49 protein-coding genes (1 of these 49 running past the window's edge) are annotated in these 57671 nt (G+C 28.5%); 9 read left to right on the forward strand and 40 right to left on the reverse strand.

Going from position 1 to position 57671, the window contains the following annotated elements:
- Positions 1-103: 103 nt before the first annotated feature.
- The 4 genes from ARA56_RS02380 to ARA56_RS02395 form a co-directional block, all read right to left on the reverse strand.
- A complete protein-coding gene (locus tag ARA56_RS02380) occupies positions 104-928 on the reverse strand; it encodes an energy-coupling factor transporter transmembrane component T family protein (protein WP_055263575.1) in 825 nt (274 codons plus the stop codon).
- The gene (locus tag ARA56_RS02385) at positions 925-2631 is read right to left on the reverse strand and encodes an ABC transporter ATP-binding protein (protein WP_055263577.1); all 1707 of its coding nucleotides are present in this window, start codon (positions 2629-2631) and stop codon (positions 925-927) included. The genes ARA56_RS02380 and ARA56_RS02385 overlap by 4 nt, the downstream gene beginning before the upstream one ends.
- 155 nt (positions 2632-2786) lie before the next feature.
- The gene (locus tag ARA56_RS02390) at positions 2787-3350 is read right to left on the reverse strand and encodes an ECF-type riboflavin transporter substrate-binding protein (RefSeq protein ID WP_055263579.1); all 564 of its coding nucleotides are present in this window, start codon (positions 3348-3350) and stop codon (positions 2787-2789) included.
- 51 nt (positions 3351-3401) lie between these two features.
- Positions 3402-4259 carry an SAM hydrolase/SAM-dependent halogenase family protein gene (locus tag ARA56_RS02395; RefSeq protein WP_055263581.1) on the reverse strand — a complete coding sequence of 286 codons (858 nt, stop codon included), beginning with the start codon at positions 4257-4259 and terminating at the stop codon, positions 3402-3404.
- A gap of 249 nt (positions 4260-4508) precedes the next feature.
- Between ARA56_RS02395 and ARA56_RS02400 the strand changes: the two genes are divergently transcribed.
- Positions 4509-5129 carry a DNA-3-methyladenine glycosylase gene (locus ARA56_RS02400; RefSeq protein ID WP_055263583.1) on the forward strand — a complete coding sequence of 207 codons (621 nt, stop codon included), beginning with the start codon at positions 4509-4511 and terminating at the stop codon, positions 5127-5129.
- Between the two features lie 209 nt (positions 5130-5338).
- Here the strand turns inward: ARA56_RS02400 and ARA56_RS02405 are convergent, their stop codons facing one another.
- Entirely contained in the window at positions 5339-5794 is a 456-nt protein-coding gene (locus ARA56_RS02405) for a methylated-DNA--[protein]-cysteine S-methyltransferase (protein ID WP_055263585.1), read from the reverse strand.
- A gap of 185 nt (positions 5795-5979) precedes the next feature.
- On the opposite strand from ARA56_RS02405, the gene ARA56_RS02410 reads away from it, so the two are divergent.
- Positions 5980-6453 carry a cupin domain-containing protein gene (locus tag ARA56_RS02410; protein WP_084758935.1) on the forward strand — a complete coding sequence of 158 codons (474 nt, stop codon included), beginning with the start codon at positions 5980-5982 and terminating at the stop codon, positions 6451-6453.
- Positions 6454-6555: 102 nt separating this feature from the next.
- Here the strand turns inward: ARA56_RS02410 and ARA56_RS02415 are convergent, their stop codons facing one another.
- The 6 genes from ARA56_RS02415 to ARA56_RS02440 all read right to left on the reverse strand — a co-directional run bounded on the left by ARA56_RS02415 (position 6556) and on the right by ARA56_RS02440 (position 14553).
- Positions 6556-7443 carry a polysaccharide deacetylase family protein gene (locus ARA56_RS02415; RefSeq protein WP_055263587.1) on the reverse strand — a complete coding sequence of 296 codons (888 nt, stop codon included), beginning with the start codon at positions 7441-7443 and terminating at the stop codon, positions 6556-6558.
- 315 nt (positions 7444-7758) lie between these two features.
- Positions 7759-8931: a galactokinase gene (locus tag ARA56_RS02420; RefSeq protein WP_084758936.1), complete on the reverse strand. Its 1173-nt coding sequence runs from the start codon at positions 8929-8931 to the stop codon at positions 7759-7761.
- A 161-nt stretch (positions 8932-9092) separates the two neighbouring features.
- Positions 9093-10616: a UDP-glucose--hexose-1-phosphate uridylyltransferase gene (gene galT / locus ARA56_RS02425; RefSeq protein ID WP_055263589.1), complete on the reverse strand. Its 1524-nt coding sequence runs from the start codon at positions 10614-10616 to the stop codon at positions 9093-9095.
- Positions 10617-10649: 33 nt separating this feature from the next.
- Entirely contained in the window at positions 10650-11870 is a 1221-nt protein-coding gene (locus ARA56_RS02430; protein ID WP_055263591.1) for an ROK family transcriptional regulator, read from the reverse strand.
- Between the two features lie 346 nt (positions 11871-12216).
- Positions 12217-12723, reverse strand: coding sequence for a DedA family protein (locus ARA56_RS02435; protein WP_055263593.1), 507 nt, complete (start codon positions 12721-12723; stop codon positions 12217-12219).
- A gap of 102 nt (positions 12724-12825) precedes the next feature.
- Positions 12826-14553, reverse strand: a complete 1728-nt coding sequence (locus ARA56_RS02440; protein WP_055263595.1) for a glycoside hydrolase family 13 protein — start codon at positions 14551-14553, stop codon at positions 12826-12828.
- Between the two features lie 115 nt (positions 14554-14668).
- Between ARA56_RS02440 and ARA56_RS02445 the strand changes: the two genes are divergently transcribed.
- Positions 14669-15340, forward strand: coding sequence for a helix-turn-helix transcriptional regulator (locus tag ARA56_RS02445; RefSeq protein ID WP_055263597.1), 672 nt, complete (start codon positions 14669-14671; stop codon positions 15338-15340).
- Positions 15341-15571: 231 nt separating this feature from the next.
- Here the strand turns inward: ARA56_RS02445 and ARA56_RS02450 are convergent, their stop codons facing one another.
- The 5 genes from ARA56_RS02450 to ARA56_RS02470 form a co-directional block, all read right to left on the reverse strand.
- Positions 15572-17011, reverse strand: coding sequence for a DEAD/DEAH box helicase (locus ARA56_RS02450; protein ID WP_055263599.1), 1440 nt, complete (start codon positions 17009-17011; stop codon positions 15572-15574).
- A gap of 322 nt (positions 17012-17333) precedes the next feature.
- Positions 17334-18116: a zf-HC2 domain-containing protein gene (locus ARA56_RS02455; protein ID WP_055263601.1), complete on the reverse strand. Its 783-nt coding sequence runs from the start codon at positions 18114-18116 to the stop codon at positions 17334-17336.
- A 5-nt stretch (positions 18117-18121) separates the two neighbouring features.
- Entirely contained in the window at positions 18122-18601 is a 480-nt protein-coding gene (locus tag ARA56_RS02460) for an RNA polymerase sigma factor (RefSeq protein ID WP_055263603.1), read from the reverse strand.
- Positions 18602-18794: 193 nt separating this feature from the next.
- Positions 18795-19457 (reverse strand): nitrite/sulfite reductase domain-containing protein, encoded by a 663-nt coding sequence (locus ARA56_RS02465; RefSeq protein ID WP_084758937.1) that lies wholly within the window; start codon positions 19455-19457, stop codon positions 18795-18797.
- A 110-nt stretch (positions 19458-19567) separates the two neighbouring features.
- The gene (locus tag ARA56_RS02470; protein ID WP_172675731.1) at positions 19568-21253 is read right to left on the reverse strand and encodes a Mur ligase family protein; all 1686 of its coding nucleotides are present in this window, start codon (positions 21251-21253) and stop codon (positions 19568-19570) included.
- Between the two features lie 168 nt (positions 21254-21421).
- On the opposite strand from ARA56_RS02470, the gene ARA56_RS02475 reads away from it, so the two are divergent.
- Together ARA56_RS02475 and ARA56_RS02480 are read left to right on the forward strand one after the other, a co-directional pair.
- Positions 21422-23395, forward strand: coding sequence for a sensor histidine kinase (locus tag ARA56_RS02475; RefSeq protein WP_055263609.1), 1974 nt, complete (start codon positions 21422-21424; stop codon positions 23393-23395).
- Between the two features lie 19 nt (positions 23396-23414).
- Positions 23415-24098, forward strand: coding sequence for a L,D-transpeptidase family protein (locus ARA56_RS02480; protein ID WP_055263611.1), 684 nt, complete (start codon positions 23415-23417; stop codon positions 24096-24098).
- Positions 24099-24126: 28 nt separating this feature from the next.
- On the opposite strand, the gene ARA56_RS02485 is transcribed toward ARA56_RS02480, so the two are convergent.
- The 11 genes from ARA56_RS02485 to ARA56_RS02535 form a co-directional block, all read right to left on the reverse strand.
- A complete protein-coding gene (locus ARA56_RS02485) occupies positions 24127-25785 on the reverse strand; it encodes a ribonuclease J (protein WP_055263613.1) in 1659 nt (552 codons plus the stop codon).
- 150 nt (positions 25786-25935) lie between these two features.
- The gene (locus ARA56_RS02490) at positions 25936-27444 is read right to left on the reverse strand and encodes a DUF1846 domain-containing protein (protein WP_055263615.1); all 1509 of its coding nucleotides are present in this window, start codon (positions 27442-27444) and stop codon (positions 25936-25938) included.
- 395 nt (positions 27445-27839) lie between these two features.
- The gene (locus ARA56_RS02495; RefSeq protein WP_055263617.1) at positions 27840-29174 is read right to left on the reverse strand and encodes a CoA-disulfide reductase; all 1335 of its coding nucleotides are present in this window, start codon (positions 29172-29174) and stop codon (positions 27840-27842) included.
- A gap of 89 nt (positions 29175-29263) precedes the next feature.
- The gene (locus tag ARA56_RS02500; RefSeq protein ID WP_055263618.1) at positions 29264-32479 is read right to left on the reverse strand and encodes a DEAD/DEAH box helicase; all 3216 of its coding nucleotides are present in this window, start codon (positions 32477-32479) and stop codon (positions 29264-29266) included.
- Between the two features lie 347 nt (positions 32480-32826).
- Entirely contained in the window at positions 32827-33654 is an 828-nt protein-coding gene (locus tag ARA56_RS02505) for a Cof-type HAD-IIB family hydrolase (RefSeq protein ID WP_055263619.1), read from the reverse strand.
- Between the two features lie 328 nt (positions 33655-33982).
- On the reverse strand, positions 33983-34237 hold the full coding sequence (locus ARA56_RS02510) for a hypothetical protein (protein ID WP_055263620.1): 255 nt from the start codon (positions 34235-34237) through the stop codon (positions 33983-33985).
- A 75-nt stretch (positions 34238-34312) separates the two neighbouring features.
- The gene (locus tag ARA56_RS02515; RefSeq protein WP_055263622.1) at positions 34313-35239 is read right to left on the reverse strand and encodes a M15 family metallopeptidase; all 927 of its coding nucleotides are present in this window, start codon (positions 35237-35239) and stop codon (positions 34313-34315) included.
- Positions 35240-35251: 12 nt separating this feature from the next.
- Positions 35252-36154: a 3'-5' exoribonuclease YhaM family protein gene (locus ARA56_RS02520; protein ID WP_055263624.1), complete on the reverse strand. Its 903-nt coding sequence runs from the start codon at positions 36152-36154 to the stop codon at positions 35252-35254.
- A gap of 170 nt (positions 36155-36324) precedes the next feature.
- Positions 36325-37416: an acyltransferase family protein gene (locus ARA56_RS02525; protein WP_055263626.1), complete on the reverse strand. Its 1092-nt coding sequence runs from the start codon at positions 37414-37416 to the stop codon at positions 36325-36327.
- A gap of 173 nt (positions 37417-37589) precedes the next feature.
- Positions 37590-39737 (reverse strand): YhgE/Pip domain-containing protein, encoded by a 2148-nt coding sequence (locus tag ARA56_RS02530; protein WP_055263628.1) that lies wholly within the window; start codon positions 39735-39737, stop codon positions 37590-37592.
- A 398-nt stretch (positions 39738-40135) separates the two neighbouring features.
- The gene (locus ARA56_RS02535; RefSeq protein ID WP_055263630.1) at positions 40136-41434 is read right to left on the reverse strand and encodes a VanW family protein; all 1299 of its coding nucleotides are present in this window, start codon (positions 41432-41434) and stop codon (positions 40136-40138) included.
- A gap of 188 nt (positions 41435-41622) precedes the next feature.
- Between ARA56_RS02535 and ARA56_RS02540 the strand changes: the two genes are divergently transcribed.
- Positions 41623-42771, forward strand: coding sequence for a DEAD/DEAH box helicase (locus ARA56_RS02540; protein ID WP_055263632.1), 1149 nt, complete (start codon positions 41623-41625; stop codon positions 42769-42771).
- A gap of 208 nt (positions 42772-42979) precedes the next feature.
- Here the strand turns inward: ARA56_RS02540 and ARA56_RS02545 are convergent, their stop codons facing one another.
- Positions 42980-43471 (reverse strand): flavin reductase family protein, encoded by a 492-nt coding sequence (locus ARA56_RS02545; RefSeq protein ID WP_231072544.1) that lies wholly within the window; start codon positions 43469-43471, stop codon positions 42980-42982.
- Between the two features lie 267 nt (positions 43472-43738).
- On the opposite strand from ARA56_RS02545, the gene ARA56_RS02550 reads away from it, so the two are divergent.
- Positions 43739-44584 (forward strand): DegV family protein, encoded by an 846-nt coding sequence (locus ARA56_RS02550; RefSeq protein ID WP_055263634.1) that lies wholly within the window; start codon positions 43739-43741, stop codon positions 44582-44584.
- Between the two features lie 219 nt (positions 44585-44803).
- Here the strand turns inward: ARA56_RS02550 and ARA56_RS02555 are convergent, their stop codons facing one another.
- A complete protein-coding gene (locus ARA56_RS02555; protein WP_055263636.1) occupies positions 44804-45142 on the reverse strand; it encodes an arsenate reductase family protein in 339 nt (112 codons plus the stop codon).
- Positions 45143-45485: 343 nt separating this feature from the next.
- Between ARA56_RS02555 and cax the strand changes: the two genes are divergently transcribed.
- A complete protein-coding gene (cax, locus tag ARA56_RS02560) occupies positions 45486-46529 on the forward strand; it encodes a calcium/proton exchanger (RefSeq protein WP_055263638.1) in 1044 nt (347 codons plus the stop codon).
- Between the two features lie 66 nt (positions 46530-46595).
- Here cax and ARA56_RS16770 read toward each other — a convergent pair whose 3' ends face one another.
- The 11 genes from ARA56_RS16770 to ARA56_RS02610 form a co-directional block, all read right to left on the reverse strand.
- A complete protein-coding gene (locus tag ARA56_RS16770; protein WP_172675732.1) occupies positions 46596-46742 on the reverse strand; it encodes a hypothetical protein in 147 nt (48 codons plus the stop codon).
- Positions 46743-46947: 205 nt separating this feature from the next.
- The gene (locus ARA56_RS02565) at positions 46948-47442 is read right to left on the reverse strand and encodes a Gx transporter family protein (protein WP_055263641.1); all 495 of its coding nucleotides are present in this window, start codon (positions 47440-47442) and stop codon (positions 46948-46950) included.
- A complete protein-coding gene (locus ARA56_RS02570) occupies positions 47435-47782 on the reverse strand; it encodes a NusG domain II-containing protein (RefSeq protein ID WP_055263643.1) in 348 nt (115 codons plus the stop codon). Before ARA56_RS02570 ends, ARA56_RS02565 begins: the two co-directional genes overlap by 8 nt.
- Positions 47783-47809: 27 nt before the next feature.
- Entirely contained in the window at positions 47810-48136 is a 327-nt protein-coding gene (locus ARA56_RS02575) for an FMN-binding protein (protein WP_055263645.1), read from the reverse strand.
- Positions 48137-48502: 366 nt separating this feature from the next.
- Entirely contained in the window at positions 48503-49735 is a 1233-nt protein-coding gene (locus ARA56_RS02580; protein ID WP_055263647.1) for a peptidase U32 family protein, read from the reverse strand.
- A 196-nt stretch (positions 49736-49931) separates the two neighbouring features.
- Positions 49932-50798 carry an SDR family oxidoreductase gene (locus tag ARA56_RS02585; RefSeq protein ID WP_055263649.1) on the reverse strand — a complete coding sequence of 289 codons (867 nt, stop codon included), beginning with the start codon at positions 50796-50798 and terminating at the stop codon, positions 49932-49934.
- Positions 50799-50873: 75 nt separating this feature from the next.
- Positions 50874-51869: a DUF4003 family protein gene (locus tag ARA56_RS02590; RefSeq protein ID WP_242855848.1), complete on the reverse strand. Its 996-nt coding sequence runs from the start codon at positions 51867-51869 to the stop codon at positions 50874-50876.
- Between the two features lie 475 nt (positions 51870-52344).
- A complete protein-coding gene (locus tag ARA56_RS02595) occupies positions 52345-54318 on the reverse strand; it encodes an ABC transporter permease (RefSeq protein ID WP_055263651.1) in 1974 nt (657 codons plus the stop codon).
- Positions 54308-55078, reverse strand: coding sequence for an ABC transporter ATP-binding protein (locus tag ARA56_RS02600; protein WP_055263653.1), 771 nt, complete (start codon positions 55076-55078; stop codon positions 54308-54310). The genes ARA56_RS02595 and ARA56_RS02600 overlap by 11 nt, the downstream gene beginning before the upstream one ends.
- A gap of 262 nt (positions 55079-55340) precedes the next feature.
- Positions 55341-56351, reverse strand: a complete 1011-nt coding sequence (locus ARA56_RS02605; RefSeq protein ID WP_055263655.1) for a sensor histidine kinase — start codon at positions 56349-56351, stop codon at positions 55341-55343.
- Positions 56348-57019, reverse strand: coding sequence for a response regulator transcription factor (locus ARA56_RS02610; protein WP_055263657.1), 672 nt, complete (start codon positions 57017-57019; stop codon positions 56348-56350). The genes ARA56_RS02605 and ARA56_RS02610 overlap by 4 nt, the downstream gene beginning before the upstream one ends.
- Positions 57020-57236: 217 nt before the next feature.
- Here ARA56_RS02610 and ARA56_RS02615 point away from each other — a divergent pair, with 217 nt between their 5' ends.
- A protein-coding gene (locus tag ARA56_RS02615) for an SDR family oxidoreductase (RefSeq protein WP_055263659.1) crosses the window boundary here: on the forward strand, positions 57237-57671 show its 5' portion. Its footprint extends 342 nt past the window's final position; the window shows 435 of its 777 coding nt (coding positions 1-435); its start codon is at positions 57237-57239; the stop codon falls past the right edge of the window.

A 57671-nucleotide genomic window follows, 5' to 3' on the forward strand; every position in this document is an offset into this window, starting at 1 on the left:
AAGTTTTTCATATTATTACTATGCGCAAAAAAGGAAGTTCAAATTCGAACTTCCTTTTCTTTATCGGCAAATATCAAATTTTTTTTGATACAGCCCCATCTTTCTAAAATGGGTTAAAGAATCTTCCGCCATTTAACTTAGTTGCTACTAAAGCTGCTATAAATACACATACTACAATTGCTATAGCTATATAATCTCTCTTTTCAAAAGGTCTACCACTATACCAAGTACGCTTTTTATTATTTCCAAAAGCTCTAAGCTCCATAGCAGAACTTATACTTTCTATTCTCTCTAAGCTTGAGAATATAAGCGGCATAATTATAGCTGCAGAATTTTTTACACGACTAGTTAATCCAGCCTTTTTAGACATATCTATTCCTCTAGCTTGTTGAGCAAAAGATATATCATGATAATCTCTTTGAATATCTGGTATATATCTTAATGCTATTGCAACAGAATAAGATATTTTGTAACTTACTCCAATACGATTTAATGATGCTGCAAATTCACTTGGATTTGTAGTAACCATAAATAGTAGCGCCATTGGTATTATAGAGAAATATTTTAAAGTTACATTAAATTGATAAAACAATTGTTGAGTTGTTACTGTATATGGTCCAAACAGATGGAAAAGGTCCGTTCTTGTTTTATATATTTCAACTCCCTCGTAAGGTGAGAAGAAAAATATAGCAATATTATTTATAAGTAAAAATACTAAAATAAAATATAATACGAAAGAAATATCTTTAAATTTCACTTTAGATACTTTAAACATAATAATACTAAATATAAACATTGCCCCTAGTATACGTGTATCATAAGTAACCATAGATGCTAAAGCCCAAAATACTAATGCAATAAGCTTAGTTGCTCCTGTTAGCTTATGAATAGGGGATTTTAAATCTTGGTATTCTAACATAGCACTCATTTTGCTCTAACACTCCTGTCATAGTCAATAAATCTTTTAACAAATTCTCTTGGATTATCTAAATTAGCTTTTACAGCTAATTCATAAACTGATGTCTCTTTAAGATTTGCAGCCTCTATTACCTTACTATCTGTAAGAATATTTGCAGCTGTATCATCTGCTATCTTTAATCCATCAGCTAAAGCAATAGCTCTATTTGTATATTCTAACATTAGGTGCATATCATGAGTTATCATAATTATAGTTACACCTTTATTATTTATCTCTTTTAAGAATTCCATTATTTCTGTATAATGCTTAAAGTCTTGCCCTGCTGTTGGCTCATCTAAAATAATAACCTCTGGATTAAGTACTAAAATAGATGCTATAGTAACACGTTTCTTTTGCCCATAACTAAGAGCTGATATTGGCCAATTACGGAATTCATATAATCCACATACCTTTAACGTTTCATATACTCTTGTTTTAATCTCTGCCTCACTAACGCCTCTAACCTTAAGTCCTAGAGCTACCTCATCAAAAATCATAGTCTTAGATATCATTTGGTTTGGATTTTGCATAACTATACCAATTTTTTCAGCACGTTCTTTTATAGTTTCATTTTTAATATCTTTTCCGTTAAATAATATCTTACCTGAAGTTGGTTTGTAGAAGCCACATATAAGCTTTGAAATAGTTGATTTTCCTGCACCATTTTTACCAACTATACTTACCATTTCACCCTTATTAACTTTGAATGATAATCCATGTAAAATCTCTTTCTTTTCATTATAACCAAACTTTACATCTTGTAGTTCTAAAATAGGTTCATCACATGTTACTGCAACTTCTTCTTTAACATCATCTACCCATGCTTTTAATTTTTCTTCATAAGTATCAAGTTTCACAGTATCTATATGTTCTGGTTCTACTTCAGGAGTTATTTCACATCCTGCATATTTTAAGGCAGTTATATATAGAGGCTCCCTTATTCCCGTTTCTTCTAATATATTAGTAGATAATAATTCATTTGGGGTTATATCAGCTTTTATAACTCCTCTATCTACCACTATAATTCTATCAACATTTGAATGTAGAACATCTTCTAAACGATGCTCTATAATAAGTATTGTCTTATTAGTCTTTTCTTTTATTTGCTCTATAAGCTCAATAGCCGTTTTTCCTGTGGCTGGATCTAAGCTTGCTAAAGGCTCATCAAATAGTAGTATATCTACATTGTCAACCATAACACCAGCTAATGTAACACGTTGCTTTTGTCCTCCTGATAATCTATGAGGTGCTGACTCTAGATGGCTTTCTATTCCTACTATTTTTGATACTATATCAACAGTTTCCTTCATCTTATCTTGAGGAACACAATCATTTTCTAGTTTGAATGCAATATCTTCACCTACTGTTAAACCTATAAATTGACTATCTGGATCTTGAAGTACAGTACCAACAACATTAGAAAGTTCAGCAATACTCATATTTTTAGTTTCTTGCCCATTTATTTTAAGACTTCCAGTTATCTTACCTTCATATGAAAAAGGTACAAGTCCATTTATACAGTTTGATAATGTACTTTTCCCTGATCCTGATGGACCAACTATAAGTACTTTCTCACCTTCATATATAGTTAAATTTATATTGTTTAATGTCGGCTTTGCTTGAGCTCTGTATTGAAAGGAAAAATCTTTGAACTCAATTACAGGTCTTTTCATATAAATCTCCCTCTTTACCTTTTGTTCGTCTATTTTATTAATACTTAAAAATAATACTATATTTTTTTGCGTATGTATATCGCGAAGTTTTTCCATAACCTACCTAAAAAATACCGGAGACATTACCCCGGTATTATAAACTTTAAGTATTTATACTAAGCTATATCATCTTCTCTATCTAAGCTTCCCTTTTTAACTCTGCTCTTTGCATAAGAGTAAAGTAATATACTTCCTAGTACAGCTACTGTAATCATATTTAAGAAACCAGCTACAGCTCCTTGTACATATACTTTATTTGCTGGCTCAGCATATATTAGTATATCTAATGATGGTGCTACTACAAACCATGCAATTACATTAGCTACAACTTGATATATATTGAATAGTATAATTTGTTTTTTACCGAATTCACCTTCATTAATATTTAATCTCTTAGCTGCAAATCCAATAACTAATCCAACTATTGCAGTAGCAATTATCCAGCTGAACCATGGTGAACCATATGCAGTCAAATCAGTTAACGTATGCCCTATAAATCCTATTGATACACCAGCTATTGGTCCAAATATTACTGCCATTAAAGCTAAAAATCCATAAGCTGTATTAAATGTAGTATTTGGTATTGGTGTTGGAATCGCTGCAAAACGTGCTAATATCATGAAAACTGCTGATCCGATACCTATAGCAACTATTGTTTTTATGCTTAAGTTATTTTTCATCTACTTTTCTCCTCTTATTTTTATTACTAGTTTTAAAATATTATAGTAATATTATTCGTAAATTATTCTTGGAGCCTTTCTTATAGATATTCTCCAATTTGTACCTGTTTGTATATTGTATGCCTTAGAGAATGATCCTTGATTTATAGCTACGGCTAAACAATCTAATGAGTTAACATAAACTAAAGTTTCTCCTACGTGAACCTCAGCAAAAGATGTTGCAAACACCATTATGTTTCTGTAAACTTCTCTTGTATCATTTTTAATAGATACTTCTACTCTATCACCATAATTGATTCCGCTACCCATAAATAATTCTCTGCTAATGTTTGTCCAAAGACTTCCGAATCTAACATCTAGAACGTCTATTGTTCCTGTAACACAATCTCCGTCCTTAGCAGCCGCTACTGTTGGTAATTCAACTATTTCATCAACATTTATCTTAGGCCCTACACCTTCAAAGTCTATTACACCAGCAGCTAATCTAGCACCAGTATAAGCATAAACATCTCTTCCATGGAATGTGTAAGATGCTCCTGAGTTTGGTAATCTATTTATATTTTCATCTATTTCTCTTGCTTCAACAATTCCACACATACGTTTAACATGTGTTAATGTTCCATTATCTGGAGTAACTATATAGTGTCCTGTAACAGTCTTTGCTACTATACTCTTTCTATCAGTTCCTACACCTGGATCAACAACTGATGCAAAAACTGTACCTTTAGCCCAATATGTAACTGTTTGAATTAATCTATAAGAAGCTTCCCAAATATTATACTGTGGAATATCATGAGTCAAATCAAATATTCTTAACTCAGAATCAACTCCGTGAGCAACTCCATACATAGCGCTAACTGCACCATCTGCTAAACCAAAATCTGTTTGAAATACTAAAGCATTTTTCATGTCTTTTCCTCCGTCGTGTCAATTTTACATTGCAAGTATATTACACGAATATTACTTTAGTCAACCATTATTTCATTCGCTTTTGTATTTTTGTATTATTTTGTTGAAATTTGTTTTTAGACATACCTTTCAAGTATACTTTTATTATGTAGTTATAGTCAAGTATAATTATATACATAATATTAATATGATAGATAAAATCTTATAGGAGGTTAATAAGACGAGTAATAATCTTGCCTTATATAAATTATGGAAATTTTAGATAAATCTTTTTATAGTATAGATGCATTAACTCTTTCTAAAAAATTACTTGGAAAGGTTCTTGTAAATGAAGTTAACGGAAAAATATTTAAAGGAATAATAGTAGAAACAGAAGCTTATATAGGTGCTATAGATAAAGCATCTCATGCTTATGGCGGTAGAAGAACCGAAAGAACTGAAACGTTATACGGCGAGCCAGGAATAGTTTATGTATATTCAATATATGGAATGTATTTCTGCTTTAATGTAATATGTGGTGAGAAAGACGTTGCAGAGGGAGTTCTCATTAGAGGTTTAGAACCTTTAGAAGGTTTAGATGAAATGTCTCTTAATCGCTTCAATAAGCATTACGAAGAGCTTACAAAGGCTCAAATAAAAAATCTCACCAACGGTCCATCAAAGCTATGCATAGCCATGAATATAAATAAAAGCAATAACACTAAAGAACTTATTAAAGAAAACTCTCTTTACATAGAAGATTATAATATTGAAGTTTTGCCTTCAAACATTGTAGAAACCACTAGAATAGGAATTGACTATGCTGAAGAAGCAGTTCATTTCCCTTGGAGATTTTATATTAAAGATAATCCTTATGTATCAAAGAAATAAAGTGCGAAGCACTTTGGGCAAAAGTTTGACTTCGTCAAAGTCCAAAACGTCACTTTGTGACGGCCAAAAGATTTACAATAACCAAGAGTAATAACTTAGAGTTAAAAAAGCTTTTGGACGTTTACGAAGTAAATCCTTTGGACTGCCATAGGCACTTTTGGACTCGACGCAGTCGACTTTTGGACTACGCACTTAGTACGCACTTTATTTCAACCATTCTTTTCCTCTAGCTTTAAAAGGTATTCCTTTTTATCTATTCCTCCAGCATATCCTACCATCTTTCCATTTGATCCAACAACTCTATGACAAGGAATAATAATAGCTATGGGATTCTTATTATTAGCTCCTCCAACTGCTCGAACTGCTTTAGGATTATTAATCTTTTCAGCTATAGATTTATAAGTTACTTTTTCTCCATAAGATATATTAGATAAAGCTTTCCATACACTTATCTGAAATTCTGTACCTTTTATAAATTTTATATTTAAATCAAATTCTTTTCTTTTACCTTCAAAGTATTCTTGAAGTTGATTTTTGCATTTAATAACTGCTTCATTTTCGTCCCATTCCGAACTTTCCATTGAAAACGATACTCCTATGATACTTTCTCCTTCTGCTTCAATTTTTATTTTTCCTATTGGTGATTCATAATACCCATAGTTCATATCTAAACTCACTTTCCTTTTTTTCAACAACTACCTCAAATATTTTTAGGTAGATATAGTCATTCATATTTTTATACCTATACAATAAATTTGTTAAAGACTATTATACTATTAAATGTTAAAATTTAAATAAATTCTTTATTTAATAATTATAGTTTTATTATAAATCTTTTGGAGGTAAAATCGTGAAAACAGCTGAATATTACATAGAAAAGCTAGAAATGCTACCACATGTTGAAGGTGGTTATTTCAAAGAATCATTTTTATCAGAAAGCTTATATAATACTGATAAAAAACTTTGGAGTAGTATTTATTTCTTATTAAGAACTGGTGAAGTATCTCATTTTCATAGGCTGAAATCTGATGAACTATGGTATTATCATGCTGGTGAATCTTTAACAATATATATGATTACACCAGAAGGTAATCTTATTACAAAACAACTTGGGCTTAATATCGAAAATGGAGAATCTCCTCAAGTACTTGTTCCTAAAGGATGCATATTTGGTTCTGCAATGAACAATGATGGTTTTTCATTAGTAGGTTGTATGGTATCACCAGCTTTTGAATATAAAGACTTTGAGCTTTTTAACCGTGATGAATTATTAAGCCTATATCCAGAACATCAATCTATTATAAATAAATTAACACGCCCATAATTATTTCATCAGCCTAAATTTTATCAAAAAGGAACAAGCTAAACATTTATTTAACTTGTTCCATCTTTATTTTTGATATTTTTATCATCTAGCTTTATTAAGTTATTTTAACGTTCTAAACTCATATCCTAACTCTTTCAAATAAGGTATGGCTTCATTTAAAAAAGCTGCTTCATTTATATTTTTATCTGTATCATGCATAAGCACTACTATAGTATCATTGTTTTTATCCATCTTCTTAACATATTTTTTTAAGTTATTCATCATTTGATCTTTACTTAAAACCGCAGAATGTGCATCTCCATTTACTATATTCCAATCAATAAATGCGTAATCCTTTTCTACTAATACTTTATCTATAGCACTAGTTCTCCAAGAATTATGCCCACCCGGAAACCTTATTACTCTAGTATTAAACTCTTCACCTAAAACACTTCTCATGCTTTCTAAAGATTTATCCATATCATTCATAAAAGCATTAACGTTAACATAGCTATTTGGGTATAACACTTCATATTTATGACAATATCCATGATTACCTACGGCATGACCTTCTTCAACCATTCTTATTAAAGCCATTCTAGAATCTTCACTTTTTTCTAGCATTGATCCTAAAATAAAAAATGTAGCTTTCACATCATGTTCTTTAAGAACATCTAAAACCTCTGAAGTCACTTTAGTAGATGGCCCATCATCAAAAGTCAAATACGCTATTTTTCTACCTTCAGTAGATTGAAAATTCCATTTAACTAATGCATTTTCAACAATCTTAGCATCATCTGCATTCGGATCCTCTGATAATGATAAATAATTTAATTCTTTTCTTTTAGCCTCTTCTATTTCATCAAAGCTTGCTGCAACCTCTCTTTCTTGCATTTCAGCTATTTCATCTTCAGTTTTGTATATTTTTATTCCAACTATCATAAATACACTTACTGTACAGACGGCTATAATATAACATATTATAAAAGCAATTTTTCCTTTGTGCATCTTTAAGCCTCCTAACACTTACTACTTCAAAATTATTATAACCATCAATATAAAATATATTATTTTATAATAAAGAAATAATATGTTAAGAGATACTTTAAATAAATTGTGCACTAAGTGCGTAGTCCAAAAGTCGACTGCGTCGAGTCCAAAAGTTCCTACGGCAGTCCAAAGGATTTACTTCGTAAATGTCCAAAAGCTTTTTTAACTCTAAGTTATTACTCTTGGTTATTGTAAATCTTTTGGCCGTCACAAAGTGACCTTTTGGACTTTGACGAAGTCAAACTTTTGCCCAAAGTGCTTCGCACTTTATTTTTATAGTCTATGAGTTCCTTCACCTAATTTACTTGTATAGAATAGTGGTCTTATTCCTGTTACTTTTTCATAGTTTTCTGTTACTTTTTCTTTGAATTCATCTACTTTAGCTTCATCTACTAAAGCTATTGCACATCCTCCAAAACCTGCTCCTGTCATTCTAGCTCCTATACATCCTTCAATTTTAAGAGCCTCATGAACTAGAGTATCTAAGTGTAATCCAGTAACTTCATAATCATTCTCTAAAGATATATGAGATTGAGTCATCAATTCTCCAAAACCTTTAATATCTCCAGCCTTTAATGCTTCCATTGACTTTTTAACTCTTTCATTTTCAGTCACTACGTGAATAGCTCTTCTCTTTACAACATCATCTTTTATAAATGAGTTAATATCCTCAACTGTTGCTGAACAAAGATTTGCTACTTTTTCTTCTTTATTTGAATTTATTATTTCTAAAGCTTTCTCACATTCGCCTCTTCTTTCATTATATTTAGAATCCGCAAGCTCTCTTCTTTTATTAGTATTCATAATTACTAAACTATAGTTTCCAAGCTTTAATGGAGCATATTCATAGTAAAGTGAATTACAATCTAAAAGAATTGCATTATCTTTTTTTCCTAAGCAAACTGCAAATTGGTCCATTATACCGCAATTAACTCCAATAAATTGATTTTCAACCTTTTGACAAAGTCTTGAAACTTCAACTCTATCTATTTCTTCACACTTTTCAGGATTTTCTAAGTAAAGTATTATATAAGCCATTAAAACTTCAAGTGCTGCTGATGAAGAAAGTCCTGCACCATCTGGAAGATTGCTATAGAATAAAATATCCATTCCTTTTACTTTATGTCCTCTATCTTTAAGTTCTTTAATAACTCCCTTTGGATAATTTCCCCAATCATCTTGTCTATCGTAAACTAATTCTTTATCTAAATTTATTACAACTTCACCTTCAACATTTTTTGATCTCATTCTTATTATGTTATCTTCTCTTAAAGTTAAAGCTCCATATATACCTACTGTTAAAGCAGCTGGAAAAACAAATCCTCCATTATAATCAATATGCTCTCCTATTAAATTAACTCTTCCTGGTGAAAGAAAAGTATAAATCTCCTGATTACTATTGCCATACTCTTCTCTAAATAAATCCATCATCTCATTTTTATTCATTTTAACCCTCTCCTTAATAAACTATTTTTTATAAGTGAAAATCCAAATCTCCGATTTGGCAATTTGAAGTTAAGTAAAAATCTAAATTTTAATTTATCCATTTGAACTTACATCGTAAGTGTACTCCTACGAATGTATATGAGTAGTGAGTTTCCTTATAACTATATAACTGATGTTATAAATTTTTCTAACGCTGCTTGTCCTTTTTTATTTCTCTTAAATACTCCAGAATCTTCTAAAACTTTAGAGAATATTATTCCTACTTCCTCTTTTACAAAATTTCTTGCATCTTCTAAATTCATATCACTATTTTTGTTCAGCATTTCTTCAATCCAATCAATATGCTTATTTAAATCATTATCCTCTAATGCAACTTCTCTATCATAAGAAACTTCTCCTGATATAATTTCAGCTATCTTTTCTAATTCTTTTTCTAATCTTCCCGGAAGAACAGCTAGTCCCATGACTTCTATTAGTCCAATATTTTCTTTTTTAATATGATGTAGCTCTTTATGTGGATGGAATATTCCATCTGGATGTTCTTCTGAAGTTCTATTATTTCTTAAAACAATATCCAGTTCAAAAGCTCCATTATTTCTTCTAGCTATTGGAGTTACAGTATTGTGTGGTGTTTCTCCTGTAAATGCTAATATATCATTTGCTTCATCAGAATATACTTTCCATGCTTCAAATATCTCCATAGCAACATCTACTAAAGCTTTCTTATCTTCTGATTTTAATCTTATAACAGTCATTGGCCATTTCACTGTACCAATTTCAACATTTTTAAACTTATCACTTTCATAATACTTTTCAATCTTAGCCTTTTCCATTGGGAATACATGTCTACCACCTTGGTAATGGTCATGCGTCAATATTGAACCTCCAACTATTGGTAAGTCTGCATTTGATCCTATAAAATAATGAGGAAATTTATCTGTAAATTCTACTAATCTCTCTAACGCATCCCTTCCTAACTTCATTGGACTATGTTCACCTTTAAATACTATGCAATGTTCATTGTAATATACATAAGGTGAGTATTGTAAAAACCAATCCTTACCTTGTAGTTCAAAAGGAATTACTCTATGATTTTGTCTTCCTGGATGATTTAATCTTCCTGCATATCCAACATTATCTATACATAAAAGACATTTCGGATATGAAGATTGTTTTACAAGTTTAGCCTTAGCTATTTCCTTTGGATCTTTTTCAGGCTTTGAAAGGTTAACCGTTATTTCTAAATCACCATATTCTGTTTCTGATAACCAATATAAATTCTTAGCAATTCTTTCTGTCATTATATAATTTGATGATTTACTTAAATCATAAAACCAATTTGTCGCCTCTTCTAATCCTTTGCGATCGGCTATTTTATTAAACTTGTTTACTACTTCACCTTCACGTGGCATTAAAAGCCCCATAATCCTTGAATCAAAAAGATCTCTATATGTTACAGTATCTTCTTCAATTAAATTATTTTCTGCTGCATAATCTAAAATATTTTTCAATATTTTAACAGGTGTATCTTCTACTACTTCTTCTACTATACCTTCATACGGTGATTCGACCTTTAATAAATCTAATAATGCATTTCTTGAAGGTATAACATCCCACTTTGAAATCATTTCTTTTTTTAATGCAAATTTTAATAATCTCTCTATTTCATATCCTACGTTGACCATCTTTCCTGCCCCCTATATAAATTTATTAATTAATTACATAAATTCTCTACCTTTAAAAACTTCTTGTATTACTAATGTTGCTGCACCTATTACCGCTGCATTTTCACCTAAATCTGATTTTACTATCTTTACATTTTCGCTTGGAATTTTTAAGCCTCTCTTTTTAACTACCTCACTTAAAGTTTCAATCATAATTTTCTCTTGCTCAAAAATATCTCCTACCACAACTATAAGCTTCGGATTAAGTATATTAACCAATCCTGATATACCAACACCTATATACCTTGCTGCTTCTTTTAAAACAGAAATTGCTAATTCATCTCCTTTTGATGCAGCTATCGATATATCTTTTATATTTATTTTTTCAATATCTTTAACATCATCAACTAAAGAACTCTTAACACCTTGCTTTATACTTCTAATAACCTTTCTTTCAACACTTATATTTGATGCAACAGATTCTAGGCAGCCATAGTTTCCACATTTACATAAGGATCCATCTTGTTCTACTACCATATGACCAATTTCACCTGCACTATAATCAACACCATAATAAGGTTTGTTATCAATTATTATTCCTGCACCTATCCCATTAGAGATGTTAATTTCAACAAAATTATCTATGCTTTTAGCAGCTCCAAATAAACTTTCGCCTAATGCTATAGCCCTTACATCATTATCCACAAATACAGGACATTTAAATTTCTCTTCAAGAATTAATTTTATATTTACATTTTCCCACTTATAATAAGGAGCATATTGCGATATTCCTAACATTGGATTTACTACTCCATGCATAGCTACTCCTATGCCGACAACTTTATCTCTATTTACTTCCGATATTTCTATAACTTCATTAATTAAATTAATTAAGTGTGTAAATACAAATTCTTTATTTGTATTGTTTTCATCTATATATATTGATTTCTTAGCTAGTATCTCTGCTCCTAAATCAGTTAATACAACGTCTATACTTCCCACACCTATACTTACACCTATTATATATCTTGCTTTAATATTAATCTCTAAAATTATTGGTGGTCTTCCTCCATTGGACTCCCCTATTCCTCTTTCTATTAGATAATCACTTTCAATTAATATCTTTGTAATATTAGTTACACTAGCTGGTGTAAGTCCTGTTAATTTAGCAATATCAGCTCTAGATAAACTTCCATTATTCTTTATAACTTTTAGTATAGCTTCAACATTAAGTTTTTTCATTAATTCAAAGCTTCCTTTAACAACTTTATTCATTCAATCACTTCTTTATTAATTATATTAATTAAGTATACAAAACTTTCTGTAATTGTTTACTCTTGATTTAATTTTATCATATTTTCCAAAAAAGTAAATATACTTCTATTATATACAGTATATTTTATTTGTTGGAGAAATGGTGAGATTATTCTTCCACTAAAAATACTTACTATTTTACTCATTCTTCTCCTTCTCATTTTTCTATTGTAGATAAAAATATATTTCATTTCCTCCATCATTTAAATATAAGTATAATAATAGTAAGTATTTTACAATTAATTACAAAAAGTGTGCTACTAAATAAAAGTAGCACACTTTTGTAATTTTATTTAGTTTTTAAAAACTATAAGTTAATTATAGCCTTACTTGCTAAATATCCGCTCATTATAGTAACTGCATTCCATATTGCAATGCCTGGTACTGAATATAAAATAAAACTCACTATTCCATCTCTCAAAATTCCTGAAGTTAATGATACAAGAGTCCTTGCTACTGGAAGTAATCTACAAATAAATAAACCCTTATTTCCAAACTTTTCACAGTACATAGTAACTTTATCTACAGATTTTCTTGTTTTAGGAAATTTTGAATATATCCAATGTAATACCGGATTTCCTATAAAGTATCCTACATAGTACAAACATACACTTCCTACTGCTCCAGCTATAACAGATATAATTAAAACAAATAGAAAATTATATTTGCTCTGTGCCACTAAAGCTCCTATAGCAGGCATTATTATTCCAGCTGGAAGTCCTGGTAAATTTAAATACTCTAAATATACAATTATAAATAAAAACCATAATCCGTATGTTTCAAAATAAACTATTGCTTCATTTATACTACTCATAATTCTAGCACCATCTTATCTTTATAAATATAAATTTTTTACTATAGCTACATTATAGTATAATTATTACACAATATTAATAGAATTACTCTTAATTTTTTCTTAAAACTTTATTATCATAAAATCTAATGGTTCTATTTTTATATCTTCTGAAAAATCTATATTTCTCTCTGTTATTAAGTCAATCCCTATCTTTTTACACTGATATTTAATACACTGCTCCTCTTCTGAATTATTAAATATAACCATAATCTTATCATCATAATATTCTCTTATAAATCCAATTACTTCATCTTTACAATAAATCACTTCAAAACTTCCATGAACCAAAGATTTATTTTCTTTTCTTATTTTTATTAATAGCTTATATAAATTCAATATTTCTTTATTTTGCTTTTCCTCATCCCAAATCATACATTTTCTGTTATCAGGATCATCTCCACCAGTTATTCCAACTTCATCTCCATAATATATATATGGAACCCCTACATAAGTAAACTGCATAGCAATAGCAAGTCTAACTTTATTCACATTATTATCACATTCATTTATTATTCTCTTTGTATCATGACTCCCTACTAAATTCCACATTTGCTTTGTAATACTATTCATATAAAGAATTCTGTTAGCAGCTAATATATCTAAGTACTCTAAAGCAGAGATACTATGCTTACCAAAAAAATCTATAGTAGCATTTTTAAAAGGATAATTCATTATTGAATCTAGTTGATCACCTTTCAAGAAAGCATTTGCTTCATGCATTATTTCTCCAACTATTATTGCATCTCTTTTAACACCTTTTACAGCTTTTCTAAAGTCTCTCCAAAAATCATGAGATACTTCATCACAAACATCAAGTCTCCAACCATCTATACCAATTTCCTTTACCCAATACTTAGCAACATTTAATAAATATTCTCTAACTTCTTTATTATTAGTATTTAATTTTGGCATATTACTACAACCATTTGCAAAGGTGTAATAATTACATTCCTCTACTCCTACCGGGAAACTATCTATGAAATACCAATCCTTATACTTAGATTTTTCTTGTTTTTCTAATAAATCCTCAAAAGCAAAAAAATCATTACCAGAATGATTAAAAACAGCATCAAAAACTATCCTCATATTATTTTCATGACATTTATTAACTAATTCTTTTACATCTTCTAATGTTCCAAATGTAGGATCTACCTCAAAATAATCAGTCGTATTATATTTATGATTAGTACTTGACTTAAATATAGGAGTTAAATATATTAAATCTACGCCTAATTCCTTAAGATAATCAAGCTTTTCAATTATTCCTCGTATATCTCCTCCATACATTGAATGTCTTCCAACCTTCCCTCTTCCCCATTCTTTAACACAATCCGGATTAATATCAGGATTACCGTTAAAAAACCTATCTGGGAAAATCTGATATACTATAGATTCTTGTAGCCATTTCTCTTCTTCATACAAATCATCTTCTGATATATACGGAAATTGAAATGCTGCTACATTTATATTTGCATAATCTACATCAACTAAGCCTCTTTCAGTATATATAAGTACATTATTAGCTTTGTCCATTAATTCAAAATAGTATCTGTACCTATTTCTATATATAGATAATTCCACCTCATAGTAAGTAAATAATTCAGTTTCAGCTACTATTTTCATCTTCTTTCTCTTATATTCATTCTCCCAATCATACCTACATCTATATAAAACTGAACATTCCTTTATATCATCTCTAGCAACTCTTAATCTCAATACTAGAGTATCTCTATCTTTACCATATGCATATGGTACATCTAAAACATGATATACTGCATGTTTATTCATAAAAATCACCTCATAAATATTTCTTTTAATTCATCATATATTAATATATATTGCAAACGATTGTACATTTTAAATATAATATATATATAATTAATACAATTTATGGGAGGATATTATGTACGAAAGCTTCATATCTGATATAAGTATATTTAGTAATGATTTTGATTCATTTATAGATACTAGAAATAGACCTGCTATACTTTATAACATAAGTCAAAAGCATATCGGTGAACTTAGGGATGCTGTACCTTGTGACTTAAAAAGGGATGATTTACTTATTTGGAATGCTGTATTTGCAAGAGAAATAATAAGACGTGGTGTTGCAAAAAAATATCTTCATCCTGTTTATAATAAATATTATGAAAAGATTATAAAAACTTCTGAATTATCTAAACTTCAAGATATTGAGCTAGATATGGCCAACACATATTTAGAACTATTAATAAGTGATGTTGAAGTTAAAGATAACTTTATAGTAAATAAAATACTACAGTATCTTCATATGAATATTGAAAGCCACGTTTCACTAGAAGATATTGCTACTCATCTTAACATAACTCCTCAATATGCCGTATCATGTTTTAAAAAGCATATGGGAATTTCATTAATGAAATATTCAAAAAAAATAAGAGTAGATAGAGCTAAAGTATTGCTTATGACAACAACAAAAAGTATTCTAGATATATCATTAGTTTTAGGCTTCTATGACCAAAGTCACTTTACTAAAACTTTTAAATCCTTTGAAGGAGTTTCTCCTTCAGAATTTAGAAATACACACTATAAATAAAGTATGAATCACTTTGATGAAAAGTTTGACTTCGTCAAAATAGAAAAAGCCACTGACATGACAGAGAAAATATTGCCTTTAGCACTAGTGAAAAGTATCTATATTAGTACCTTTCACGTTAACTTAATCTAAATTTTCTCCCCTACGCTAGTAGCATTTTCACTGCGACAAAGTCAACTTTTCATCTGTAAACTTTTTTCGTACTTTTTCTTTATTTTTAGGCAATACTAATTATTTTCTCGCTCTTTCAATCTTAAGCTTTTTGCCTTTTATTGTTCCATTTCTAAGGCCATCTATAACCTTATTACCTTTTCCATTTAATATATCTACATAAGATACTGTATCTTGAACATCTATTATTCCTATATCCTCTGCTGTTATACCTTCAATCCTTGAAATAGCTCCAACTATATCTCCTGGTCTTATCTTCTTCTTCTTACCACCATTAAGATATATCTTAGTAATATCTTTGCTTACAGCTTTGGCTTTTTGTTTCTTAACTGTTGGATTTGACTTTAATATTTTTACTCCTTCCATTTCCTTTGCTTTTACCTCATCTTCACTTGGTAAATCTTTTAAAGGAATTTCAAATCCTATATATTCTTGAATTAGATTTAATAGTCTATCTTCATATTGATTTACTAAACTCAATGCCTTTCCTTTTGCTCCGGCTCTTCCTGTTCTACCTATACGATGTACATATGCTTCCTTTTCCACTGGTAAGTCATAATTTATAACATGAGTTATTCCTTCAACATCAATTCCTCTAGCGGCAACATCTGTAGCAATAAGAATTCTAAAATTTCCTTTTTTAAATCTATCCATCTGATCCATTCTTTCTTTTTGTAGCATACCACCATGGATTTTACCTATAGAATATCTTTTTCTACCTAGAGCTTCGAAGACCTTATCAACATTTTCTTTTGTTTTACAGAATATAACTGCAGTTTTAGGTGCTTCACTTATTAAAAGCTTATTTAATTCTTCCATCTTATATTGTTCATTAACTCTATAAAGTTCATGATTAATATTATCTGTTATTAACTTTTGAGCTTTAATTTCTATACTTATAGGATTATTCATATATTCATTACATAAGTTTAGAATCTCTTCTGATATAGTTGCTGATAAAAGAATACTTTGTCTATTTTTATTTAATCCTCTAAGTATCTCTCTAACTTGATCAATAAATCCCATATTAAGCATTTCATCAGCTTCATCTATTATTAAATATTTAATATTTGATGTATTTAAAGAACCTCTATCGATGTGATCCATTACTCTACCTGGAGTTCCTACTACAATATGAGTCCTTTGCTTTAATTCTCTTGCTTGATCCGAAAAAGGTTGTTTACCAAATACAGCAACAGGTCGTATTCTCTTAAATCTACCTATGCTCATTATTTCTTCTTTAACTTGTATAGCAAGTTCTCTTGTTGGAGTTAAAACTAAGGCTTGAGGTTTTTGTTCATCCCAATTCAACTTTTCACATAAAGGTATACCAAAAGCTGCAGTCTTACCACTTCCTGTCTGTGATTTAACTATTACATCTTTACCTTGCAATATTTCTGGTATAACCCTCTGTTGAACATCTGATGGTTTATTATATCCTAAAGCATCTAAAGCTTTTAGTATTTCATTGCTTATTTTATAATCATTAAATTTATTCAATAGTTTCCCTCATTTCTTGTTTTAAGTTAAAAGTAAATAGTTAGATTAGAAGTAAAGTCTTATCCAAGATAACTTTGAACAACTATAATTTTAGAAACCTCACAGCAGTTTCATACTTAACTTTTCATTTTCAATTCTTAACTTTAAACTAAATTCTTTTGCACTTTATTAATATTATCTTCTATCTTCTATTGTGTAAACATATTTATTATTCTTTCCAAAAGAAAAGACTCTATTTCATCTCTCTGAAATAAAGTCTTAAAGCTAATAAAATCGTTTTGACTATTAAATTTTCTCTAAAAAATATTTAAAATACAAGTTTTTAATTAGGGTATTTAGGCAACTTCATTCCCTCTTCCCATATTAAAAGTTTATCATCATCATTTCTTCCGATATAATAAATTTTACTATCAGAATTAACTATATCAATATTGCCTTTTTCAGTTGTTTTATTTTCAGCATAATTAATTATTTCCTCTGCAGTTATATTATCATTTGCCCTTATGAAGCTGCCTACGTCAATTAGCTTTTTATTTTCTATATCTATTACAAAGCCTGCTCCTAAATTCAATTCTTTTTCTTCTTCTGATAGTTTAGATAATTTTTTCCCAATTACAGGCCTTAAAAAATGTATTTCCGTACCAACATAGCCCTTATCTATTTTTCCAGGCCCGAAGGTCATAGCACTGATTAGATATTCACTTTTACTTCTAAGATTAAAATAAACATAATTATCATTCAATTGATAAAGCTCTGTAACTTCTACATTTTCACTTGGTTCATTATAATTACATATATTAACTAAATTATCGTATAATAAATAACTTCCACCTAAAACTAAACATGCAAAAATTACTCCTAAAAATAAATTTCTTAATCTAACCTTTTTCATGTAATACTTTAATTCTTTTGCTTCATAAATATTTTTCTTTTGCAAACTTTCGTCTTCCGTGCCATTCACACTTAATAACTCATATGCTTCTTTACAACTTTCACATGTTTCAAAATGCCTCTTCATTGCTTCATTAGTATATTCACTAGTCAATCCTTCAATATAATTTGGCAATAAATCTTTTACAATTTCACAATTCAAATCTTCTCTCATTAACTCTATACCTCCAATAATTTTGGCTTTGCACGATAAAATGAAACTCTGGCCCAGTTTTCACTTTTATTAAATATGTCACCAATCTCCCTAAAACTTAACTCACCACTTATCCTTAGAAAAATAATTTCCTTACTTTGCGAATCAAGCAAATGAATCTTTTTAAACAATTCCATCTTATCCTCATTTTTAAGTAAATCTAACTCTAAATTTTGGTATCCTACAATTTCAAATGATATATCTTCGTAAGAATCACAATTATATTTTTTATTTTTTTCCAAACGCTTGTACCAAGAATACTTTGCAATTTGACATAACCACACCGATACTTTACATTCACCTTTAAAATTTTTAATAGTTTTCGAGGCTTGATAAAATGTTTCTTGTGTTAAGTCTTCTGCTATATTTACATCATTAGTCAAACATATTAAATATTTATGAACTGTCTTTGCATAGTTAAGGTACAGTTCCTCCATCTGTTTCATTTACTCACCTCCATTACATATGTACGTATTTTTTTACTTTCGTTACAAACTTTATATAAACTTTTTTAATTTCTTTTACCTTTAAATATAATTTTACTTACTGTTATTATAATATAACCTTTAACAAAACAAAAAATATCACTAGAAAAGTTCAAACTTTCAGTGATATTTTCATTTTCTTATTTAATTATTATTAGCTTATGCCTAACTTAGCTTTAAATTCATCTAATCCCACTCTATCTATATAATCTCCTAATCTCTCTTTTCCTAATGCATTATCTCCATATACATTTATTATTTTCTCCACAACTCCAAATATATCATCATTAGATACATTAATTAATATTCTATCTCCAAGTCGTGGTTTAATGCCACCTTTTCCTCCAACTAATACCATCCATCCTTTAGCTGTTCCAATTAGACCAATATCTCTAGTATGACTATCAGAACAACTATTAACACAGCCACTAACACCTATTTTAAGTTTATTAGGTAGATTTCTACCATGATAAGCTCCATCAAGCTTTGCCCCTATCGCTACTGAATCCTGCATTCCTTTTTTACAAAATGTAGTTCCTGGACATATTTTAACGCTTCTTACACACAACCCTATAGCAGCTCCTGGTTTCATACCCAAGTCATTCCAAGCTTTATCTATATCTTCTTCCTTAATTCCTACTATTGCAATTCTTTGCGCTCCTGTTACTTTTAATGCTGCTGCATTATATTTTTCTGCAACATCAGCAATCTTTCTTAATTGTTCTGGTGTTACTAATCCTCCTGTTAAATGAGGCGCTATTGCATAGCTTTCCTTATCTCTCTGAATAACAGCACCTTTATCTAGTAAATCCTTCATAAGTGGTATAACCTCCATAAAAATTAAATTCATCATAAAACATAAAAATAGTTTTTGTATTTTACGCGGATTTAATACTTAGTTTACTTATTATGAAGTACCATATGCTATTAATGCATCAAATCTAAATCTTCACCTATTTTATTTAATCCTCTTTCTACTCTAAATTTATTTATAACTGGAAATGTTAAATATAAAAACTGACTAAATGACACTATAACATCCCCAACATTAGCATTCCTTAAAGCATATAAAATAGCCTCTTCCTCTTCTAATATTACTTTAATATTTTCGCTATTATATTTATTATTTAAAGCTCCTTCTTTTAATAGTTCAGCAGTTTCTCCTTTTTTTCTTCCTCTCAAATCCGGTTGTTCTTTAATTATTATTTTATCGCAAAACTCAGCTGCTATCTCTCCTAGCTCCTTAATATAAATATCTTCTCTATCACCAGCAGCGGTTATTACACCAATTATTCTATTATTTTTTATACTCCTTGCAATAGAAAAAACCTCTTTAAATGCTTCGCTATTATGTCCATAATCAATTATCATTTTAAAATCATTAAAATCTAAAATATTTTGTCTTCCTAAATTATTATAAATATCACACTCTATTTTTTTTACTATATCAATAATGCTATTCATATTTTTACATATATGTTCAGTAGCTATCATTGCTACCATAACATTTCTTATATTACTTTTAGAAATACCATTAAACGCAAATGGTATTTCTTTTATAGAAATTACTTTTTCCTCAATTCCTCCCCTATTTTTAACTATATAATCTTCTTTGACATAGTAAGCTATATTTCCTCTTTTAGTATGGTCCTTTATTAATTTATCTTCAAAATAATTAAATAAAATCACATTATTCCTATCTTTAAATCGCTCTACTAATGTTGGTATAGCTTTAATAATTAATATTCCATCCTTATCTAATTCTTCTGTTATAACTGATTTTATATTTATTAAATCATCTACAGACTTTATATTCTCCATTCCTATATGGTCTTCACTTAATGAAGTTATTATAGCAACTTTAGAGTTCTTATATCCTAATCCTTTTTTTAAAATGCCACCTCTTGCAGTTTCAAGAACAGCAACATTAACATCCTTATTTTTCAACACTTCTCTAGCGCTATAAAATCCTGTTGTATCACCATACTTTATCAATTTATTTCCTATATATATTCCTCCAGTTGAAGCCAACCCACTCCTATATCCTAAATCAAGTAATATCTTATGGATTAACCTCACCGTTGTAGTCTTCCCATTAGTTCCTGTAACTGATATTATTGGTATTTCTCCAACATTTCCATCGATATAATTAAAGATTTTAGAATAATCTTCATCATATTTGCTTATATAATCATTTCTATCTATTTTAAAAGAATTTTCCCCATACCCTAAAATAACTTCATTTTCATTTATTCTAGTATAAGGAATATTCTTACTAATAGCTATCTCTTTTAACTTTTTACTCCACTCATTATCACTATTACTTTCTAATTCATTTAATATCGTTTCTTCACTAGAGTTACTCATTAAAGATTTAATTATATTATTAGATAAATAAATATTATTACTACTTATTAAAACTTCTATAATATCATTTTTTTCAACTATATCAATATAACTATTTAGTTTTAGCTTTTCACCAATATTCATATAGTTATAAACAACTTTTAAAAGTTCACCTCTATAACACTCACCATCCCCCTTCAAATAGATAAGATTATCTTTACTATATAAATTTGTACCTTCTAAAAACCTTAATTTTATATTACTCATAATAATCACTCTATCCCTCATTTGTATTTTTTCTTCATATAATTTTCCAAATTAACATAATATTTATACCAAATATTGTAGATTATTTATTCTTTTTTATTTATCCTTTAAGAATTTATTTTACTATATATACAAATACTAAATATTAGTATTATCGGAGGTTTCATTATGTCATATATAAAGTCACTAACTAAGTTGTTCTCACTAATATTTATAGCCTTTATTTTTATAGGATACAAAAATAATACCTGTGCATTTAATACTGAAAAAGCTTTTAATGTTTTAATTTTAAATTCATATAATGCTAATAATCAATGGGAGTCACTAGTTTACAATGGATTAAAAAAGAAACTATCTACTACCTCTAATATAAATTTAACCCTAGAATTTCTAGATAGCAAAACGCTATTTACTAATGAATATAAAAGTAGTTTCATGGAACTTTTAAATACGAAGTATAAAGATTACCCTATAGATGCAATTTTAACTATAGATGATGAAGCTTTATCTTTTCTTAGAGAAAATTTATTTATAGAAAGTTCTATTTTCTATAAAAAACCAACCATATTTATAGGTTCAAATAATCTAATTACACTTTCTACTGAAGAAAAACAATATATGTCTGGTGTTATAGATAGAGAGGATAACCTTCGCTTTTTAAATTTACTTATCACTTTAGAAAAAGATTTAACAGATGTAATTGTTTTATTAGATAATTCAACTTTTTCTAACGTAGTAAAGGAAAACATAATCAATATGCAACCTTTAGCTAGTAAGTCTCTAAATATTACATTTATTGTTGAGGAGTACTTAGATAATATTATTCCTGAACTTTCAAAAAGCGATCCTAAATCTTCTGCTTTAGTAATAGTTGGAGAATATAAAGATAAAGTTACTAATGCATATTTAGATTTAAATGATACTATACAAATAATAAAAAATAATACCAATACACCTATTTATACCAAAGTTCAACCTTATATTACTGCTGGTGCAATAGGTGGAATAGTTGATCCAAGTGATAATTATGGAGCTATAGCTGGTGACTTATTACTTAAAATACTTTCTGGAACTTCTATTAGCGAAATACCTTTACTTTATAACAGCTTAGACTTAACAATTTTCAACTATGACTCACTTAATTATTATCATATAAATCCACTGCTATTGCCTAAAGAAAGTATAGTTTTAAATAAGGGTATTTTTGATTTTTTATTGCCTCCATACTTAAAAATATTATTGTGGATTTTTATAATATCTTTCTTTATTTTTTTAATTTACATAGTAATATTTTCTATAAATCAAAAAAAATCTATAGCAATAAATGATGCTGTTTATAAAAAGGCTCTCGAAACAGAAAAACTAAAGTCAATTTTTATTACTACAATATCTCATGAGTTTAGAACCCCTATAAATATAATTCTATCTACCGCTCATCTACTTTCAATTAAAGCAAATGAGTCTTCATTAGATAAGGATTATTTCTTAAATAAGCTAAATTATATAACCCAAAACGGTAATAGATTATTAAAACTTGTAAATAACATTATCGATGTTACTAGATTAGAATCAGGCTTTATCACTGCTAACTTTTCCTATAAAAATATAGTTCAAGTAATAGAAGATACTGTTATGTCAACAGTTGATTTAGCTAAAACATTTAATATAGAAATTATATTCGATACAGAAAAAGAGGAAATAAATACTTATATTGATACGAATAAGATAGAACGTTGTATATTAAATCTATTATCAAATAGTATAAAATTCACACCTGATGGAGGTAGAATATATGTAAGTATAAATGTAAATAATAATGAAGTAATTATTAAGGTACATGATACCGGTACTGGTATACCAGAAGATAAACTTAAAAATATTTTTAATAGATTTTATCAAGCCGATTCTTCTTTACATCTAAATACAGAAGGAAGTGGGCTAGGTTTATACATAGTAAAAGGGTTAATAGAACTTCATAAAGGCACTATATCTGTAGAAAGCCAATATGGTGAAGGCACTACATTTACAATAGCATTACCTATAATATTAACAGTTAAAGATGATGCTAAAGCTAATTATTCTGCTGATGACTTATCTAACCTTGTTAGGATTGAGTTGTCTGATATTATTGAAAAATATTAACTGAATGGCAGGTGATAATATGAAAAATAGATTTATTACAATAATTGTACTAATTGTTTTAATCTTAAATATCTCTCAAATCTCTATGGCATCAACTTCAGCTTGTACAGATGGTAATAAATATATAATTTTAATAGATTTGTATGCTCGAACTTTAACTTTAGTAGACAAAAAAACACAAGAAGAAGTTAAAGTATATCCCATAGCAATTGGAAAAAAATCTACTCCATCACCAATAGGTACATGGCAAATTAAAAGTAAAGCCTTAATGAAAGGCCCTTTTGGTGGATATTGGCTAGGATTAAATGCACCATGGGATACTTTTGGAATTCATGGAACAAGTAACCCTAGTAGTATAGGAAGCATGGCTTCTAATGGCTGTATTCGTATGTATAATCATAATATAAAAGAACTTTTTAATTTAGTTGATTACGATACATCTGTTGTTATTTCTGGTGGTCCTAATTGGAGATTCTCTCCTTACGATCGTGATATAACTCCAAACTGTAAGGGAGCTGACGTATATCATGTACAAAGAATTCTAAACGCACTGGGATATTATGATCATCCTGCTGACGGTATTTACGGTTATTCTTTAGAGTTAGCTGTACAGAAATATAAATCTGATCATAACCTACAACCTATAGATAGTTATATAGATAATAATTTCTTAAAAAGTATAGGTTGTGAACGATTTGAATAAAATTTTAAGGAGCTAAAATTAGCTCCTTTTATGTTTCCATTATTATTGGAATTATAGTTGGTTTTCTCTTTGTTTTTTCATAAATATAATTTTCAACTGCTTTTTTAACTGAAGATTTTAACAAATACCATTCCACTATTCCTTTTTCTAAACATTTGTCTAATTCTTCTGAAGCAATATCCTTTACTTCATTTATTAGTTCTTCCGATTCTTTAACATAAACAAAACCTCTAGTTATTATATCTGGTCCTGAAAGAATACTTAAAGTATTCCTTTCTATAACAACTACTATTGTAAGCATTCCATCTTGGGCTAAATGCCTTCTGTCTCTAAGAACTATATTTCCAACATCTCCAATACCTAATCCATCTACAAATATTGATCCAGCTTTTACTTTACCTTCCTTCTTACATTCATCTTTTGATATCTCTAGTATTTCCCCTGTATCTAAAGTAAATATATTTTCTTTTGGTGTTCCTAATTTTTCTGCTAAATCAGCATGATGTTTCAAATGTCTAAATTCCCCATGAACAGGTAGAAAATACTTAGGCTTAACTAAAGTATGAATTAACTTTAACTCTTCTTGGTACGCATGCCCAGATACATGTACATCTTCTAAATCTTCGTATATAACATTGGCACCTCTTTTAAATAATTGGTTAATTACCTTTGATATAAGATTATCATTACCTGGAATAGGTGATGCTGAAATTATAAATGTATCATTTGGTTCTATAGCTATTTTTCTATGATTTGAAAATGCTATCCTCGCTAGAGATGCCATAGGCTCTCCTTGACTTCCTGTGGTTAAGATTGTTACTTTTTCATTTGGATAACTAGATATATCATCTACGTCAATTATATCTGTATCAGGCACATGAAGATATCCAAGTTCTCTAGCTACCTTAGATACATTCTCCATACTTCTTCCATTAAAAACAATTTTTCTTCCATAAATCATAGATGCATCTACTACTTGTTGCATTCTATGAATATTAGATGCAAATGTAGCAACTATAACACGCCCCTTTGCTGTAGAAAAAATTCTTTTTAACGTCTGTCCTATAGTACTCTCTGATAAAGAATGACCTGTTCTTTCTACATTTGTACTATCTGCCATAAGAAGTAAAACCCCTTCTCTTCCTATTGTTGATATACGTTGTAAATCCATAAGCTTTCCATCTATAGGAGTATAATCTATTTTAAAATCTCCTGTATGTAATATTGTTCCTAGTGGTGTATAAACAGCTAAACTACAAGAATCAGCTATACTATGTGTAGCTCTTATAAATTCTACTTTAAAACACCCAAGCTCTATTATATCTCCCATTTCTACACTCTCTGTTTTTGTCTCATTTAACAATTTATGTTCTTCAAGCTTAGTCTTTACTAATCCTATAGTTAATTTTGTTCCATAAATAGGCATTTGTAACTGTTTTAAAATATAAGGTATTGCACCAATATGGTCTTCATGACCATGGGTTAAAACAAGCCCCTTTACTTTATCTTTATTATTTATAAGATATGATATATCTGGGATAATTAGGTCTACACCATACATCTCTTCATCAGGAAATGCTAATCCACAATCTATAACAATAATATCATCATTATACTCTATAGCAGTTATATTCTTTCCTATCTCACCCATACCACCCAGTGGTAGAATTCTTAATTTTTCTTTCATCAAACTACCTCCATATAAAAACTCATTATTTATATTTTGTACATAATACCATATTTAATTCTTCAAATATTTTTATAATAAAAAAGCCTTTAGTAAATATATTTAAATATCTACTAAAGGCTATATATCTTTGAATTAACTTTTCATAATTTAGTTAGTATAGTATAAACTTTCTGATGGATAAACAGCATCACAAGTTATATCTATTCCTAATTTTCTAAATGTTTGCTCATCACTAGTTGGTAATATTGTTGTTGAGTGTGCTTGGCAATTTTTAAGCATTGGTAGCTTTTCCATAGCTACTTGAGCTGTTGGATTAGTCGCAGCACAAATACTTAATGCAATAAGTACCTCTTCACAATTTAATGATACATTCTTATTTGCTAATGTTTGTGATTTTAACTTTATAATTGGTTCTAATATCACTGGTGATATTAAGTGAATATCATCAGATATATTTGCTAAATGTTTTATAGCATTTAATAAAACTGCTGCTGCATCATCTAAAACTTCTGTATTTCTTCCAGTTATTATAGTTCCATCTTGAAGTTCTAGCGCGATAACTGGACATATTTCATTTTTATTTGACTTTTCTTTTAATTCCTCAGCACGCTTTCTTGCAGGAGCTACAACATTTCTATCTTCTTCCTTCAAATTAACTTGCTCCATTATAAGTTTAGCAGCTTCAAATGTTTCTTTGTCCACATACCCTTTTTTATATTCGCATCCAGTTTTGAAATATCTTCTAATTATTTCTTGTTTTGATGCTTCTCTAACAACTTCATCATCAACTATTCCAAATCCAACTCTATTTACACCCATATCTGTTGGTGATTTATAAACTGATTCTTTTCCAGTAATCTTTTCTATTATTCTTCTTAATACTGGGAAACTTTCAAGGTCTCTATTATAATTTACTGCAGTTTCCCCATAAGCTTCTAAGTGGAAGTAATCTATCATATTTACATCCTTAAGATCTACAGTTGCAGCTTCATAAGCTATATTTAAAGGATGTTTTAGTGGTACATTCCAAACTGGGAATGTTTCAAATTTAGAATATCCAGCTGAATTTCCTCTTTTATATTCATGATATAGTTGGCTTAAGCAAGTAGCAAGCTTACCGCTTCCTGGTCCTGGTGCTGTAACAACAACTATCGGTTTACTTGTTTCTATATAAGGATTCTTTCCGTAACCTTCATCACTAACTATAGTATCAACATCTGTTGGATACCCTTTAGTAGCTCTATGTTTATAAACCTTTATTCCTCTTCTCTCAAGCTTGTTTATAAATACAGTTGCTGATGGTTGGTCGTTATATCTTGTAATTACCACTGAATTTACTTCTAAGTCATAAGATCTTAGATCATCGATAAGTCTCATTACATCCATATCATAAGTAATTCCAAAATCTCCTCTGATTTTGTTTCTTTCGATATCTCCAGCATAAACGCAAATAACTACTTCAACATTTTCTCTTAGCTTATGTAATAACTTTATTTTTGCATTCTCATCAAAACCTGGTAATACTCTTTTGGCATGAAGGTCAAATAACAATTTTCCTCCAAACTCTAAGTATAACTTATCATAGTTATTAACTCTTTCTAAGATAAATTTTGATTGCTCCTCTAAGTACTTTTCGTGATCAAATCCTATTTTCATATGTACACTCCTAATTTTATAGTTTTTTTTTAGTATAAATAATTTTTATACTAAAAATTACTTATACTTAAGTTCGATTAAACAAATTATATTCACTTTTAATCTCCCTTATGTAACTATTAATAGAAAATCTCAATTTAATCTATTAATTAGGCACAAAATCTATACTATTATTACATAAATTTTAAGCTATGTAAATTAAAAAAAACGAAAATTTTTAATTTCTATTTAATATTAATTCGTAAAAATTTCGTGCTTCACTTGTATTTATATATTAATTTTTCTTATATAAATACTACCTATAAAAAATTAAGAGTTAATATATTACGATATTTAAATCTAAATTTGCAAATTAAATATCCTATAATTTTTAACTCTTAATTGTTAATTATTAATTATTTAGATACATTTCCTGCTACATTTAAAACATCCCATGTTCTTGCAAATGGTGGTGCATAACAAAGGTCTAGCATTCCTAATTGTTCAGTAGTCATCTTTCCGAAAATACATGCAGCTAAAACATTACATCTTTGAACCGCATCTTTATATCCAGCAACCTGACCACCTAGTATTACTTTACTATGTGCATCATAAATAAGTTTAACATATATTTTTTGTCTACCTGGATAGTAGCTTGTTTGATTCATATCGGAAATAAACTTAGTCTTATAATCAAATCCTAACTCTTTAACTTCTTTTTCTGAAAGTCCTGTTCTTGCAGCTTCCATATTCATAACCTTAATACAACTTGATGCTAAAGAACCTTGGAAGCAATTATTTTGCCCTGCTAAGTTCTCACCTACTATTCTTCCTAGCTTATTTGCCCCTGTGGCTAATGGAACATACGCTTCTTTTTCACTTACGTAATTATTTATTGTTGCGCAATCTCCAGCTGCGTAAACATCTTCTATTGATGTTCTTCCAAATTTATCTACAACTATAGCACCATTTCTTAACTTTTCTATTCTTTGGTCTGTTATAAACTCAGTATTTGGTCTTACTCCTGTTGCAAGTATAACTAAATCTGTCTCAAATTCACCTTTATTAGTTATTACTTTGTTAACTTTTGTATCTCCACCTAATTCTAAAACAGTTTCATTTAATAAAAGATTAACTTCATGACTTCTAATTTCTTCTTCTAATAAATCAGTTATCTCCTTATCAAAAACTTCTGCTAAAACTCTATCTTGAAGTTGAACAACAGTTACTTCCTTACCTTTTTGCTTAGCAGCTTCCACTGCTTCAAGTCCAATAAATCCAGCGCCTATAATAGTTACCTTCTTTAAGTCTGGATTTGAAAGCAATGCTTTTATTCTATTACCATCTTCCATAGATTTTAATGTTAATACATTTTCTAAATTAACATTTTTTATTGGTGGAATTATAGCTCTTGCTCCTGTAGCTATCATTAGCTTATCATATGAATCAGTAAATTCTTCATTATCTCTTATGTTTTTAACTTTTAGGGTCTTAGAATCAAAATCTATACCTAATACTTCATGTTTAGTAAATATATCTACTCCTGATTCTCTGAACTTTTCTGGAGTTCTTGCTATCATTTCATTTGAATCTTCAAAGAATCCTCCAACATAGTAAGGAAGTCCACAAGCTCCGAAAGAAACTATATCTCCTTTTTCATAAACTATAACTTCATCATTAGGACAAAGTCTTTTAAATTTTGCAGCCGCACTCATACCTGCTGCTATTCCACCTATAATTACTACTTTCATAAACACCATCCTTTGCTTTTTATATTACATTATAAACATATTAACTTATCGTTTTTTATGTTCAGTATTTTTATATATTATATACTAAGTTAATAAAATAATGAAATAATTTCTTCATCACTTATTTTTAATATTGTGTTATCTAACTCGGCACCTTTTCCTACTATTTTATCTATAAGCGCTTTTTTCTCATCTTGAAGACTTATTATTTTTTCTTCAATGGTATCTTGAGCTACTATCTTAATTACTTCCACTATATTATTTTGCCCAATTCTATGCGCTCTATCAGTAGCTTGATCTTCTACCGCTGGATTCCACCATGGATCCAAATGAATAACTATATCTGCACTAGTTAAGTTTAATCCTGTACCTCCAGCCTTAAGAGAGATTAAAAATACAGATGTATCGTCATTATTAAATTCATCAACGAGCTTTGCTCTTTCTTTAGAAGGTGTTGATCCGTCTAAATATTTATAAGTAATATAATTGCTATCAAATATATTTTTCACATTTTTTAATACTGTAGTAAATTGAGAGAACACTAGTATTTTATGTCCTTGCTCTATACATCCTATAACTGTCTCTGTTAATGCATTTAACTTACTACTTCCTCCAATATAGTTTTCCATTATAACCGATGGGTCCAAGCATATTTGCCTTAACTTTGTTATATAAGAAAGTATTTCTATCTTACTCTTTGTAAATTCATCATTTTTAACTTTTTTATCTATAAGCTCTTGAACATAATTTGCATAAGTCCCATACACTTTCTTTTGCTCTTCTTCAAGTGGTACTATAAGTTTCTTTTCGATTTTTTCTGGTAATTCTTTTATGACATCGCTCTTAAATCTTCTTAAAATAAATGGTCTTATAAGCTTATTAACTTCATCAATAATAACTTTATCTTCTTCAAGTCTTCTATGATATCTAGTTAAAAATCTCTTTTCATCGTATAAATATCCAGGCATTATAAAATCAAATATAGACCAAATCTCCATAAGAGAATTTTCTATTGGTGTACCTGTTAAAGCAAATTTTCTCTTTGCATTTATACTCTTTGTTGCCATAGCATTTTGCGATGATGAATTTTTTATATTTTGTGCTTCATCTAAAATACAATAATCGAACTCTTTATCTTGATAAAATTCTAAATCTCTTCTTAACAAATTATAAGTTGTTATTAAAACATCATACTCTTTATATCTCTCTATTAATTCTTTTCTCTCTTTAACAACACCATTAACTATTCCAACCTTTATATCTGGTGAAAATTTCGAAAACTCACCTTTCCAATTATAAACAAGTGAAGTAGGCGCTACTATTAAACTCTTTTTACCTTCATTTGATGCTATGAAAGTTATAGTTTGCAAAGTTTTACCTAACCCCATCTCATCACCTAATATACCGCCAAACCCTAAATAATCTAATGTTTTAAGCCACTTATAGCCTTCAACTTGATATTCTCTTAAAGTTGCATTTATATTATTAGGAATAGTGTATTCTTTATCTCTATACGATACTAAAGAATCCTTTATCTCTTTTATAATTTTACGTCCTCTTATTCCCTTTATTCCTGAGTCATTTATGTAATCTTCTATTACCCCTGCTTTATTCTTATTAAAAATTGCCTTATTATCATTTTCAATAAGCTCCATTGAGTCTAAAAGTGCTAAAATTTTATTTAACTCTAAGTCATTAAGGTCTAAAAATTCTCCACTCTCTAATCTATAATACTTTTTATTATCTCTAAAAGCTCTTAATATATTAACTATTTCTCTATCTTGAATATTTCCTAAGGTAAATTTAAGCTCAAAATAATCAAACTTTCCTTTTCTTATTTCTCCCTTAAAAGCTCCAGAACCTATTGATTTTATACCAGTAAAATTCTCTGAATAATATACTTCTCCTATATCTTGAAGTTCTACTATATCACGCTTAAAAAATCTAAATAAATCATCTTCACTTTTAAAGAATACAAACTTATTATCTATTTTTTCAAAACCTAACTCTTTTAGTTTTTGTACTACTTCATCTTCCTTAGCCTTATCTCTATAGATAATTTTCTCTTCAAAGTTATGTTCGATATTAAACTCATATTGTCCATAACATACTTTAAGGATTAAATATGTTTCATCTTCTTTATCAAAGTAGAATTTAAAGCTAACTGGTGAAATAATGATTTTATCTCTAAGACTTTTAGATAATCTTATATTTTTACTTACATCTTGCATTGAAGGTATTAATTCTCTTAAAATTCTTTCCTCTTCTTCTTTAGCAAAAAATATAGTTTTACCATGACTAAAAGACTCTACATAAGGATTCAAAACATCTATTTGTTCTTCTGGTGGTAAATAAATATTAGAATTATACAAATATACATCCTTAGTTGATGTTAAGCTTTCTGGAATACCATTTTCAGCTTCAAGCTTTATTACCTTCCCCCCATCTTCTAGCGACATCGGTAAATCAATTTTTTCTTCTAATACATCTACTTCTATTTGCCTTGAATAAAACCCGCTTCCTAAGTAGACCCTATTATTTTTTATTACATTAAAAAATTCTCTGACAAGATAATCTGGAATTATAACTTGCTTTCCTGAAATAAATTTTCTATCTATATCTCTTATAAGATTTATAAGTTTAATAAGTCTTTTATCACTATTAGATAACTTCTGTTCATTTATATCAAAAGTAAAATCTTTTCCATATGCTAAAGGAACTTTATTATATAAAGATATTAAAAAGCTTCCTATATCCTTTAAAATATATAACTTATTTGAACTCATTCCCTTTAGTCCAACTCTAAACTCTGCTGCAATTTTTCCATACCAATTTACTCTGTTTATTACAACCTCAAGCTTTATTTCTTTTTTAATTTTTTTCTCACCAAGTAATAAATCTAATACAGAATCTGTAGTTGACTTAATAAGCTCCTTTGAAGCTTCTCCGATACCTAATTCATCCTGAATCGAACTATCTTGCTCTATATCATCTAAAAATCTATAAAACGTAGCAATTAAATGCTTACAACAATATGTAATTCTCTTTTTACCACTTTTCTCATAATCACTACAACTACACTTAGTTAAAACTATTTCTTTAGTCTTTTTATCCATATCTAATCTGCAATTATACTGACTATATAAACTTTCAGATATAACTAAACTATTAATAAAAATTTCATTATCATCAGCTTCATATTTTATATCTGCAATTAAATCATTATTTAATACTCGCCTTCCATCTCTCTCATTTTTACCATAAGTACTTTTCTCAAATGCTTTTAATAAAACCTGTTTTATCATAAATTCACCTACGTTACATATAATGGATACATTATACCACAAATTATTTAACTAGCATTATATTGAAATGTAAGTTTCCACATTAGCTTATAATCAACAAAAGCCTTATGAAATAAATTAACTATTTCATAAGGCTTTTTTAAATTTATACTATAATTTTACTATTCATTTTTGATATACTTCCACTTAACTTCTTCTCATAAAAAATTATAAACGTAATAATAGTTGCTAAAGTTGCATCTATATCTGCTATAGGCTCCACTACTAAAACTATTAGTATATAATATATCAATTTAAAAAAATTTTAAAGGTACCTAATATTTTTACACTATGTTGATAATTTAATTCTACTTATTGAAACGTTCTTCTAAAAATCTTGCAACACCATCTTCATCACAACTTCCTATAACAGCTGTTGCCATTTCCTTTAATTCATCCACAGCATTAGCAGTTGCATAAGCTTCATCAGCAAGTTCAAACATTGGTATATCATTTAAATTATCACCAAAACAAACTAAATTATCATGTTCAATATATCTTTCTAAAAACTTAATTCCATTAGCTTTTGAAGCTTCACTGCTATATGCTTCTAAGAAATAGCAATCTTCTTCATAAATATCTTCATAATAATTAACTGTTAACCCTTGAATTTTAGTTAATTCATCATTTATTCTCTTAATATTTTCATATTTATCAAATACAATGAAGTTAATTACTTTAGAATCTTTAATTGCTTCTTTATAATCAGTTACTTCCACAAAAGTTTTTAACTTTTTATCAGCTCTTTCTTTATAGAAATTATATTCCCAAGCATATTGGAACTCTTTATAATAAACCCATAAATGATTATCTTTAATTCCATACACTAATACATTTTTATCTAACTCTTCAAATATCTCTAAGCACTTTTTAACAGTGTCTTTTTCTATTTCTTTTATATCTATATACTTTTGTTCTTTAATATCATAAATTAAAACCCCATTCATAAGTGCTACTGGAAGCTTTAAATTAATTCCCTCTAATAATTCTACTACAGTAGCTGGTGTTCTAGCTGTGGCTACTGTAAAGTTAACACCGTCATCTATTAATTTATTTAAAGTATCGCATGAATACTTAGATACTTCTTTTTTACTATTTAATAATGTTCCATCTAAATCTGTAACAAATAACTCCATAATTTATCCTCTTCTTCTCTAGTTAGTTTTATTTTTTACTCTCTTAACTTATAATTATCTAAAATTTATCTTTGTATGTATAACTAAAAACTGTTTATTATATTACTCTATCTATTTTTCATAATTAAATTACACATCTTGTACAAACTTATTAATCTTTTTATACAACATCGGATGAATAGTATACCTTATCTTAATTAAAATTTCTATACCTTTTTTAAATATATTTATTTTATGTATTTTTTCAAATATATTTTTACTTCTTTAATATACTCTATACAAAAATAAGGAGCCACATTTAGTAGCCCCTTCCTAGCTATCCATCAATTTAAAGTGATGTTTCCTTCTTTATTTCATTTATCATATCTTCTTCTGAAAAGGTCTTATCATCATATGTATTATATATATCATTTAATGATACAGTGTAATAAACATTTTTACTTTTCTTTTTCTTCTTTTCCTTTTCAGGCTTATTTTCCCCTTTATTCTGCATGGTTTTTTTTACAAAAACTCCTGCTGCAACAGAAGCAGCAACCGCTGATAATGCGCCTAAAACTAATTTTTTACTACTCTTATTCACCATACTTTTCACCTCACTATTATTAAAGATTATAAACATTAAAAAATAGTAAGTCAACTTACAATTTTTATTTACTCTTTAATTATCTATAACACTATTAATCTTTTCAATTAAAGATTCTGTATTTTCATCTATGGTACAACCTTCATACCATTCGCTATTTTCTGCATTATTACACTCACCAAAATATTTTGCTTTTAATATTATTTCTGGCCTATACTCAAAATGTAATATATCAAAATGTGACCACTTTCCTCCCCAAACAAAGCCACACTCTTCAAAAGTCTTAACTATTTCCTCAGGATAAATTGAAATTCTATTTCCACCTTTTTCTCTATTACACCATTTCCAATAATCTGCAGGATCACTCTTTAAATCTATTGCAATAGCAAAAGCATGTGGACTAAGTTGTCCTGTATCTTGTATAACTCTATAATTAAATGTTCCGCTTGTTGGTGATACAAAGTTATATATCTTAGGATTTTCCTTTGCAAGCTCACTTATAATACTTAGTGCCTTCTCAAGATTATCTGCTGCACCATTTACTTTATTAAACATCATTGAACCATAATAAGTACTTTTATTAGTTATATTTTTCTGTACAGCTTCTTTACTATTACCATACATATTACTTAAAAAAGAATAACATCTAATTCTTCCTGGGTCTTGCCCTTCTTCCATAACATTATTTATCATATCCAAAGGATAAATTTGTTCTAAAGTATCCTGTAAGTCAGAATTATAAAACTTCTGTTCATGACTTTTCTCTTTTTTATCATCATAAAGAACTTTATTATTATTTTGCATTACAAGATAAACAAATCCCTTTTCATCTTTTTCTATATCTTTAATACATTCAGGATACGTTAACATTAAAACTAATAAATCTCTTTTTGTATTCCATATATAATCCATCTCTTTGTTTTCTTCCGAAGCAAAGGTAGTACTCTCAACAGATATAATAAATAACATACACGTCAATAAAAATTTAATTACTTTATTCATGCTTAACCTCCACTATAAATATAGCCTTGCTTCTAATTTTCTATCATAATCAGTCCAACCACCATCTGGATACTTTTCTTTAATCTTTTCTATCTTATTCATTGTTGCATCTACATAATCAGCATAATGCACAATATAAGACTCTTCCATATTCATATCCTTAGGAGATCCAAACTCTGGTTTTCCATGATGTTGAACAATACATCCTTTTATTCTTGCTTTAAATTCATCCGAATAAAGATTAGGCTCTGACTCAAAAGCTTTATCAAGCATTTGAATTCCTATAACTATATGACCTTCCATCTCACCTTGAAGTGTATATTTAAAAGGTCCATCGTAGCTCATCTCATATATTTTACCTATATCATGAAGTTTTGCAGCTAATATGGCAATCTCCTTGTTTTTACAATTATATCTTTCAGAAAATACTATACTTAAATACATAACACCTAATGTGTGTTCTGCGAGACCACCTATATAATTATGATGCATAGATACTCCACCAATTGCCTTTTTAAACTTCTCTAAAAATTCTTCATTCTTAAAAAAATAATTATTTAAGGACTTTCCTTCCCTTGAAAGTATATATTCATCAGTATATAGTTCTAACTCTTCCATAATATCTTCTACTGGTCTTTTTACTGTTGGAAGATAATCTTCAATTTCATATTCATCAATAAATTCATATTTCTTAACATCAAAATTGCTATCTTTTTTACCTTCAACAGATATAACCCTACCTTCTACTATATCTCCTTTTTTAGAAGGTATAGTAGCTTTTATATCTCCACTTTTATCTGCTAATATAGCAACAACTTTGCTAGTATCTTTAAACATTATTCTCATAACCATCAAAGAAATTTTTATATTTTCTCCGCTTTTTACATCATTTAAAAATATGTCTTTATTACTCATATGTTTGCCTCCACTTTTCTCACTCTCTAAAATAGTATGTGCAATGAAAATTAAAATATTTTATTTAAAAAATGAAAAAAGCCAGAATATTTATAATCCATGGCTTTTTAATCTATTTGCAAATTTTTTAATAAACATTATTTTTTTATATGTTCAAATTATCAATCAAACTATTTCATCCCTAATAAAACATCCATAAATTTAATTCTTCTACATATCTCATAGGCTATAAATGTAAGACCAAAAGATAAGCTAATTATTAACACTATAGAAACCCATGCAGGTAAAGTTAATGGTAATATATAAAATGCTAATACTAACAAGATTGTTTGATGTAATATATATACTGGAAAAGATGCTTTGTTTAAATAAGCTAATAATTTATTGCTTTTGTTTAAATATCTAATTCCATAAGATACTATAGTTATTCCCATAATTAATGATATCGTACTCTTTAGTGTACTATCTAATATATAAACTATAGATTCTGTTTGTGCATTCCTTATTAAGAAAAAGTACAGTGCACCTAACATAACAGTTCCAATTGTTAAGGCTAAAAATAACCTTCTTTTATTAGATAATCTTTCTATAACTTCATTATCACTATAGGCTACATATCCTAGAATGAATAATAGTAAATTCGTTAATACACCTTTCCCTCCTATTGTAGGAATCATCTCTAAAGTTATTAACGCTATTAATACCCACAATAAAGACCTTTTTCCCAAAACTATAGGCTTAATTGAATCACTTATAAATTTTCCTGGCTTAGTTTTCAGCCACTTTATTATAAGAACCCCTACAACTGATATTGCAAAAAGGAATATAATAAACCAAAGATGAGCGGGACTAAAATTACCATCAAAACCCATAAAGTCACTTACATTTGTAAAAAACATTTTTAAATGACTAAAATAATTTATATTTTTTTCTCCTCTCCATAATCTAGCTAAATATGTTTGAGGTGGTACGACAACTAAAATTCCAAATATAAATGGTATAAGTAATCTTTTGACTCTTTCTTTAATATACTGACCACCACTTCTTTTTTTCAATGCAAAATAAGTTGATGCTCCTGCTAAGAAAAATAAAAGTGGCATATACCAAGAAAATGTTAATAAAATAAATATGTTAGAAAATAAATTACTATTTTCAGCTTTAACATAAAAATCTCCAAAATCAGTAAATAATGCTGCTGTATGATAAACAAATAACATCAATATACAAATATTTCTTATCCAATCAATTTCATTTCTTCTCATAAAATCCCCCACACTTTTGTTAACAATTTATTTACATTTTAATTTTACCATAGCTTAACTTCAAATAAAATAAAAAAATATATGCCTATAATAATTTATATACTTAAATATATTATAGACATATATTATATTAAATCTAATTACTATTTTATATTTACTAATTAATAGCTTCTTTATTCACCAATTCCACTCTTTTTAAAGTTTTCAACAAAACCTTCTGAAAGCTTATTTATAGGCTTCTTTAAAAGTAAAGCTACTAATAATGCTACTACTATATAAATTAGAGAAACAATAATATCTTTAGTTAATACTGACTGTACAACTCCACCAATAGCTTCTCTTGCAAAAGATATTGAATATGTAAATGGTAAGAATGGATTGATTACTTGGAAGAATCTTGGAGTTAGTTGAATTGGGAATGTTCCTCCTGATCCTGCTACTTGTAAAACAAGTAATACTATTGCTAAAACCTTACCTACATTTCCAAATACAGAAACTAAAGAATACACTATGAATGTAAATGTTATAGATGTAAATACTATTCCTGCAACAAACAATGCCGGATTAACACAATATATCTTTAGAATATATAAATCTCCTAATGCCACTATTAATGCTTGAATAATAGCAATTGTTAAATATAATAATAACTTACCAAAATAAACTTGTGTTGGAGTATATTCTCCATGTTTTTCTACTGATAACATTGAACTTAAAAGAGTCAATCCAACCCATAGTGATAAAACTGTATAGAATGGAGTCATTGCTGTTCCATAATTACCCATTGGATATAAGTTATTCTCTACTATATTTACTGGATTGGCTAAGAAATCACTTCTCTTTGCAACATCAGCCTTCAATAAATTAACTACATCTCTCAATTCCTGTTCATTACTAATACCAGCCATCTTATCTACTAAATCATTTATCATTGCTTCAGCTTGAGGTAGAGCCTCTTTAACAAAAGCTATTCCTTCTTCACCTTTTTGAGCTCCTGCATATGCTGTATTTAGTATATCTTGTACTTGAGGTAGCTTAGCCTCTGCTCCTTTAAGTATGTCTAATGCTCCTCCTGCAACATTATAAGCTTGATTTAAGGTATCATTTAAAGCAGGTATTATTGTTGAATCATAATTTGCATATATTCCATCAGTAATATTAGCTATATCATTAGCAGCTGTAACGATATTATCTAATAGAGATAAATCTATTACTACTCCACTATCTACTTTAGTTTTAATATCGTTTAGAGTTCCTAAAGCTGTAGAAAGAGTATTGCTGATATTAGTCAAACTATCTATTGCATTACTTAAAGATCCTCCTGAGAACTTATTCAATGTATTTAAAATATTAAGTACTGAATCAGCTGTTGCTTTTAATCCATTAACCTTACTTATTAAGTTATCTACCATTACCGGTGCATTATCAGCTCCTGAGTTAATTGCATTTTTTACCCCTTCAGTATATGTTGCAATATCCTTTGAAACTTCATTAACTATCTTAATATCTTGCTTAATAGTTGGTGATAACTTTTCTACTGCACCTTGAGAAGATGTAATGAAATTTTGTACTTCACTACTTAAATTTTGAGCATTAGTTAAAGTATCTTGAATCTTAGGAATATCATTTTGAATCTCTGTAATTAAAGTTTGAATCTTTTCTGCTCCATCTGCAGCTTTATCTACAGTATTATTTATATCACCAAAACTTCCTTGAATCTTTACTAACGAATTATATATTGTTGTTATTTTAGGAATTTGCTCTTCTAGTTGTATTCCTACCTCATTGGCAACTCCAAATATAGCATTACTAACTGTTTCAACTATTGATTTAGTTACTTGTTCCTGAAGTGCTGTTGCACCTTTGACAGTAATCTTAGGTGCTATTGCATTAACTTTCTCATTAACAGTATAAATAATTTCTCCCTTTGTAACATTGTCACTTAATATGGATGTTAAATTCTTTGAAAAATTTTCTGGGATTGTTATGCTTGCATAATAATTTCCATTTTCAACATTTCTTTCAGCTTCTTCTTCTGATACAAATTGCCACCCAAGCTGCTTATTGTCTTTAAGTTGACCTATAACTTCATCACCTATATTAATATCCTTACCACTAAAATTAGCTCCCTTATCAAGATTAACAACCCCAACTTTTATTCCACTGGTTGCGTCCTGTGAATACGGATCCCATGATGCCTTAATATTAAACCAAGCATATAAAGATGGTATTATACATAAGGCAGCTAGAACAATAATAGCTGCATAATTCTTAAATATGCTTCTAATATCATCCTTATAAATTTCAAATATCTTTTTCATCTTTTGTATCTCCTTATTACTATTAAATTAGTTCTCTTAGTATTATTTGTATATATTGTGACAAATATTACTTTACTTTTTTCATTTGCATTTTAAATAAAACCACTCAAGCAACAATTGTAATCATATCCACATATAACTGTACTTCTATTAACTCCCCCATTCTCTCGAATTTATCTGTATATTATCATACTCATTATTATTTATAAGTCAAAATTCAAATTCTTTTATTTTCCCATCAATTTAGTTGTATTTTCATAATTAATTGTGATTAGCTTTTATTTTCTCAAAAATAGTTATACTTTAATAATCAATTTTTAGTTCTCTATATTTTTATTTTGTAAATATAATAAAAGGAGCTGTTTATAAAAACAACTCCTTAAATATAAAATATTTTTTTAACTAAAAGGTTTATAGACACTACTATCTAAATATACTTCTGATACACATTCTCCAGCTGAATTATATCCATATAAATAAGTATCAGCAGATAATGCTCCTGTTTGATAAGCTTTTGGCTCATAAGTTATTCCACCAGTAGCTTGGCTATTAGACCAAAACTCAGCAGTTATTGAACCACCACTAGAATATACATTAACAACAATTGGATAATCATAAGGATTTGTAAACACTAAATCTGGCCATTCATCACCTATAGTAGCATCTAAGCCTTGTGGAACATAACCAACAGTCATTTCATGATATGTTCTAAAATCAGGAATTATTCCTGCTCTAAGCTCAGCATTATATATAGTACTAGAAATCTGACATACTCCTCCACCATATCCTGGAACTACTTTCCCATTAAGATAAGTATTAGCAGCAACAAAACCATTTTCTGCTGTAGTAGGTCCTATAGCTTCTACAGTTGAAAAAGAATCTCCAGGCATAAGTAAAACATTACCTATCATACTAGCTCCTCTTTGAATATTTGTCCCACTTGGTCCTGCTGAAAAATAAGTTGTATATGAAGATATTTTTGTATCTACTGTTTGTAACGCTGCAGTTGTTATTTCTGGATCTACCTCTTCAAGATTTCCTTCAATCGAAACAAGGTCATCACCATTAACATCTTCTAATGCTGTTTTTATATTTGTAAATAACTCTTCTTTATTTAATCCATAACCAACTTGTCCATCTGTTACACTTATAGTATCCCAACTTATACTTATACTTGCATTTACTGCATCAACCTTAACTTGTTCAGCTATTGTATCTATGAATTCAGCAATTTTATCTTCATTATAAAGTATTTCAAACTCATAACTTCTACTTTCCGGTTCTTTTATAAGAGAAAGTTTTTCTTTAAAATTCTTATCTTTTCCAAAGTTCAAAAGTTCATTTTCAAAAGTCTCATAATCTATAGTTGTATCTAGATTTAAGTAACTTTTATCAAAATTAGAATCGCCAACAGCAACATTTATTTTTCTTGAAGAAATTTCATTAACCATTTCCTCTAAAACATTATGCAATTGACTCTTAGTAAATCCTGATACATCAGTATCTAATACAAAAGTTCCTGGATATACCTTATCTTCATAACTATTAACAAGTTTCTTATTTTCTGAATTAGTATAAGCTGCAGTAAATCCAACTAACACAAGCACTGCTAATACTGCAAAAAATAATATTTTCTTTCGTTTACTGGTAGGCTTTACTACTACTTCATTCGTTTGTGGTGCAATATTATTATCCATACACTTCTCCCCTATAACATAAAAGTATTATTCCATTTAATAATTCAATAGTTATATTATATAACTTTTAGTATTTTTTTACAATTAACATTCCTTTATCTTTTTCCGATAAAGTTAGATATAAGTCTACATAAAAATTTATTTTATTGTATACTAATATAGATAATAATAAACTTAAGGAGAAAAAAATGATTAAAACATTTAATGAACTTGACTTAAATTTAAATATAATAGAAGGTCTTAAAAAGCAAAACATTACAGAACCTACATTAATTCAACAATTAAGTATTCCAAAAGCATTGGAAAACAAAGATATTATTGGTGAAGCTCATACTGGTAGTGGAAAAACTTTAGCTTATCTTATTCCTTTATTCCACAAAATAAACACAGAAAAAAGAGAAATGCAAGCTATTATACTTGCTCCAACTCACGAACTTGTTATGCAAATAGAATCTCAAATAAAATTACTTAATACAAACTCTGAAACAAACGTAACTTCATTAACTATAATGGGTGAGTCAAATATTGAAAAGCAAATAAAAAAATTAAAAGATATTAAACCTCATATAATAGTTGGTTCTCCAGGTAGAATATTAGATTTAATAAGAAAGAAAAAGATAACTGCTCATACTATAAAAACTATAGTAATAGATGAAGCTGACTCATTACTTCGTAACAATAGAACTAGCGTTATAAAAGATATTATAAAAACAACTATGAGAGATAGACAGCTAATGTTCTTCTCAGCTAGTATAAGTTCAGAAGCTTTAAAAGAAGCAAAATCATTAGTTAAAGAAGATGTAGAAATAATTAAAACTGAAACAAAGACTTCTTTAAACCCAAACATAGAACACATTTGCATACTTGGCGATAATAGAGATAGATTCGAAAATTTAAGAAAACTTTTAGTAGCAGAAAAGCCAAAAAGAGCTATAGTTTTTGTTAATAACAACACAGAAATGGATGTGCTTACTAGTAAATTAATGCACCATAAAGTTAATGCTATATATATAAGTGGTAAATCATCTAAAGAAGATAGAAAAAAAGCTATCGATAGCTTCAAAAGCGGTAAATGTCCTGTTTTAGTTTCTTCAGATTTATCTGCAAGAGGTTTAGATATTCCTGATGTTACTCACATAATAAACCTTGACTTCCCTGGAAGCTCAAATGAATATCTTCATAGAGCTGGAAGAACTGCTCGTGGCTTAGGTTCAGGAAAAGCTATATCTCTAATAACAACAAAAGAAATCAAGTGGATAAATTCATACGAAAAAGAATTTAAAATTAAATTTATTCCTGCAAGACTATATATGGGTAAATTAGAAAGACTTGATTAATGCCTAAAAGTAAGTGAAAGGTTGCTTCGCAAGATCAAAGTTTTGACTTCATCAAAGATTAAAATCTTCTTCGCAGAGTGGAAAGTTGACTTATAAGTAGAAAGAGCTTGATTTATTCAAAAATTTCTACTTTAGCTGCTTTTCCCTTTTTTCGTAAGCAAAACCTTTCCCTTCACCATAGGTGACTTTTTACTTTGCCGTTAGGAAACTACTTTGCGTAGCACTCTACTATTTCTCCATAGTAGATATAATGATAGTCATCTTTAGGATAATTCTTCTTTAATTCCTCCGGAAAGCTATCTTTGTGAATTCTATCCACATAAGTGATTTTACACTCATAGTACATATTGCAATTATCTACTACTGGCGTTTCTGTAAGCTTCGCTGGTACAAATTTTATATTTGCTTCCTTTTCTTTATCTATATCTCTTCCTGATTTTGTTCCACAAATAGTAAGAGCTTTTTTCATTTCATCACTATATGGAATACTTATAGTATAATCCTTAGCAGTTTGTATAAATTCATAAGTATATCTTTGAGGTCTTACCATAGCTACAAAAAAGGGTTTATTCCAGCTATATCCTACATACCCCCAGGAAATAGTCATAGTGTTTACCTTACCATTTTCTTTTACTGTTAAAAAAGCACCTCTTTTAGTTAGGTTCTCCATTGCCTCTGATAAATTTTCATAAAATTTCACTTTAACACCTCCAATATTTTCTATTATATCATATATGTCGTATATGCTAAAAATGAACCGATTCCAATTCCCTCTCAAAATAAAATATAAATAATACTACTTCTTAAAACCTAATATAAAGTAACTTCTTGCCAGCTCTAATATTTATCTAATATTTCAACATAGTTTTTATAACTACATATTGCACTGTTAATATTTATGTGATATTATTTTTATAAAGCAAATATTAAGATAATCAAAGTATTTTCTTTATAAAAGGAGGCCCTTATGAATAAAATTGCGTTAATTACAGATAGCACTTGTGGATTACCAAAGAAATATATAGATAAATATAATGTACACATTGTAAATTTAAAAATAATATATAAAAGTGGTGAATTTATAGATGGAATTAATATCACCGCTGATGAAGTCTACTCTAGAATTGAAGAAGAATTACCAACTACATCAATGCCTTCTGTACAAGATGCATGTGATTTATATGATAAACTTATCAGTGAGGGATATACCCATGCTATTATTCTTCCAATCTCTTCTGGTTTATCAGGAACTATAAACAGCTTTAGATTAGCTAGTGAACAATATGATGATAAAATAACTTCATTTATCTTTGACACAAAAATTCTCTCTATGGCCGTTGGATTAATAGTAATAGAAGTTGGAAAAATGATTAACAATGGAGAAAGTTTCGATACAATCTGTAAGACTATCCCTATCCTTAGAGAAAAAGTTAATATGTACTTTACTGTGGATACCCTAGAGTATTTAATTAAAGGTGGGCGAATAGGAAAAGTAACCGGTGGTATTGGAGAAATGCTTAACTTAAAGCCTATAATAACTATGGCCGATGACGGTAGCTATACTAATTTTGCAAAAGTTAGGGGATCAAAGCAAGCATTTAATAAACTAGTAAAACTTGCAACAGAAATCCTTGACCGTGGCAAGGGAAGAGTAATAATTATGACTGGTACAATGCATAAAGAGGCCGAAGAGTTAAAAGCTATACTTGAAAAACATCCAAACACAACATTTATGCACTGTGGAACCATAACTCCTGCAGTAGGCATACACTCTGGTCCTAGACTTCTAGCCGTTGCTGTTATGGAAGAATAGAAATAAATTGTTCGCTAAGCTCACAGGTGAAAGGTCGACTGCATAGAGTCCAAAAGTGCCTACGGCAGTCCAAAGGATTTACTTCGTAAATGTCCAAAAGCTTTTTTAACTCTAAGTTATTACTCTTGGTTATTGTAAATCTTTTGGCCGTCACAAAGTGACCTTTTGGACTTTGACGAAGTCAAACTTTTGCCCAAAGTGCTTCGCACTTTATTTCTATTACTCCCATTCATTCCATACTTCTGGTTTATATCCTACTGTTGCTTGTTTTCCATTTCTAACTATAGGAGTGACATATACTGAAGGATTTTTAAATAATATTTCTTCTCTCATATCTGCAGTTCTTATTTTATCTAAATTTAACTTTTTATAATCTTTTGCTGATTTATTTATTAAATTTTCTAGTCCAACAGAATTTTTAACACTAGATAATTCACCTTTACTTAATGATTTTTCTTTTAAATCTATAAACTGAAAATTAATTCTTCGTTCTTTAAAATATCTTTCTGCTTTTTTAGTATCAAAGCATTTCTTAGTTCCAAATATCTGTATATTCATTTTTACACCTACCTATTTTTTTATAAGGAAACTCACTACTCATATACATTCGTAGGAGTAAGTTCATTTTACTAAATCAAAGATTTAGAAATTTACTTAAGGAAACTCACTACTCATATACATTCGTAGGAGTACCCTCTGTGTAACTTCAAGTTACCAAATTGAAATTTGGACTTTCAGTTAAGTTCATTTTACTAAATCACATATGCCCCTATTGGTATAGATTTAGAAATTCACTTACAGTATATCTTAAATTAATTTATTATCCAATTATTTTTTACTAATAATAATATTTATTATGGAAAAAATATATTATATATTTATATGATAGGTTGTGATAATTATGAAGATATTAAAATTTATGTTAATTTTCATACCAATTAGTATAGTTGGTAAGTTTATGAATTTTTCTCCATCTATTATGTTTATTTTAGCTGCATTATCAATAATTCCTTTAGCAGGACTTATGGGTGAAGGCACTGAAGAAATATCCTTTTACTCTGGCCCTAAAATTGGTGGATTCTTAAATGCTACCTTTGGTAACGCAACAGAGCTTATAATATCTTTTTTTGCCCTTAAAGAAGGTTTATTTGAAGTTGTTAAATCTTCAATATCTGGAGCTATAATAGGAAATATTCTTCTTGTTCTTGGTGCTAGTATGTTTGCTGGTGGCTTAAAGCATAAGGTTCAAAAATTTAATATAAATGTTGTAGAAACTACTTCTAGTATGCTACTTTTTGCTGTAATAGGTTTATGTATACCAGCTGTTTTTACTCATACTTTAAATCAATCATTATTAAATACTCGTTATGAAGGTCTAACTTTAGTAGTTGCAATAATTATGTTCATATTGTATCTATGCAGTTTATTCTTTTCTTTTTTTACTCATAAGGATTTATATTCTGTGACATACGAAGAAGAAGGAAAAGCTAAATGGTCATTAAAAAAAGCTATTATCGTGTTAGTAGTAGCTACTATATTAATTGCCATTGAAAGTGAATTTTTAGTAAGTGGAGTTGAAGATATTACATCCAAATTAGGTTTAAGTGAATTTTTTGTAGGTATAATATTAATCCCTATTATAGGTAATGCTGCTGAGCATACTACAGCTATTACAATGGCATTAAAAGATAAGATGGATGTGGCTCTTGAAATAGCTCTAGGTTCTAGTTTACAAGTTATACTATTCGTTGCTCCTATACTTATATTTTTAAGTCTATTATTCACACCAATGAGCATAATTTTTAACCAATTTGAACTTGTTGCTTTGATAGTATCAGTTCTTATTGCAAACAAAGTTGCAGGAGATGGTCAATCAAATTGGCTTGAAGGTGCACAATTAATGGCTGTATACCTTATAATTGCTGCAGGTTTCTTTATTATATAATTAAAAACTGCAATAAAATTGGCATATTAAATAGCTTTTTTAGCTTATTTAATATGCCATCATTTTTTAATAATTATTTTTTTCTTCTGAATTAAAAACTTTGGATAGGTCTATACCTAACTCTCTACAAGCTTCTTCTAGGCTACAACCCATTTCATCTACATATTTAGCTACATACGAATTCAAATCAATTTGTGCATATGTGCATTCCATCCCTATTCCTCCTAACCTTTAATTATTATTACTTATATAAAACTATTATTAAACTATTTTATGTATGTCTTACAAATTTTTACACCGGTATAACTTGTCCTATTATTATATATTATTTTTTCTTAAAATTCTATATTTTTTAATTTTTCTGTCAATTTATTTATATAAAAAAACAAGAAGCTAAAAATTAGCTTCTTGTTTTTAACTATGTAAATTTTACTCTTGAACTTGTTTCTTTTGCTGCAATTCCAACTAATATTCCTGTTGGAATAGCAGTTATAAATAATATTGGTAATATTGCAGCTAGTGCAACATTATTATATAAGAACGTAATAACTATTATTTGTCCTATATTATGAAATACAGCACTTATAATAGAAATTCCTATCATCGATTGCTTTGTGAACTTCTTCATAAAGATAATCGCTAAACTACTTAATAGTACTCCACCACTTGATATCCAAAAAGTACTTGTTAAGAATGTTCCTCTTAATAGAGATCCCAATAATACTCTCATAGAGTTAACTAAAATAAGTTCTTTTACATCAAAAAGTTCCATAGTTACTAAAGCAATAATATTTGCAAGTCCTAGCTTTGCTCCATATGGCAATGGTACTGCTATCATACTTTCAAATACCTGTAGCGCTATAGCCATAGATGTAAGCAATGCTAAGTAAATAAGTCGCTTAGTCTTACTCATCAAACTGGCCTTCCATTCCAACCATTACTTCATTAGGTAAGCATAGTATCGGTAAATATCCGTCACTGTCTACCCAGCCCATAGCTGAACAAACATGGTTTGGACACTCTTCATCGGTAATTCTAAACTTACCATCCTTAACCTCTACTACAAGCTCTCCATAACTACCTTGAATAGTATATCTTCCATCCACTTTAGGATCTAGTCTTTCAACAACTGTATTGCCGTGTATAACTTCTATAGAAGGTCCTTTAGGTCTCATAAGTGTATATCCTATCCAAATTATAAGACTTATTCCTATGATTATAGTAATTAACTTTATGTCTTTTTTACTTAGCATAAACTTCACCCTTTGTTTTTTATTATACTATTTAGATTCTAAAGCAGATTTTACAGCATCAATAATTGCAGTTGATGTTACTGTAGCACCTGAAACTACTTCAACGTCAGCTGAGTTAGCTTCTACTATTTTACCTGGAAGCTCTTCTATAGCTTTTGATCCGATTCCTTGAGTTTCGCTATCTCCTGTTGCAGTAACAGCTGTGATTTTATCTCCATCAACTGTAACTTCTACAGTAACTTCTCCACCGAAACCTTCAGCTTTTCCAGTTAACTTTTCTCCTGATTCTTTGCTTCCGCATCCTACTAATAATGTTGCTGCTAATAATGTAGCTGCTATAACTCTTAATTTCATAATCGAGTCCATCCCTTCCACTTATATTTACATTAATATTATTAATGTAAAGTTAATTTATTGTCAATGCTTTTTAATTAAAGAAAATTATGAATTTATTTTTAAATAAAATTCATAATCAACGCAGACAAGCTATAGCCTTATTTCCATTGTAAATCTCCACAAACCATTTAGCTATTTCTTACATTTATAGAATTAAATTAATAAATTTCACAAAAATCAGTAATTCAAATCGACATTATACAATAATTTTTTTACACGTATTACTTTAACATATTTTAATTTAACTTTCAAATATGTGTATAATTTGTTAATATTAATTTAAAACTGATAAAAGAGCTAACGTTTTCGCTAGCTCTTTTCTAATTAAACTAATGCTTTTCTAATAAAACTATTCTTTTCTAACTCAAATGGAACTTTAACTTTACATATCATTCCTGGATGTGGACATCCATCTATTTCCTCTCCAGCTTCATTAAACAATACATCAACTGTAAAAGATTCACCAGTAATTTCTGGTGATAATATTTCTACAATGTCACCTTTTACAAATTTATTTCTTTGTCTACACGTAGCTAATCCAGTTTCTTTATCATAGTCTAATACAAGCGCTACTACATCATACTCTCTTACGTGATTGTTTGTATCAAATATAAGCCCTTCTTCCATAGGTTCATTAAAGAAAAATCCAGTATGGTATCTTCTATGAGCTACCTTATACATTTCATCTAATAAATACTTTGGTAATTTATAGTTTTCAGGATCTTCAAAATATAAATCTATAGCTTTTCTATACGCACTTACAACTATAGCTACATAATATTCACTCTTATTTCTTCCTTCTATCTTTAATGATGATATCCCAGCCTTCATAAGCTCTGGAATATGCTCTATCATGCATAAATCCTTAGAGTTCATTATATATGTTCCATATTGATCCTCTTCTATAGGGAAGTATTCATTTGGTCTTTTTTCTTCAACTAATGAATATTTCCATCTACAGCTTTGTGCACATGCTCCTCTATTTGAATCTCTTCCAGCCATATAGCTTGAAAGTAAGCATCTTCCTGAATACGAAATGCACATTGCCCCATGAACAAATACTTCTAGTTCTAAATCTTCAGGAATATTTTCACGTACTTCAATTATATCTTTTAAAGAGCATTCTCTTCCTAAAACTACTCTCTCTGCTCCCATCTTATGCCACATATTACATGCTTCATAATTTACAGTATTAGCTTGTGTACTTATATGTATAGGTAATTTAGTATATTTTTGAACAAGAGAGAATACTCCTAGGTCTGATACTAAAACTGCATCTATCCCTACTTCCTCCAGCTTCTTTAAATGCTCTGCAAGTTTTTCTAAATCTGAATTTCTTGGCATTATGTTAACAGTACAGTACATCTTCTTTCCATACTCTCTAGCTATCTTCACACCTTCTGCCATTTCCTCATAAGAGAAGTTTTGTGCAGCAGCTCTTAGTGAAAAAGATTGCCCTCCAAAATAAACTGCATCAGCACCATATTGAAATGCTATCTTTAATTTTTCTAAACTCCCAGCAGGAGCTAATAATTCAGGTTTCTTATACTTAGTCATCTTCTATCTTCCTCTGTTTTTAATATTTATGAATTTATTATTACTCATTTATTAATATTAAACAATAGTTTTTTAACCCTAAGTAAATTCTTTTCACCTTTGCGAAATAAATATTTCACTTAACACAGTTACTTTTCCTTATTCACATAGTGAATCTTTTCACCTAACATCCGGTTACTTTTCCCATTAGCTCCAGCTAACTATTAACTATCTCTCCTCCGTTTACGTGAATAGTTTGACCTGTTATATATGATGCATTTTCAGAAGCTAAAAATACATAAGCACCTGCACACTCTACCAGTTGCCCTGCTCTTCCCATAGCAACATTTTGACCAAAGGATGCTACTTCCGTCTTAGTAAATGATGCTGGTATAAGAGGAGTCCATATTGGTCCTGGTGCAACTTCATTTACTCTTATATTTTTCTTTGCTTTTGCTAGTTCTATGGCAAGTGATCTTGTAAGTGCAGTAATAGCTCCTTTTGTCATGGAATAATCAACAAGCTTTTCATTTCCCTTAAATGCTACCACTGAAGCTGTATTAATTATGCAAGATCCTGAAGTCATATGTTTTAATGACTCTCTTGTCATATAAAAAGTTCCATATATATTAGTTTTCATAGTTTTATCAAACTGCTCATCTGTTATATCTTTAAAATCTTTATCTTCATATTGAACTGCTGCGTTGTTAACTAATATATCAATTTTTCCATACTCTTTAATTGTTGTTTCTACAACATTTTTACAAAACTCTACCTCACTAATATCTCCAGAAATTATTGTACATCTCCTACCATTTTCCTCAACTAATTTCTTAGTTTCTTCAGCATCTCTATGCTCATTGAAATATACAATAACTATATCTGCACCTTGTTTTGCATAAGCTATTGAAACAGCTCTCCCTATTCCACTATCTCCACCTGTAATTATTGCTACTTTACCATTTAAAGTATCACCTTTTTTATTATAGCTAGGATGGTCAAATATAGGTCTTGGATTCATTTCACACTCAAATCCTGGTTGATGTTTTTGCTCTTGCATAGGAAAAGATTTTGGAAATTCCATATCTATGCCTCCTTAATTTATTAATTGTCATAGATTAGTATTCCCAAAATCTTTATTGTAATTTATATTCACTTTTTAAGATGATGAACTTGCTGCAGCTGCTGATGCTGCTGCAGCTGAAGAAATTAAAACTGCTGTTTGCATAGCTATAGACACAGTTAATGCAATATTATTAGTATTAATTATAATATTTTCTTTTATGTTATTATCTAAAGTATCTAGATAATCAATTGAAACTAATGTTGCAGAAATCATATTTCTAAAATTACTTCCTAAAGCAAAGTTCCCAAATCCTTTTTCTTTCTTTAAATTCATACTTACATCTGCAATATTCATAGCAAAATCTTCTTTATTATCAGCTAAAAAAGTTATTATTCCAAGCATTGGTATAAAGTAATCTTTTAAAGGAACATTCTTCTCTTTCATAATTGAGTTCATTGCTAATACTTCGTCACACTTTTGTATTGAAGGTAAATTTATTAAAGACAAAATATGTGATAAGGATTGAATATTATTACTATAAGAAATCCTATTGTCCTTTAAATACTGATAGCTTTCTTCTATCTCATTAAAGGTTTCTTCTAAATTAGCTGAAGTTGTAGCTATTATTGCTGCATTTGCAATATCTTCTTGACCAGTTAAAAATCTATGATGCTTTTTCATATAGTCATATGCTACTCTAGTATTTCTTACTGAATCATCAACATTAACTCTATACCTTGCATTAAATATTACCTGTGCTGCCATAACTAAATATTCATTAGTAAAAAATTCATCCTTTAACTTATCATAAATAGATATAATTTCCTTTAAGCTATATTCCATATCATCTTCAAATGAAATTGTTATTGCAGTGGTTAACTTATTAATCCCTCTAAAATTTGAAAACATAGAAGTATTTTTCTTAATTATATCTAATGCCAAATTGATTCTATCTGTATCTACTCTTTGGTTTTTCATTGTACAAGTTAATGCACTACTCTTTATTTGAAATCCATACATTCCCCATGAACCTTTTACATCCTCTAAAGCTTTATTATTTTCTAAAAACAAATTAATTTTCTCATTCATAATTCTCACCCCATAGTCTTCCTTTAATTTATTATAAGTTATTTTATAACTCTTTTCAAGTTAATTTTTACCATTTGTTCAGATGTATATTTTTTTATATTTTCCTTAGCTTTTGTTATTCTTATATTCTTCTTATTCCACTTTTCAAAAATCCTTATATATATTTCTTTTTTTGTTTTTATATTGTTTTATTAGAGTAACAGAAGTGATACTACTACTCGTATCACTTCTGTTACTATTACTAGTATCACTACCGTTACTACTGATATTTAATTTAATTTCAATAGTATCACTTAAGTTACTACTGATATTTAAAATCATATTACTTACCCTTATAAAACCATAATTACATTTAATAATAATTACACTTACTTTCATATTTAATTTCTTAATATATAATTACTTTAACACCCTATTGTTTGCTGAATATTTGTCTGATATTTGTTTAAAATTTATTTTATTTGTTTTATTTGCTTTATTTTATTATCTTCTTCGCACCATTATAAGTAGCTATAAAATATCCACCATATATAAATACAACAGCTATCATAGTATATAAAATATATTTAAGCATATTTGCATTTCCAAAGATAGAAACTATATCACCTGATACTTTTAAGCCAACTATAGAATGTACTATTGCAAGTGATAAAGGTACCATAAAGTAAATTCCTATTTGATAAAATAATGATCTTTTTATCATTTTATCATCTACCCCTATTTTCTTTAATAGTTCGTACCTATAACTATTATCTGCTGATTCACATAATTGCTGCAACGCAAGAACTGCTGCTGATGTAATTAAAAACACTATTCCTATATAAATAGCTAAGTATGATATCATTGCCCCTAATCCTATAGAGTTATCTCTTAATTCATTCTTAGTCATTCCATAAACAGGAACTTTCCCTACTCTATCAACTGATCTTAGATTATTATTTATAAAATTTTCTGCCTCTTCTTCACTGCAATTAAATTTAATATTTAAATTTGTCATTGAAACTTCTAATCCATTAACTAAGCTATCATTTACTACAAATGTACATAAATTATTTTTCATTGTTGAATTATACGTAGTTACTTCCATAACTTCATAGTTAGCAGGCTTTAATTCATTTCCATTTACAATTACATTTGTTCCTCTATCCATAGCTTCTTGAATATACTTTATTAAATCTGGTATATCTCCAAAAGCATAATATTCATTTTCTTCTAAAGCTATCTCTTCTTTACCTAACATTCTCATAACTGAATTAAAATCACTTAACTTTATTGCTTTGATTTTATCATCTACAAAAATAGGATAATTATTTTTATTTTTTTCCATAGCCTCTTGAGAAATAAACTTACTATAAGTAGTTTCTGTATTATAGTTTGTATATTGAGACCTTTCCTCTATTATAGTGTCAAGGCCACCATATTGTTCATTTATAACTCCTATTATATTATCTGTATCATAACTCCAAAAACTAGCATCAAACTGAGTTAAGTCATCTAAATCTTTATTCATTGCTTTAGTAATTCCAAGTCCTCCTGAAAATGTACATATAGCTACAAATAACATTAAACATATAAAACTCATAGAAATAAAAGTTGTATTAATCTTGCTGTTTATTTGTCTTAAAACAAACATATTTAAATCCTTTAAATAATGCTTTTTGTTTGCTTGTAAAATTTTTAGTAAAAATCCTGATAATGAAAAGAAAAATAAAAATGTTCCTACAAATCCAAGTATTATTGGAACTATATTAAATACTACAGCTACCCCAGCTTTTAATACCATATAATAAGCAATTCCTATCATAGTGATACTAATTAAAAATACTACTACTGATATCCATATATTCTTTACTTTTAAATTTTCATTTTTTCTTGCTCCATTTAACAAATCTATTAATTGTACTTTTCTAACAGCATATGAGTTAAATATAAGTACAACTAAGTAAATAAGTCCAAAACATATAATAGTTCTAATAAATGCATCCTTTGAAAATATAAAAGTAAACTTTGTAATATCTGTTTTAAATAATTTTGCTGTAAAAACTGATATTCCTTGTGATAATAAAACTCCACATACCAAGCCTATACCTAAAGATATTACCCCTATTAACATAGTCTCAACAAATATTATTCTTGAAAGACTTTTATTTTCCATACCTAAAGTCATATATATTCCAAATTCTTTTTTTCTTCTTTTTATCAAATAATTATTTGCATAAACTATTAAAAATCCTAAAATAAAAGATATAAATACTGATGCTATACCTATTACAGAATTAGTAAGTTCAAAGGCATTAGCTTGTAGTCCACTTAACTCCATCATTACACCTTGTGATTTAATAGAATTAAATGTATAAAATATGCAAACACCAAATACTAATGTTAGAAAATATATTGTATAGTCCTTTAAGCTCTTTTTTATATTTTTAGCTGCTAATTTAAAATACATCTCTTTGGTCACCTCCAAGAAGAGTTACAACTTCAATTATCTTATTGAAAAACTCCTTTCTTGAATCATTTCCACGAATTAGCTCATTAAAGATTTTTCCGTCTTTTATAAATAGAATTCTACTAGCATAGCTAGCTGTAAAGGCATCATGAGTTACCATCATAATAGTTGCCCCTAATTCTTTATTTAAATGTTCTAGACTTTCAAGTAGCATCTTTGCTGACTTAGAATCTAATGCCCCTGTTGGTTCATCAGCAAGTACTATCTCAGGCTTTGTGATTATAGCTCTAGCAGATGCTACTCTTTGCTTTTGCCCTCCTGATATTTCATAAGGATATTTATTTAATATGTCTGAAATATTAAGCTTATCTGCAACTTCTTTAACTCTCTCATCTATTTCTCTATGATTTAACCTTTGAATAGTCAATGCTAATGCTATATTTTCATAAGCAGTTAATGTATCTAAAAGATTAAAGTCTTGAAATATAAAACCTAACCTTTCTCTTCTAAACTTAGCAATATTTTTAGAATTCAATTTTGTAATATCTTTATCAGCTATCTTTATATGACCACTAGTTACTTTATCTATGGTTGATATACAATTTAAAAGAGTTGTCTTCCCACTTCCTGAAGGCCCCATTACTCCTATAAATTCCCCATTTTCTACTGCAAAGCTTATATTATCAATGGCTTTAGTTATATTACCTCTTTTACCATAATACTTTTCTATATTTTCTACTTTTAAAACTTCTCTGTTCATCTTTACCTCCAACATATGATTTAGTCCATATATAAATCATATATCCTTAAAAAGCTTCTAACCATAGAACAATATAACACTAACCTTACATTTTTGTTATATAAGCAGATATTTCAAATTTTCAATTTGGAATATCTGCTTACTCCTATGTAACATAGTGTAATAGTAGTTTCCTTATTATTAACATTGATTTAGATATTTAAAAGATGCTGTATATGATTTAATTATAAAGTCATATATAACATCTTTTATTTAATATCTCTTAAAATTTCATCAAATTATTTATAGGAAAAATAATTGAAACCTTAGTTCCAACCAGTTCTTCTGATTCTAATTTAATCCCTAATCCAAGTTTAATACAAAGCTTTTTACATAAATATAAACCTATTCCTGTAGATTTGCCAAATATTCTTCCGTTCTCTCCCGTATATCCTTTTTCAAAAACCTTAACTCTATCTTTTTCATTAATTCCAATCCCATTGTCACATATATTTAATATTACATCCTCATTAAATTTCTCACAATAAACCTTAAGCTCACTCTCTTTTTTATTCATATATTTAATAGAATTGCTAATTATCTGATTTAATATAAACTCTATCCATTTGCTATCACAATAAACTTTTTTATCTACATCATAAATATTTATTTTTATTCGTTTAGCAATTAATGTATTAGCATTTTTTCTTATAACATTATTTATAGAATCACTTAAATTAATCTCTTTAATAATATAATCCTTTTCCAAAACATTACTTCTTGTATAATAAAGAGATTGTTCTATATAATCCTCACCCCTTCCTAGCTCTTCTCCGATACTTCGAGTTATTTTTGAATCATTGTTTTCAATAAGTAATTTACAGGTCGCTATAGGCGTTTTTATCTCATGAACCCACATTTCTATATACTCTCTATATTCATCAATACTTAGCTTATATTTAGATATTTCATCATTCATAGATTTATTAGCTTGATCTATTATATTATGAATAAGTTTACCTTCAAGAAAATCACTTTCAGCAACTACCTCAGAAAGTAAATATTTTTTATCTAAGGATTGTAAATCTTTTTCTATTTCATCATAATATCTTTTCTTCCTAAAAAATTCATAAAAATGGAATATCAATATACCAATTAAATTGATAATAAAAATAAATACTATAGCATACATATCTACCTTAAGAGATATTAAAAGCACTGCCGTAAAAATAAGAATTACTATATTTAAAGCAATAAATAATATTCTCTCCTTAAAAAAATCTACTATATTCATATCAATATATACCCTTGCCCTCTCTTAGTTTGTAAATATCCTTCTGCTCCTATTTCTTCTAACTTCTTTCTTAATCTATTTATATTTACAGTAAGAGTATTATCATCTACAAACTCATTAGACTGCCAAAGGCTTTTCATTATATCATCTCTTGAAACTATTTTTTCTTTATTTTTAATAAGAGTATATAGTATCCTACTTTCATTTTTAGTTAACTCAATTGTGCTACCTTCATATTCAGCTTCACTTGTAGATAAGTTATATTTTAAATTTTTAAATTGATAAACTTCACTTTCATTTTTGCTATAACTACGTCTTAAAAGTGATGATATCCTTGCTAAAAGTATTTGAGTGTTATAAGGTTTTGTTACAAAATCATCTGCCCCTAGATTCATACTCATAAGCTCATCTATCTCACTATCTCTACTTGTAACAACTATAATAGGAAGGTTAGATTTTTTTCTTATCTCCCTACAAATATAATATCCATCATAATAAGGAAGATTTATATCTAAAAGCACTAAACTAGGAATAGCTTTTAAAATATCTTCCACAATATTTTTAAAATCATTAGAAAACTCCGTTTCATATCCATATCTATTTAACAAAGTAATTAATTCTTCTCTTATTTTATCTTCGTCTTCAACTATAAAAATTTTATTACTCATTTATTCCTCCAAAAAATTATTTATTATTAATTATTCTCTCTAATCTACCTACGTAAACTTATGCTAAATCACAATCATTAAATTCTAGACAATAATAAAACTCCACTTCAGCTTATTACCATATTATTGTAAAGTATTATATTTGTCTATAACACTACTATATAGATATCTATATTTAATATATAATAATTTATATATTAAATTAGGAGGTATAACTATGAACTTTAAAGATAAAGTATGTGTAATAACTGGCGGTGCTAATGGAATTGGTAGATGTATCGTAGAAGAATTCATAAAAGCTGGTACAAAAGTTGCTATTATTGATACTGATAAAATTTCTGGAAATAATCTTATAAAAAAATTCGGTGAAGAAAATCTCTTCTTCTATTATGGAGATATAACAGAAGAAAATACTCTTAATGATTTCGTTAATAAGACTATTGAAAAATTTAAAAATATAGATTACTTAATAAACAATGCTTGCATAAGTAGAAAAGGTATTTTATCAGACTGCTCCTTTAATGATTTTAACTATGTTTTAAAACTAGGAGTAACTGCACCTTACATGCTAAGTAAATTATTTTTAAACTACTTTAATCCTAAAGCTTCTATAGTTAATATTTCTTCTACAAGAGCTTACATGTCTCAAGCA

Origin of the sequence: Clostridium disporicum, from assembly GCF_001405015.1 — a bacterium.
In the GTDB taxonomy this organism is placed as follows: Bacteria; Bacillota; Clostridia; order Clostridiales; family Clostridiaceae; genus Clostridium; species Clostridium disporicum_B.

Bases quoted from the DNA above. Each gene is read 5' to 3' on its own strand.
- galT (WP_055263589.1), bottom strand. From the start codon at position 10,616: ATGGTCAACGTAGGATATGAAATAGAGAGATTATTAAAATTTGCATTA.
- ARA56_RS02590 (WP_242855848.1), bottom strand. From the start codon at position 51,869: ATGAATGAGAAAATTAATTTGTTTTTAGAAAATAATAAAGCTTTAGAG.
- ARA56_RS02440 (WP_055263595.1), bottom strand. From the start codon at position 14,553: ATGAATAAACATGCAGTATATCATGTTTTAGATGTACCATATGCATAT.
- ARA56_RS02525 (WP_055263626.1), bottom strand. From the start codon at position 37,416: ATGAGAAGAAATGAAATTGATTGGATAAGAAATATTTGTATATTGATG.
- ARA56_RS02520 (WP_055263624.1), bottom strand. From the start codon at position 36,154: ATGAGTAATAAAGACATATTTTTAAATGATGTAAAAAGCGGAGAAAAT.
- ARA56_RS02465 (WP_084758937.1), bottom strand. From the start codon at position 19,457: ATGAAGGATTTACTAGATAAAGGTGCTGTTATTCAGAGAGATAAGGAA.
- ARA56_RS02535 (WP_055263630.1), bottom strand. From the start codon at position 41,434: ATGGATAATAATATTGCACCACAAACGAATGAAGTAGTAGTAAAGCCT.
- ARA56_RS16770 (WP_172675732.1), bottom strand. From the start codon at position 46,742: ATGGAATGCACATATGCACAAATTGATTTGAATTCGTATGTAGCTAAA.
- ARA56_RS02390 (WP_055263579.1), bottom strand. From the start codon at position 3,350: ATGAAAAATAACTTAAGCATAAAAACAATAGTTGCTATAGGTATCGGA.
- ARA56_RS02550 (WP_055263634.1), top strand. From the start codon at position 43,739: ATGAATAAAATTGCGTTAATTACAGATAGCACTTGTGGATTACCAAAG.
- ARA56_RS02510 (WP_055263620.1), bottom strand. From the start codon at position 34,237: ATGGTGAATAAGAGTAGTAAAAAATTAGTTTTAGGCGCATTATCAGCG.
- ARA56_RS02500 (WP_055263618.1), bottom strand. From the start codon at position 32,479: ATGATAAAACAGGTTTTATTAAAAGCATTTGAGAAAAGTACTTATGGT.
- ARA56_RS02395 (WP_055263581.1), bottom strand. From the start codon at position 4,259: ATGAAAAATGCTTTAGTATTTCAAACAGATTTTGGTTTAGCAGATGGT.
- ARA56_RS02490 (WP_055263615.1), bottom strand. From the start codon at position 27,444: ATGAAAATAGGATTTGATCACGAAAAGTACTTAGAGGAGCAATCAAAA.
- ARA56_RS02485 (WP_055263613.1), bottom strand. From the start codon at position 25,785: ATGAAAGAAAAATTAAGAATTCTACCACTGGGTGGTATGGGTGAGATA.
- ARA56_RS02575 (WP_055263645.1), bottom strand. From the start codon at position 48,136: ATGAAATTAAGAGTTATAGCAGCTACATTATTAGCAGCAACATTATTA.
- ARA56_RS02380 (WP_055263575.1), bottom strand. From the start codon at position 928: ATGAGTGCTATGTTAGAATACCAAGATTTAAAATCCCCTATTCATAAG.
- ARA56_RS02405 (WP_055263585.1), bottom strand. From the start codon at position 5,794: ATGAACTATGGGTATTATGAATCACCAATAGGAAAAATAAAAATTGAA.
- cax (WP_055263638.1), top strand. From the start codon at position 45,486: ATGAAGATATTAAAATTTATGTTAATTTTCATACCAATTAGTATAGTT.
- ARA56_RS02580 (WP_055263647.1), bottom strand. From the start codon at position 49,735: ATGACTAAGTATAAGAAACCTGAATTATTAGCTCCTGCTGGGAGTTTA.
- ARA56_RS02400 (WP_055263583.1), top strand. From the start codon at position 4,509: ATGGAAATTTTAGATAAATCTTTTTATAGTATAGATGCATTAACTCTT.
- ARA56_RS02480 (WP_055263611.1), top strand. From the start codon at position 23,415: ATGAAAAATAGATTTATTACAATAATTGTACTAATTGTTTTAATCTTA.
- ARA56_RS02455 (WP_055263601.1), bottom strand. From the start codon at position 18,116: ATGAGAGAAGATTTGAATTGTGAAATTGTAAAAGATTTATTGCCAAAT.
- ARA56_RS02515 (WP_055263622.1), bottom strand. From the start codon at position 35,239: ATGAATAAAGTAATTAAATTTTTATTGACGTGTATGTTATTTATTATA.
- ARA56_RS02385 (WP_055263577.1), bottom strand. From the start codon at position 2,631: ATGAAAAGACCTGTAATTGAGTTCAAAGATTTTTCCTTTCAATACAGA.
- ARA56_RS02610 (WP_055263657.1), bottom strand. From the start codon at position 57,019: ATGAGTAATAAAATTTTTATAGTTGAAGACGAAGATAAAATAAGAGAA.
- ARA56_RS02600 (WP_055263653.1), bottom strand. From the start codon at position 55,078: ATGAACAGAGAAGTTTTAAAAGTAGAAAATATAGAAAAGTATTATGGT.
- ARA56_RS02445 (WP_055263597.1), top strand. From the start codon at position 14,669: ATGTACGAAAGCTTCATATCTGATATAAGTATATTTAGTAATGATTTT.
- ARA56_RS02475 (WP_055263609.1), top strand. From the start codon at position 21,422: ATGTCATATATAAAGTCACTAACTAAGTTGTTCTCACTAATATTTATA.
- ARA56_RS02495 (WP_055263617.1), bottom strand. From the start codon at position 29,174: ATGAAAGTAGTAATTATAGGTGGAATAGCAGCAGGTATGAGTGCGGCT.
- ARA56_RS02540 (WP_055263632.1), top strand. From the start codon at position 41,623: ATGATTAAAACATTTAATGAACTTGACTTAAATTTAAATATAATAGAA.
- ARA56_RS02530 (WP_055263628.1), bottom strand. From the start codon at position 39,737: ATGAAAAAGATATTTGAAATTTATAAGGATGATATTAGAAGCATATTT.
- ARA56_RS02605 (WP_055263655.1), bottom strand. From the start codon at position 56,351: ATGAATATAGTAGATTTTTTTAAGGAGAGAATATTATTTATTGCTTTA.
- ARA56_RS02505 (WP_055263619.1), bottom strand. From the start codon at position 33,654: ATGGAGTTATTTGTTACAGATTTAGATGGAACATTATTAAATAGTAAA.
- ARA56_RS02420 (WP_084758936.1), bottom strand. From the start codon at position 8,931: ATGAATAAAAATGAGATGATGGATTTATTTAGAGAAGAGTATGGCAAT.
- ARA56_RS02570 (WP_055263643.1), bottom strand. From the start codon at position 47,782: ATGCTAAGTAAAAAAGACATAAAGTTAATTACTATAATCATAGGAATA.
- ARA56_RS02470 (WP_172675731.1), bottom strand. From the start codon at position 21,253: ATGAGTAATATAAAATTAAGGTTTTTAGAAGGTACAAATTTATATAGT.
- ARA56_RS02595 (WP_055263651.1), bottom strand. From the start codon at position 54,318: ATGTATTTTAAATTAGCAGCTAAAAATATAAAAAAGAGCTTAAAGGAC.
- ARA56_RS02585 (WP_055263649.1), bottom strand. From the start codon at position 50,798: ATGGAATTTCCAAAATCTTTTCCTATGCAAGAGCAAAAACATCAACCA.
- ARA56_RS02430 (WP_055263591.1), bottom strand. From the start codon at position 11,870: ATGAATAAAGTTGTTAAAGGAAGCTTTGAATTAATGAAAAAACTTAAT.
- ARA56_RS02555 (WP_055263636.1), bottom strand. From the start codon at position 45,142: ATGAATATACAGATATTTGGAACTAAGAAATGCTTTGATACTAAAAAA.
- ARA56_RS02565 (WP_055263641.1), bottom strand. From the start codon at position 47,442: ATGAGTAAGACTAAGCGACTTATTTACTTAGCATTGCTTACATCTATG.
- ARA56_RS02460 (WP_055263603.1), bottom strand. From the start codon at position 18,601: ATGAAACAGATGGAGGAACTGTACCTTAACTATGCAAAGACAGTTCAT.
- ARA56_RS02435 (WP_055263593.1), bottom strand. From the start codon at position 12,723: ATGAGTAGTATAAATGAAGCAATAGTTTATTTTGAAACATACGGATTA.
- ARA56_RS02415 (WP_055263587.1), bottom strand. From the start codon at position 7,443: ATGCACAAAGGAAAAATTGCTTTTATAATATGTTATATTATAGCCGTC.